At 64.7% G+C, this 49,426-nt stretch carries 62 protein-coding genes and 1 riboswitch; of the genes, 39 read left to right on the top strand and 23 right to left on the bottom strand.

Annotated features, from left to right (window positions below; genetic code table 11):
• The first annotated feature begins 305 nt into the window (after positions 1–305).
• The 4 genes from RIT73_RS15535 (at position 306) to RIT73_RS15520 (ending at position 2,664) form a co-directional block, all read left to right on the top strand.
• Positions 306–1,070, top strand: a complete 765-nt coding sequence (locus RIT73_RS15535; RefSeq protein WP_309133004.1) for a DUF5343 domain-containing protein — start codon at positions 306–308, stop codon at positions 1,068–1,070.
• A 112-nt stretch (positions 1,071–1,182) separates the two neighbouring features.
• Positions 1,183–1,947 (top strand): hypothetical protein, encoded by a 765-nt coding sequence (locus RIT73_RS15530; RefSeq protein WP_309133003.1) that lies wholly within the window; start codon positions 1,183–1,185, stop codon positions 1,945–1,947.
• A 140-nt stretch (positions 1,948–2,087) separates the two neighbouring features.
• A complete protein-coding gene (locus tag RIT73_RS15525; RefSeq protein ID WP_309133002.1) occupies positions 2,088–2,369 on the top strand; it encodes a type II toxin-antitoxin system RelE/ParE family toxin in 282 nt (93 codons plus the stop codon).
• Positions 2,344–2,664: a HigA family addiction module antitoxin gene (locus RIT73_RS15520; RefSeq protein WP_309133001.1), complete on the top strand. Its 321-nt coding sequence runs from the start codon at positions 2,344–2,346 to the stop codon at positions 2,662–2,664. Before RIT73_RS15525 ends, RIT73_RS15520 begins: the two co-directional genes overlap by 26 nt.
• A gap of 165 nt (positions 2,665–2,829) precedes the next feature.
• Here the strand turns inward: RIT73_RS15520 and RIT73_RS15515 are convergent, their stop codons facing one another.
• A complete protein-coding gene (locus tag RIT73_RS15515; protein WP_309133000.1) occupies positions 2,830–3,273 on the bottom strand; it encodes a hypothetical protein in 444 nt (147 codons plus the stop codon).
• 151 nt (positions 3,274–3,424) lie between these two features.
• On the opposite strand from RIT73_RS15515, the gene RIT73_RS15510 reads away from it, so the two are divergent.
• Together RIT73_RS15510 and RIT73_RS17260 are read left to right on the top strand one after the other, a co-directional pair.
• Entirely contained in the window at positions 3,425–4,612 is a 1,188-nt protein-coding gene (locus RIT73_RS15510; protein WP_309132999.1) for a protein kinase, read from the top strand.
• Positions 4,613–4,893: 281 nt separating this feature from the next.
• The gene (locus RIT73_RS17260; RefSeq protein ID WP_375295020.1) at positions 4,894–5,160 is read left to right on the top strand and encodes a DUF6602 domain-containing protein; all 267 of its coding nucleotides are present in this window, start codon (positions 4,894–4,896) and stop codon (positions 5,158–5,160) included.
• A gap of 887 nt (positions 5,161–6,047) precedes the next feature.
• Here RIT73_RS17260 and RIT73_RS15505 read toward each other — a convergent pair.
• The 5 genes from RIT73_RS15505 to RIT73_RS15485 form a co-directional block, all read right to left on the bottom strand.
• Entirely contained in the window at positions 6,048–6,236 is a 189-nt protein-coding gene (locus RIT73_RS15505; protein WP_309132998.1) for a DUF4411 family protein, read from the bottom strand.
• Complete coding sequence (locus tag RIT73_RS15500) at positions 6,223–6,495, bottom strand: hypothetical protein (RefSeq protein WP_309132997.1); 273 nt, start codon at positions 6,493–6,495, stop codon at positions 6,223–6,225. Before RIT73_RS15500 ends, RIT73_RS15505 begins: the two co-directional genes overlap by 14 nt.
• Positions 6,492–7,460 carry an ImmA/IrrE family metallo-endopeptidase gene (locus tag RIT73_RS15495; protein WP_309132996.1) on the bottom strand — a complete coding sequence of 323 codons (969 nt, stop codon included), beginning with the start codon at positions 7,458–7,460 and terminating at the stop codon, positions 6,492–6,494. The genes RIT73_RS15500 and RIT73_RS15495 overlap by 4 nt, the downstream gene beginning before the upstream one ends.
• 9 nt (positions 7,461–7,469) lie before the next feature.
• Positions 7,470–7,619, bottom strand: coding sequence for a hypothetical protein (locus RIT73_RS15490; RefSeq protein ID WP_309132995.1), 150 nt, complete (start codon positions 7,617–7,619; stop codon positions 7,470–7,472).
• 108 nt (positions 7,620–7,727) lie between these two features.
• Complete coding sequence (locus tag RIT73_RS15485; RefSeq protein ID WP_309133005.1) at positions 7,728–8,489, bottom strand: AbiV family abortive infection protein; 762 nt, start codon at positions 8,487–8,489, stop codon at positions 7,728–7,730.
• A gap of 1,206 nt (positions 8,490–9,695) precedes the next feature.
• Between RIT73_RS15485 and RIT73_RS15480 the strand changes: the two genes are divergently transcribed.
• The 5 genes from RIT73_RS15480 (at position 9,696) to RIT73_RS15460 (ending at position 12,822) form a co-directional block, all read left to right on the top strand.
• Positions 9,696–10,250 (top strand): GNAT family N-acetyltransferase, encoded by a 555-nt coding sequence (locus tag RIT73_RS15480; protein ID WP_309132994.1) that lies wholly within the window; start codon positions 9,696–9,698, stop codon positions 10,248–10,250.
• 379 nt (positions 10,251–10,629) lie between these two features.
• A complete protein-coding gene (locus tag RIT73_RS15475) occupies positions 10,630–11,304 on the top strand; it encodes an alpha/beta hydrolase (protein ID WP_309132993.1) in 675 nt (224 codons plus the stop codon).
• Between the two features lie 132 nt (positions 11,305–11,436).
• Entirely contained in the window at positions 11,437–12,135 is a 699-nt protein-coding gene (locus tag RIT73_RS15470; protein WP_309132992.1) for a hypothetical protein, read from the top strand.
• 116 nt (positions 12,136–12,251) lie between these two features.
• A complete protein-coding gene (locus RIT73_RS15465; RefSeq protein WP_309132991.1) occupies positions 12,252–12,533 on the top strand; it encodes a type II toxin-antitoxin system RelE/ParE family toxin in 282 nt (93 codons plus the stop codon).
• Positions 12,508–12,822: a HigA family addiction module antitoxin gene (locus RIT73_RS15460; RefSeq protein ID WP_309132990.1), complete on the top strand. Its 315-nt coding sequence runs from the start codon at positions 12,508–12,510 to the stop codon at positions 12,820–12,822. Before RIT73_RS15465 ends, RIT73_RS15460 begins: the two co-directional genes overlap by 26 nt.
• A gap of 179 nt (positions 12,823–13,001) precedes the next feature.
• On the opposite strand, the gene RIT73_RS15455 is transcribed toward RIT73_RS15460, so the two are convergent.
• Positions 13,002–15,536 (bottom strand): hypothetical protein, encoded by a 2,535-nt coding sequence (locus RIT73_RS15455; protein WP_309132989.1) that lies wholly within the window; start codon positions 15,534–15,536, stop codon positions 13,002–13,004.
• A gap of 197 nt (positions 15,537–15,733) precedes the next feature.
• Between RIT73_RS15455 and RIT73_RS15450 the strand changes: the two genes are divergently transcribed.
• From RIT73_RS15450 to RIT73_RS15430, 5 genes are all read left to right on the top strand, one after another.
• Positions 15,734–16,468: a LuxR C-terminal-related transcriptional regulator gene (locus tag RIT73_RS15450; RefSeq protein ID WP_309132988.1), complete on the top strand. Its 735-nt coding sequence runs from the start codon at positions 15,734–15,736 to the stop codon at positions 16,466–16,468.
• A gap of 438 nt (positions 16,469–16,906) precedes the next feature.
• Complete coding sequence (locus RIT73_RS15445; RefSeq protein WP_309132987.1) at positions 16,907–17,170, top strand: hypothetical protein; 264 nt, start codon at positions 16,907–16,909, stop codon at positions 17,168–17,170.
• A 117-nt stretch (positions 17,171–17,287) separates the two neighbouring features.
• On the top strand, positions 17,288–17,866 hold the full coding sequence (locus RIT73_RS15440; RefSeq protein WP_309132986.1) for a hypothetical protein: 579 nt from the start codon (positions 17,288–17,290) through the stop codon (positions 17,864–17,866).
• Between the two features lie 88 nt (positions 17,867–17,954).
• On the top strand, positions 17,955–18,392 hold the full coding sequence (locus RIT73_RS15435; RefSeq protein WP_309132985.1) for a DUF6357 family protein: 438 nt from the start codon (positions 17,955–17,957) through the stop codon (positions 18,390–18,392).
• A 152-nt stretch (positions 18,393–18,544) separates the two neighbouring features.
• A complete protein-coding gene (locus tag RIT73_RS15430; protein WP_309132984.1) occupies positions 18,545–19,009 on the top strand; it encodes a GNAT family N-acetyltransferase in 465 nt (154 codons plus the stop codon).
• On the opposite strand, the gene RIT73_RS15425 is transcribed toward RIT73_RS15430, so the two are convergent.
• Entirely contained in the window at positions 18,992–19,627 is a 636-nt protein-coding gene (locus RIT73_RS15425; protein ID WP_309132983.1) for a TetR/AcrR family transcriptional regulator, read from the bottom strand. The genes RIT73_RS15430 and RIT73_RS15425 overlap by 18 nt on opposite strands.
• Before the next feature lie 103 nt (positions 19,628–19,730).
• Here RIT73_RS15425 and RIT73_RS15420 point away from each other — a divergent pair, with 103 nt between their 5' ends.
• The 7 genes from RIT73_RS15420 (at position 19,731) to RIT73_RS15390 (ending at position 25,164) form a co-directional block, all read left to right on the top strand.
• On the top strand, positions 19,731–20,285 hold the full coding sequence (locus tag RIT73_RS15420) for a dihydrofolate reductase family protein (protein ID WP_309132982.1): 555 nt from the start codon (positions 19,731–19,733) through the stop codon (positions 20,283–20,285).
• Positions 20,286–20,343: 58 nt separating this feature from the next.
• Positions 20,344–20,628: a hypothetical protein gene (locus RIT73_RS15415; protein ID WP_309132981.1), complete on the top strand. Its 285-nt coding sequence runs from the start codon at positions 20,344–20,346 to the stop codon at positions 20,626–20,628.
• A gap of 57 nt (positions 20,629–20,685) precedes the next feature.
• Positions 20,686–21,429, top strand: a complete 744-nt coding sequence (locus tag RIT73_RS15410) for a hypothetical protein (protein WP_309132980.1) — start codon at positions 20,686–20,688, stop codon at positions 21,427–21,429.
• 92 nt (positions 21,430–21,521) lie between these two features.
• The gene (locus RIT73_RS15405) at positions 21,522–21,710 is read left to right on the top strand and encodes a hypothetical protein (RefSeq protein ID WP_309132979.1); all 189 of its coding nucleotides are present in this window, start codon (positions 21,522–21,524) and stop codon (positions 21,708–21,710) included.
• A 14-nt stretch (positions 21,711–21,724) separates the two neighbouring features.
• Positions 21,725–21,847, top strand: a complete 123-nt coding sequence (locus RIT73_RS15400; RefSeq protein WP_309132978.1) for a hypothetical protein — start codon at positions 21,725–21,727, stop codon at positions 21,845–21,847.
• A 425-nt stretch (positions 21,848–22,272) separates the two neighbouring features.
• Positions 22,273–24,444, top strand: coding sequence for a DUF262 domain-containing protein (locus tag RIT73_RS15395; protein ID WP_309132977.1), 2,172 nt, complete (start codon positions 22,273–22,275; stop codon positions 24,442–24,444).
• 156 nt (positions 24,445–24,600) lie between these two features.
• Positions 24,601–25,164 carry a dihydrofolate reductase family protein gene (locus tag RIT73_RS15390; RefSeq protein WP_309132976.1) on the top strand — a complete coding sequence of 188 codons (564 nt, stop codon included), beginning with the start codon at positions 24,601–24,603 and terminating at the stop codon, positions 25,162–25,164.
• Positions 25,165–25,235: 71 nt separating this feature from the next.
• On the opposite strand, the gene arfB is transcribed toward RIT73_RS15390, so the two are convergent.
• On the bottom strand, positions 25,236–25,676 hold the full coding sequence (gene arfB, locus RIT73_RS15385; RefSeq protein ID WP_309132975.1) for an alternative ribosome rescue aminoacyl-tRNA hydrolase ArfB: 441 nt from the start codon (positions 25,674–25,676) through the stop codon (positions 25,236–25,238).
• Positions 25,677–25,768: 92 nt separating this feature from the next.
• Here arfB and RIT73_RS15380 point away from each other — a divergent pair, with 92 nt between their 5' ends.
• Both RIT73_RS15380 and RIT73_RS15375 read left to right on the top strand, forming a co-directional pair.
• Positions 25,769–26,908, top strand: a complete 1,140-nt coding sequence (locus tag RIT73_RS15380) for a nucleoside hydrolase (protein WP_309132974.1) — start codon at positions 25,769–25,771, stop codon at positions 26,906–26,908.
• A gap of 165 nt (positions 26,909–27,073) precedes the next feature.
• The gene (locus RIT73_RS15375; protein WP_309132973.1) at positions 27,074–27,613 is read left to right on the top strand and encodes a hypothetical protein; all 540 of its coding nucleotides are present in this window, start codon (positions 27,074–27,076) and stop codon (positions 27,611–27,613) included.
• Between the two features lie 6 nt (positions 27,614–27,619).
• On the opposite strand, the gene RIT73_RS15370 is transcribed toward RIT73_RS15375, so the two are convergent.
• Both RIT73_RS15370 and RIT73_RS15365 read right to left on the bottom strand, forming a co-directional pair.
• Positions 27,620–27,784, bottom strand: coding sequence for a hypothetical protein (locus RIT73_RS15370; RefSeq protein WP_309132972.1), 165 nt, complete (start codon positions 27,782–27,784; stop codon positions 27,620–27,622).
• On the bottom strand, positions 27,784–28,194 hold the full coding sequence (locus RIT73_RS15365) for a flavin reductase (RefSeq protein WP_309132971.1): 411 nt from the start codon (positions 28,192–28,194) through the stop codon (positions 27,784–27,786). Before RIT73_RS15365 ends, RIT73_RS15370 begins: the two co-directional genes overlap by 1 nt.
• Before the next feature lie 94 nt (positions 28,195–28,288).
• Here RIT73_RS15365 and RIT73_RS15360 point away from each other — a divergent pair, with 94 nt between their 5' ends.
• Positions 28,289–29,032 (top strand): helix-turn-helix domain-containing protein, encoded by a 744-nt coding sequence (locus RIT73_RS15360; protein WP_309132970.1) that lies wholly within the window; start codon positions 28,289–28,291, stop codon positions 29,030–29,032.
• Positions 29,029–29,607 (top strand): GNAT family N-acetyltransferase, encoded by a 579-nt coding sequence (locus tag RIT73_RS15355; protein ID WP_309132969.1) that lies wholly within the window; start codon positions 29,029–29,031, stop codon positions 29,605–29,607. Before RIT73_RS15360 ends, RIT73_RS15355 begins: the two co-directional genes overlap by 4 nt.
• A 27-nt stretch (positions 29,608–29,634) precedes the next feature.
• Here the strand turns inward: RIT73_RS15355 and RIT73_RS15350 are convergent, their stop codons facing one another.
• Both RIT73_RS15350 and RIT73_RS15345 read right to left on the bottom strand, forming a co-directional pair.
• Positions 29,635–30,495: a chromosome condensation regulator gene (locus RIT73_RS15350; protein WP_309132968.1), complete on the bottom strand. Its 861-nt coding sequence runs from the start codon at positions 30,493–30,495 to the stop codon at positions 29,635–29,637.
• A 9-nt stretch (positions 30,496–30,504) separates the two neighbouring features.
• The gene (locus RIT73_RS15345; RefSeq protein ID WP_309132967.1) at positions 30,505–31,377 is read right to left on the bottom strand and encodes a sigma-70 family RNA polymerase sigma factor; all 873 of its coding nucleotides are present in this window, start codon (positions 31,375–31,377) and stop codon (positions 30,505–30,507) included.
• Positions 31,378–31,459: 82 nt separating this feature from the next.
• On the opposite strand from RIT73_RS15345, the gene RIT73_RS15340 reads away from it, so the two are divergent.
• Positions 31,460–31,846, top strand: a complete 387-nt coding sequence (locus RIT73_RS15340) for a DoxX family protein (RefSeq protein WP_309132966.1) — start codon at positions 31,460–31,462, stop codon at positions 31,844–31,846.
• 11 nt (positions 31,847–31,857) lie between these two features.
• Here the strand turns inward: RIT73_RS15340 and RIT73_RS15335 are convergent, their stop codons facing one another.
• The 3 genes from RIT73_RS15335 to RIT73_RS15325 all read right to left on the bottom strand — a co-directional run bounded on the left by RIT73_RS15335 (position 31,858) and on the right by RIT73_RS15325 (position 33,676).
• On the bottom strand, positions 31,858–32,145 hold the full coding sequence (locus RIT73_RS15335) for a helix-turn-helix transcriptional regulator (protein WP_309132965.1): 288 nt from the start codon (positions 32,143–32,145) through the stop codon (positions 31,858–31,860).
• Positions 32,146–32,322: 177 nt separating this feature from the next.
• Positions 32,323–32,832: a flavin reductase gene (locus RIT73_RS15330; RefSeq protein ID WP_309132964.1), complete on the bottom strand. Its 510-nt coding sequence runs from the start codon at positions 32,830–32,832 to the stop codon at positions 32,323–32,325.
• The gene (locus tag RIT73_RS15325) at positions 32,825–33,676 is read right to left on the bottom strand and encodes a dihydrofolate reductase family protein (RefSeq protein WP_309132963.1); all 852 of its coding nucleotides are present in this window, start codon (positions 33,674–33,676) and stop codon (positions 32,825–32,827) included. The genes RIT73_RS15330 and RIT73_RS15325 overlap by 8 nt, the downstream gene beginning before the upstream one ends.
• Positions 33,677–33,720: 44 nt before the next feature.
• Between RIT73_RS15325 and RIT73_RS15320 the strand changes: the two genes are divergently transcribed.
• The 3 genes from RIT73_RS15320 to RIT73_RS15310 all read left to right on the top strand — a co-directional run bounded on the left by RIT73_RS15320 (position 33,721) and on the right by RIT73_RS15310 (position 35,479).
• Positions 33,721–34,131 (top strand): DUF2695 domain-containing protein, encoded by a 411-nt coding sequence (locus RIT73_RS15320; RefSeq protein WP_309132962.1) that lies wholly within the window; start codon positions 33,721–33,723, stop codon positions 34,129–34,131.
• A gap of 177 nt (positions 34,132–34,308) precedes the next feature.
• Positions 34,309–34,770: a VOC family protein gene (locus RIT73_RS15315; protein ID WP_309132961.1), complete on the top strand. Its 462-nt coding sequence runs from the start codon at positions 34,309–34,311 to the stop codon at positions 34,768–34,770.
• 67 nt (positions 34,771–34,837) lie between these two features.
• A complete protein-coding gene (locus RIT73_RS15310; RefSeq protein WP_309132960.1) occupies positions 34,838–35,479 on the top strand; it encodes a PepSY domain-containing protein in 642 nt (213 codons plus the stop codon).
• A gap of 102 nt (positions 35,480–35,581) precedes the next feature.
• Here RIT73_RS15310 and RIT73_RS15305 read toward each other — a convergent pair whose 3' ends face one another.
• Complete coding sequence (locus RIT73_RS15305; protein WP_309132959.1) at positions 35,582–36,493, bottom strand: alpha-L-glutamate ligase; 912 nt, start codon at positions 36,491–36,493, stop codon at positions 35,582–35,584.
• Between the two features lie 24 nt (positions 36,494–36,517).
• Here RIT73_RS15305 and RIT73_RS15300 point away from each other — a divergent pair, with 24 nt between their 5' ends.
• A complete protein-coding gene (locus RIT73_RS15300) occupies positions 36,518–37,132 on the top strand; it encodes a thymidine kinase (protein WP_309132958.1) in 615 nt (204 codons plus the stop codon).
• Positions 37,133–37,209: 77 nt separating this feature from the next.
• Here RIT73_RS15300 and RIT73_RS15295 read toward each other — a convergent pair whose 3' ends face one another.
• The gene (locus tag RIT73_RS15295; RefSeq protein ID WP_309132957.1) at positions 37,210–37,869 is read right to left on the bottom strand and encodes a mismatch-specific DNA-glycosylase; all 660 of its coding nucleotides are present in this window, start codon (positions 37,867–37,869) and stop codon (positions 37,210–37,212) included.
• 106 nt (positions 37,870–37,975) lie between these two features.
• On the opposite strand from RIT73_RS15295, the gene RIT73_RS15290 reads away from it, so the two are divergent.
• Positions 37,976–38,452, top strand: coding sequence for an SRPBCC family protein (locus RIT73_RS15290; RefSeq protein WP_309132956.1), 477 nt, complete (start codon positions 37,976–37,978; stop codon positions 38,450–38,452).
• Here the strand turns inward: RIT73_RS15290 and moeB are convergent.
• From moeB to thiO, 4 genes are all read right to left on the bottom strand, one after another.
• Positions 38,437–39,690: a molybdopterin-synthase adenylyltransferase MoeB gene (gene moeB, locus RIT73_RS15285; protein ID WP_309132955.1), complete on the bottom strand. Its 1,254-nt coding sequence runs from the start codon at positions 39,688–39,690 to the stop codon at positions 38,437–38,439. The two genes, RIT73_RS15290 and moeB, sit on opposite strands and share 16 nt — an antisense overlap.
• The gene (locus RIT73_RS15280) at positions 39,687–40,541 is read right to left on the bottom strand and encodes a thiazole synthase (protein WP_309132954.1); all 855 of its coding nucleotides are present in this window, start codon (positions 40,539–40,541) and stop codon (positions 39,687–39,689) included. Before RIT73_RS15280 ends, moeB begins: the two co-directional genes overlap by 4 nt.
• Position 40,542: 1 nt before the next feature.
• Positions 40,543–40,791: a sulfur carrier protein ThiS gene (gene thiS / locus RIT73_RS15275; RefSeq protein ID WP_309132953.1), complete on the bottom strand. Its 249-nt coding sequence runs from the start codon at positions 40,789–40,791 to the stop codon at positions 40,543–40,545.
• Entirely contained in the window at positions 40,788–41,942 is a 1,155-nt protein-coding gene (thiO, locus tag RIT73_RS15270; RefSeq protein ID WP_309132952.1) for a glycine oxidase ThiO, read from the bottom strand. The genes thiS and thiO overlap by 4 nt, the downstream gene beginning before the upstream one ends.
• A riboswitch (TPP riboswitch) is annotated at positions 41,932–42,037 on the bottom strand. Its footprint overlaps the gene before it by 11 nt.
• An 11-nt stretch (positions 42,038–42,048) precedes the next feature.
• Here thiO and thiE point away from each other — a divergent pair.
• From thiE to RIT73_RS15245, 5 genes are all read left to right on the top strand, one after another.
• On the top strand, positions 42,049–42,816 hold the full coding sequence (gene thiE, locus RIT73_RS15265; RefSeq protein ID WP_309132951.1) for a thiamine phosphate synthase: 768 nt from the start codon (positions 42,049–42,051) through the stop codon (positions 42,814–42,816).
• The gene (locus tag RIT73_RS15260; RefSeq protein WP_309132950.1) at positions 42,813–43,736 is read left to right on the top strand and encodes a 2-dehydropantoate 2-reductase; all 924 of its coding nucleotides are present in this window, start codon (positions 42,813–42,815) and stop codon (positions 43,734–43,736) included. Before thiE ends, RIT73_RS15260 begins: the two co-directional genes overlap by 4 nt.
• A 31-nt stretch (positions 43,737–43,767) precedes the next feature.
• Entirely contained in the window at positions 43,768–44,616 is an 849-nt protein-coding gene (locus RIT73_RS15255) for a DNA-formamidopyrimidine glycosylase family protein (protein ID WP_309132949.1), read from the top strand.
• A 61-nt stretch (positions 44,617–44,677) separates the two neighbouring features.
• The gene (locus RIT73_RS15250) at positions 44,678–45,958 is read left to right on the top strand and encodes an alpha-hydroxy acid oxidase (protein WP_309132948.1); all 1,281 of its coding nucleotides are present in this window, start codon (positions 44,678–44,680) and stop codon (positions 45,956–45,958) included.
• A 120-nt stretch (positions 45,959–46,078) separates the two neighbouring features.
• The gene (locus tag RIT73_RS15245) at positions 46,079–47,560 is read left to right on the top strand and encodes an amino acid permease (protein ID WP_309132947.1); all 1,482 of its coding nucleotides are present in this window, start codon (positions 46,079–46,081) and stop codon (positions 47,558–47,560) included.
• A gap of 6 nt (positions 47,561–47,566) precedes the next feature.
• On the opposite strand, the gene RIT73_RS15240 is transcribed toward RIT73_RS15245, so the two are convergent.
• A complete protein-coding gene (locus RIT73_RS15240) occupies positions 47,567–48,034 on the bottom strand; it encodes an NUDIX domain-containing protein (protein ID WP_309132946.1) in 468 nt (155 codons plus the stop codon).
• A 180-nt stretch (positions 48,035–48,214) separates the two neighbouring features.
• On the opposite strand from RIT73_RS15240, the gene RIT73_RS15235 reads away from it, so the two are divergent.
• Complete coding sequence (locus RIT73_RS15235) at positions 48,215–49,276, top strand: 2,3-butanediol dehydrogenase (protein WP_309132945.1); 1,062 nt, start codon at positions 48,215–48,217, stop codon at positions 49,274–49,276.
• Positions 49,277–49,426 lie beyond the last annotated feature (150 nt).

Genomic DNA, 49,426 nt, shown 5'->3' with positions numbered 1-49,426 from the left:
CCAAGGACAGCCGTACGGCGACCTCGAGGCCATCGGCGGCGGCGTCGCGCCCGAGCGCGTGACCAGCACATCCAGGTGACAGGCTTCAGACCTTCGCTAACCGCGGCGACGTGGTGGAGTTCCGGTTTAACGTATAGTCGAGTTCAGGTCTAACTTCTGGCCTCACCCTTGCTGTGGGTTCTTCTCATGGGGACGAAAGCTCGTCTGTCCGACATTCAAAGGTTTGAGCGAGGCGGAAAGCCGAGAGGCGCAGAAACATGCCTGCATTCAAAACTCGTTCTGCCAGACAGTGGAGGAGCAATAGTATGGCCGATCAGCGCGAGACTAAGGTCGCTTATCCGTATATGTCAGCGGGCCAGTGGTACGGCGTCCGAGCGAAGTTGCGTCAGTCGCTGCCGTCCGTCGTTGACGTTGACTGGGTTATGGCCGCGCTGGGCACATCCGAAAAGGGCGCTCGGAACATCCTTCCTCAGCTCAAAGCGGTGGGTGTGCTGCTCTCGGACGGGAAGCCGAACACCGAGATTGTTCATGACCTGCGGGATGATGACGAGTACGCCGCCGCTTGTGCGCGGGTGCTGGAGCAGGTCTACCCGGAAGCACTCAGATCCGCCTGGAACGACCCGAACGAAGACTCAGCAAAGGTCGCCAATTGGTTCATGCGCAACGCGGGCACCGGGCAGACCACCGCGATGAACCAGGCCAAGCTGTACCTCACTTTGTTAAAAGCAAAGTTGCCTTCGCCCGAGGAAGCGGCCAAGAAGACCACGGCTGCACCCGCGAAGAAGACCACGGCTGCACCCGCGAAGAAGACCACGGCTGCACCCGCGAAGAAGACCACGGCTGTGCCCGCGAAGAAGTCCGCCCCGAAGGGCGACACAGTCGGGGAAGAGCGGCCCGTCGGCACCGGTCGTCACGAGCAGCCGCCGCCGCTCACGCCGCCTTCCCCCGCCAACACGCTGGGGCCGAACCTGCACATTGACGTTCAGATTCATATCTCGGCGGACGCCTCGGATAGCCAAATCGACACGATCTTCAAGAGCATGGCCAAGCATCTGTATGGCCGTGGATGATGGGCTGCGGCTTGGCCTCCGGGTAGTCCGAGAGGTACAGATGGCTGCTGGTTCAATTGGCGATGGGACGACAGGTCGGGTCCCGCAGCCTGAATCGGCCTCAACTGGAGCTGTGGCCCTGCCCGTCGAGCAGTTGGAATCAGCCCCGGTGACGGTGGGCGAGCCGGTCGAACCGCCCACTGCCTTTGTGTCGTGGGCGCACTCGCATTCGACCTGGACGCGGGAGCAGGCTAGTGACTGGGAGTCCCAGGTCGCGGCGTTCGTGGCACTGCTGCGGCTCCTCGGGATACGCGGTGAGGTCGACTTGTTCCACCTCGATGAACCTGTCGACTGGACCCGCTACGGTCCCCACCAAGTCGAGAGCGCCAAGTACACGCTGATCGTCATGTCCAGGGCTTGGGCCGAGCGCTGGAGTGGCACGAACCCACCTCGTGAGGGTGCCGGTGCCGCAGCGGAAGCCGACGCGTTGAAGGGGCTGTTCACCCGAGACCAAGAGGCGTGGCAGCGCCGAGCCGTAGTTGTCATGTTCCCGGACGTCGAATCATCGGTTGTCCCACCCGACTTGCAACGGGTCTCTCGCGTGTCGGTAGACCCCTCCGACCCTGACTCGTTTGAGCCGCTTATCCGGATGCTCACCGAGCAGCCGCGATATCCGAAGCCGCCGGTCGGAGAGGTTCCTGTGTTTGACGTGGCGGCAGGCTACGAAGCGACCACTACTCTTGTGACGCTGCGAAGTCGGCTCGATGAGATCGCGAAACGAAAGAAGCAACTCGAAAGGCAGACCAGCCGATCGGCAAACGATGAGCGCGAAAAACTGGAAATGTCGGAGGCAGTCACTCGCGGATTTATTGACGCCGAGCTGACGATCGAGGACTAGTCGTATGAGGTCATGACGTTGTCGACGAGCTGGGACGGCGTCATCGCCCTCCAACGGCAGATGGTTATCGGCTACGGATCGTGGTGGAGTTCCGGTTTAACGTCTAGCGTTATTGACGGTTCCCGTTATACACTTGCCGCGTGATCAGATCGTTCGGCAGCAAGGACACCGAGCGTATCTGGCATGAGCAGTACGTCAAGCGCGTTGACCGGACGGTGCAGCGGGCGGCGTTGCGGAAGCTCGAGCTGATCCATGCGGCGAAGGATGTCGAAGACCTCCGGGTCCCGCCGGGGAACCGGCTGGAGGGTCTAGTCGGCGATCGCCGCGGGCAGCACAGCATCCGTGTGAACGCGCAATGGCGTCTCTGCTTCGTTTGGAGGGATGGAGGTGCGGAAGATGTCGAACTCGTCGACTACCACTGAGGGTGACCTGATCGAGCCGATTCACCCGGGAGAGATCCTGCTGGAGGATTTCATCGAGGGCTTCGGGATCACGCAGAACAAGCTTGCCGTGTCCATCGGTGTGCCGCCGCGCCGGATCAACGAGATCGTGCACGGCAAGCGGGGGATCACCGCTGATACGGCGATCCGTCTGGCGCGATACTTCGGGACGTCCGAGGAGTTCTGGATGAACCTGCAGTCGAACTATGAGCTGCGGCGCGAGCGTCGCGCTCTGCGCGAGAAGGTCGCCGCGATCACGCCCCTGAAGGTCGCGTGACGGTCGGATCCCGAGTGGTGCTGCGCCGTCCCGGGGTATCCGATGCAGTCGAAATCCATGAGGCGTTCACCTCTGCACCCGATATGCCCCGTCAGGGAGATGTGACTGGCCTGGCGGACGCCGAACGCCGAACGCTCTCTCGCACACCTCCTCGCTCTCGTACTCTCAGTCCTGTCGCTGATTGTCGCCGTCGTTGGGACCGTCCTCGCCAACAAGCGCTCCCATGAAGCCCTGAATGCGTCCCAGAAGGTAGCGACCGATGCTCGCTGGTTCGCTCTTCTTTTTGCTGAACCCATCAAGGACCGGCTGGCCAACCTGAGGATCGCTTCGATCGCACTGGTCGACCAGCTTGGAACCTGGGAGTGTCTCGACGCCTGGCTGGAGGCAGAGCACGTCCTCAGTGCCACGATCGGCCGTCAGGTCATGGACGCCGCGAAGCCCGGTGACGGTGTCGAGGAGCGAGTGAACAACCTCGTGCCTCTCATGGATTGGGCACACGCACTCAGCAGCAGCCTCCGTCAATTCAGGTCCGTCGGTCACGATGCCAAGGCGCTGACCAAGCTTCAGGACAACGCCGAGGCCCTGGTCGTGGACATCCACGAACGCCAAGGTTGGGAGTTGCCGCCCCGAAAGACCTCGCGCGTCCAACCGCTCGGCTGACCCGCCAGGAGAGTGTCGACGCCAGGTTAGCTCTGTATCTATCCAATGGTCATTCACTCGATGGCGTCCTTCTGTCCTAGGTCGCCGATAGCCTAGAGCTATGAAGACCATGGAGCAGGAGCGGGTGGAGCGCTTCGAACGCACGTTCTATGAGAAGGACATCGACTCCACCTACCTCGAGTTGTACCGCCGGGAGCCGGTCCTGCCCCGCGCCTTCGCCTACATTCATGCTGGCCTCGACGTCGAGTTCAAGCACATGAACTACAAGGCCCGAGGCGGTAGCAGCGGACATTTCAACGCCGACAACTCGAGGAACTTGCTAGATCTCATCGACCTCCTGGCCGAAGCCCGCACGATACTGAACAAGGCCGGTCACTCGCTTACCATGGCTCCCGAGTACCAGCGGGTCATCGAGAACGCACCGGCATGGCTCGTTGAGAGTGGAGGGAGCCCCATCCCTGAAGGCTTCACTCCCGTCGAGGTCGAGAGCTACGCGCCAGTCTTCAGCCTTGGTGACCAAGCCGTGACGGTGTCCGACTCCCGCACGGTAAAGCTGACGCCCATCGGCGAGGGTGCCTTCGCCTTAGTTCATCGGTTCACTGACCCGAACTACGGCATGACCCTGGCGAGGAAGAAGCTCAAACCCGGTGCTGATGACCGGGAGAAGGAGCGCTTCCGACGGGAGTTCGAGCTGATGAAGGAGCTTCAGTTCCCGTACGTCCTCGAGGTCTACAACCTCAAGGAGTCGGACTGGTCGTACACGATGGAGCACTGCGACACCTCGCTGGAGGACTACGTCGCCAAGCGCAACAACCAGCCAGGCTTCGGCCCGACGACCCGCAAGCGGATCGCGCTGCAGTTCCTCTACGGCCTCAACTTCATCCACTCCAAGGGGCACTTCCACCGGGATCTGAGCACCAGAAATGTCCTGCTCCGCACCTTCGGCGGTTCAGCTGTGCTGGTCAAGCTCTCCGACTTCGGCCTGGCCAAGCTCAAGGGGTCCGAGTTCACGATGACGGAGACCGAACTCAAGGGCACGAAGATCGACCCGGCTCTCGGCTCGTTCAAGGACTTCGGTGCTGTCCATGACATCTTCGCTGCAGGCTTCGTGTTGCTCTACATCTTCACTGGGCGGAAGAACTTGGGGCGGAGCAATGCAACTCCGATCGAGCAGATCATCCACAAGTGCATCGACTCTCAGCCTGACCGGCGCTATCAGTCGGTGATGGAGCTGATCGCTGATGTCGAAGCTCTGGACACGACCGTGACTAGAGAAGCTCCGGCGTAGGCTGACCTGCTGTACCTGCCGACGCCGGCATTGGTTGCTAACCGTGGTGACGTGGTTGAATTTAGATTCAATGTGTAGTTGGGATCCAGCTTAACCTTCGGCTACGGCAATGAAATGGGAGGAGGGCTCGTGAGTGGAACCACTGCCTACGAGGACGCTGAGGAATATGGGTTCGGCAATCTCGGTGGACACCCCCAACCACTATCGGGCGAGCACTTGCGGTGGCTAAATTCGACTTCCTCGCAAATGGCGGAGGAGTATGAAGAAGTATTCGCGCGCCTATGCGCCTATCGGCGACGACTGGACGAGTTCAGGAGTCCGGCATGCAGGTCGCAGCGGCGTGGGCCACCTTCCTCGAGAGTTGGCTGCCGCCGCAGTACGAGGTAGTCAAGAACAAGCACATCGTTGGCGAGATTGACAATGGTGAGCCACCCGAAGAGACCGATATCGTTGTCCTCCGACCCAGTTACCCGAGGTTACTGCGATCTAAATCGCACATTCTGGTGGGGGGGTGTCGCCGCGGCGTTCTCAGTGAAATCAACGCTTAAGAGTTCGTCGATTCAACAAGTTGCGCAATCTTGTGCCCGCCTGCAGCACACGATGGCTACAAGGGAAGGCCCCCGAGGAACGAACTGACGCGATCGGTCGTTTTCGGGCTGCTCGCGAGCTCGCATGAATGGAAGCAACCTTCTTCCCGCCCCCCATTACAATGTGTCCAAGCAGCTTTTTGAGGCGGATCATAGTTTTGCCGCGCGCCCGATCGCATCGCTAGATCTAGTTTGCGTCCCGGATCTGGGTACCTGGAATCACATTACGAGTGTTCGACCGCCCGTGCCTTCGCACCCGCAAATGTTCGAGGGCATACCGGGGGAAGAGCGCCAAGCGGCTATCGGCATGTTTAGTGCCATGGATGTTAGATCCGCGTTCGTGCTTAATCCCGCGCGCCGTGAAGGTGATGTCCTGGCATCGTTTCTTACCTCACTTTATTCGGGGCTCGCGCTTCAGGACCATGAACTCAAGACGCTTGCCGACTCCTTCTCGCTCATGGGCGCTGACTCTGGCGGGCGCGACAAAGCTCGAATCTGGGACGCGAGCGAGGTGCTTTCGGCAGGAGTGAGAGAAACCCCATGGAACCACTGGGATAACTTCACATTTGGGGCCGAGTACGCAACGACCTATGGATGGCACGTTCCTTGGTGAGCGGGTCGTTTGTCAATGTATGTGACTGACTGCCTGTCTTCGGAGATTAGGTAGCTTCCAGAGTGGTCTCGGCCATCGGGGATCAACAGCGAGGACGGCGTTGTACAGGGGTGACTCCGGGGGATACGTGATCGAAGGTGACTGACGGTCGACTGCCGGTCGACACTCCCAGGAGACGTTGGTCTGTGCCGGAAAGTGGTTGAGTTCCGGTTTAACGTGTAGAGCCAGGCATGTCCTAGAAGGACCATCCTTCCGTGCGGACGTAGTCGAAGAACTTCAGCACTCGCACCTGGTGCTCGTCGGCGACGTTGGGGATCTTCAAGTTCTTGTCGATGACGCCGGGGCCTTTGCGGTTCTCTTCGCTCACGACGTCCGAGCCCTCGAACTTCGCGTGGGCGATCACGAACGGGTCAGCCTCGTTCAACTGGCCCTGGACCCATCCGGGATGCGCCTGCCCGATCGCACTCACGGTCGCAAGTTCTTCGCCGCTCGTCGAGCAGATGCACCGCTTCGCAGATGCACCGCTTCGCAGATGCACCGCTTCGCAGATGCACCGCTTCGCAGATGCAGCTTTCGCCGCGGGCGACGGACTCCTCGATGCTGTCCCAGATGCCCGGGAAGATGTCGCGCGGATAGCGCTGCACGAGCCCGATGAGGATGTTGCTGTCCAGGGTGTAGGTCAATCGGCACCGCCGGTCCGGTAGTACTCGCTGAGCAGCTGCTCGACCATGGGGATCCGCGCGTTCAGCAGGTAGGTGGCGTCCATCATGTCGACGCGCTGGTCCTCGAGAGCATGCGCGACCACCCCGATGTAAGTGCTGCCGAGATCGCGGTACCGCAGTCGCCACGGGGGCACGAAGCCGTCGCTGTTCTTCCTCTTGTCCCGAACCTTCTTCCACGCCTCGTCGCTGGTCGCGCGCACCTCCGCGAGGTCCTCGTCGTCGATGACGTCGAGCGTCTTGAGACGGACGGCTGCTGCCAGAGGGCTCACCTTGAAGACGGACGCGAGACTGACTGCGAGCTCGTAAGGGTCTTCGTCCGCCGCCACGTGACGGCGGACGCTCGCTTCGGGCATGAGGAAGTTCGCAGCGAAGCCGTTTGCGAGGGCCTCCTCGTTGACGTTCTCGCGTAGCATGCACAGCCCACTGGTGCGGTTGGCGAGGTGGGCGATCTCGTGGAATAGGGTGAAGACCCGGCCGGCGGCGCTGTCGCCGCCGTTCACGAGCACTATCGGCAACCGATCGTGGTGGATGGAAAGGCCGCGGAACGTCTCCAGAGGGATCTTCGTCGTCTGGAAGACCAGGATGCCGCGCGCCTCGATGAGGCCCCGCCAGAAGTTGAACACCTGCCCGTTCTGGGATTCGGTCGGGACAAAGGAGTCCAGGAGGCCGAACTGGCGACGCAGGTCCGTGGCTCTCTGGGCGAGGGTCTGCCAAGTGAGCGGCACGAGTTCCAGGCGCTCTCGCGGCTGGTCGTCGAGGTCCAGCATCGCGTCGCGGTGCTGCTCGGCGCGCCGCATATCGCGCGCGAGGCCGGGCGGGAGCTCGTCGTGGACCCGCCCGCGGAAATCCGCAGTCTCCGGCACGTCCGGCTCAGCCGGCGCGAGGGCAAAGAAGAACCCCAAGGGTCTGTCGAGCTTGGTAGCCATGAGCGTCAGCTAACGGAATGTCGGCTGGCCCTCCTCGGACTCGAACGCGTCGATGCGCTCGGGCTCGACGCCGAGGGCCTTGGCGAGCTCTTCGCGGGGTACCCTGCCGAGCTCGCGGGCCCATCTGAGGGTGCTGCCGTCGATTGGTGCGCGTGCCACTCGACCCCTCCTGCTCGGTGTTCGGCCTGCTCTGACCGGTGCTTCTCTCCCCAGTCTACCGATGAGCGCGCGCGTCCAAGGCGTAGGATCGCCGTATGGCCTCGCTGTTCATTCGACCTGCTCGGCATCTTTCTCGTCGTCGCCGTGCAGTCTCTGCCACAGCGCGTGCAGCTCGCGGTCCTGGGCCTCGTAGCCGGGCCGGCTCACGTTCTCGAGCGGCTTGTCCGACAGTATGAATCCGTAGGCGGCGTTGCTGATCTCCTCGCCTTCGGTGCCCTCGCGCATCGACTCGAGCACCTGCTCGACCAGCACAGGATCCATGTGGCAGGTGAGGCTCCTCATGCGCTCGATCATCTCTTCTGTTGCCGGCGGCACAGCGCGCTCCCTGTCCTCCTGGCGTCTGCCCTCGATGTGCTCGCCGAGCCGCAGCTGCCACCCGATCTGGTGTACGTGCTCGAGCACCGCTCGCACGGCGTACGGGTCGGCGACGCCCTGCGGAGTCAGTAGCTCTCCCTCCGCCGTCACGTCGACGTAAAAGCCGCGTTGTTTGAAGGAGTTGTGCATGTGCTTCCACTCCTGGATCCTCCCGAGCACCTCGGCGTTCTCCTCCAAGTTCGAGGGCTCGACGCCGAACCAGTACTGCTCCAGCATCAGGAACCGGTGCACGATGTCGAGCTTGAGGTGGTGCTCCCGCCATAGCTTCCTGAGCCCGTCGTCGACGAACTCCTCGCCCTCCGGGCTGTGGGTTAAGTACACTCTGCGCTCGTGCAGCGCGATCGCCTTGCCGGACTCCTCCATGCCGAGGATTCCCAGCGACCTCGCCAGCGCGGCGTCGTCCTCGTCGAGAGCCTTCAGCGCCGCCCGGAGCAGCCCTTCGCCCAGCTGGTCCAGTAGCAGGCCCGGCAGACTGGTTCCGAGTGCTTGCGGCGGTCGATAACGTACTCGAACCGGTAATGGCCCTCGAAGCCGCAGCGTATGCAGCGAGTTAAGAGGTAGTCGGACGGCTTGGTGAAGCTGTCGAGAAGGATGAGTCCGCCTTCCTCGTACAGGACCTGCAGGTGCTTAAGGCACCAGGTCGGGCGAGTTCGCGTCCTGAATGCTCCAACGTTTTCACAGCCTTCAGCCGCGCAGCTCGTCATCGCTGTTCTCCGCTCGTAATTCGTGTTTCTTTACTTCCCTTCAACCTTATTCGGCTGATGCTGTTGCCGGAACGAGAGATCGCGGCCTCTTGTCGTCGGTTCTGGTCAGGGCTCGCGTCCTCGGTCCGGCAGAGCTTCGGAGGCGGCCCAGCCTGTTGCGTAACGAGTGGCACGGGGGACGTGGCCGACCATCGAGATGATTAGCCGCGCTCGGGCCCAGTCAGCAGAGTCTGGCCGAGGCTCGATGACGAGGAGCGGTGACGGCGACGTCGTTCCGTCGGGCGCAAGTGTCTCGTGACCCAGATGGCCCTACGTGCCTGAACTCGGTGGAATTTCGGTTTAACGTGTAGCGTCTCCTTTTCGCCTTTCTGCATTGATTGACGCAGGCCAGTTCGATTGATCAACGGCATCGACTGGCCGATAAACCCGCTCAGGTCGGATCCGGAGAGCCCATAGGAAGTCGTACCCGGGAGCAGATGCAATCTCGTCCGTAGAATCGGCGTCTGTCTCGAGTCCTGGTCACTGAATGTCGGGCGCCGGGATCTCGAACCGCTGCTCGGGAGGGCGCAATAGTCGAGCTGCATGGTCGACGACCGGTGGCGGAGTTCGCCGATGCTGTTGAAGAGTTCGCTTCGTGACCCGACTGCCGCTGCGCGGGACGCGGGACCGTACATTTCCTTGAGCGACACCGGGTGGGCAGCCTCCTTGACGCCGGCGACGCCGTTTGTGGGTCGAATGGACGGCAGTTGCGGTTTTCGTAGCAGATGGTCAATCTGCGGCTCCTGCCCGCCGACGTTTGAGCGATATCATGATGTCAGCGATTTGTGGAGGTGATTGCCGCGATCTGCCTGGTGCACGGGGCGATCTGCACGACGCGCAAGGCCAAAGATTTCGCGCACATCGGAATCGAGCTGGTTGATCCGAGGAAGGTTGACGCATGAAGCCTCATTCGATCGAGGTCCTCGCCCACGAGGATCTCGCCGAGGCCGATCTGGGTGAGCTTCGGCGGCTCTTCGACACCGAGTATCTCGATGATTTAGGGGAGTGGAACCCGGAGCAGCCCTACGGCTACGCAGCGCATGACGTTCACGTCATCGCACGGATCAGTAACCGCGTCGTAGGCCACGTGGGATGGGCACGCCGCGAGATCGCCGTCGGCAAAGAACCCGTGGCAATCGCGGGAGTCGGTGGTGTCCTGATCTCCGAAGAGGTACGAGGGCAACGTCGCGGAGTCGATCTCATGGGGCAGATAGCGCAGTCGATGCGCGATCACGGCGGCATCGCATTCGGCTACCTGGGCTGTCGAGAGCAAGTCGTCCCGTTCTACGCGTCCTGTGAGTGGACGCGAATCGTTGCGCGCGAGAGGTCGATCGGATGCGATGGCGAACCTACCGTCGACGAACCGGGTCAGCCCCTGCTCATCCTGCCGATCTCCGTGCCCCTCGAGCTGTGGCCGGAAGGTGACATCGACCTGCGCGGACGTCCGTGGTAGGGGCTACGGCAGATCGCTTTCCGTGCAGGGCCTCGATGGAGTTGAAGTTGAGTATGCGGCGTCGACAACTTCGGTTATAGTCAAGGTTGATGATCGGAGCGTTTGACGACAAGAACGCCGTGCGGCTGTGGAGTCCCGCCCGGTGACCGTCTCGAAGCGCTCAAGGGCGATTGGGCCGGTCAGCACAACATTAGAGGTGCGAGGGATCGCCGGCTGGCGTCTGTGCGGGGTGGCCCCGGTGTCGTGGAGTTGATTGGGTAGGTCGGTGGAGAGTCGAACTCGCGAGAATGACCTTGGCATTGTCCATACCTGGGGCGACGGGCCCGAAGTGGTCTTTCTGAGTAATCCGCTCGCGGATCCCGTAGCCTGGACGGCCCAGGTGAGAGATGAGTTGGTGTCATCGGGGTACAGGGTGACGACGTTCGAGCATCGTCCAAGCGAGTTTGACTGGCAAAGCGTGGTTGCTTGTGTGACGAAGTTTGTGAAACTCCGAGCAGAGCCGGTGTCGCTGGTTGGATGGTCGCAGGGTGCGGTGATCGGCCAGGAGGTCACGCTCGCGGCCGGCGAGCAGGTGTGTTCGGCTGTTCTGCTGGCTCCCTACGGTCGCCAGAACGAGATCGACAAGATGCTCCAGCAGGCATGGGATTCTCTGGCTGAGCAAGGGGCTGACAGCGTCCGCGCTGTCCTCGGCCTGCTGACAGCATTCCCTGCCGGGATGCTTTCCGAGGACGCCTTCGTTCGGAGTTTCATGAAGTCACAACCTGGATGGGGTAATCGGCCAGACGCCGACCTCCGCCGGCGTTCGTCGGAGTTCATCGCCTCATATCAGAACAGGCTGGAGGCGCTGAGGGGCGTGAAGAGGCCGTGCCTCGTGATGGGGTTCGAGCTCGACAGCGATACATTCGCCTTACGTGCGCGTGAAGTGGCGAATGCGATTCCTCGGGCTGAGTATCTGGAGCTTGCGGGACTCAGCCACGCCGCACCTTTCACCGACCCCGGCTCAGTGTGGCCACCCGTCGTCAGCTTTCTACGCGAGCACCACCTCGTGGTATGAACTGTTCGCGAGGTACGCTGACGTTCGATGCAGATGGCCGTACGTACCGGAAAGTGGTGGAGTTCCGGTTCAACGTGTGAGGCCGCCAGGAGGGGGCTTACCACGGCGCCGCTCGGTTGGGATAATGGCTGCATGTTCGCTCGACCTGTAGAGGTGGCCGGAACCGCGCTGGGCGGCTTCTTCTCTCTGCTCCGGCGCATCCGTTATCCGCGCCCCATCCATTCGCGCGGGCTGGTGCTGACGGGGCACGCCACCTGGATTCGTGATTCGGCGCCGTCGGGCATCGGCTGGATCGATGACATCCGGGGAAAGCCGCTCGAGGTGACCGCGCGGCTGTCCCGAGGAGTCGGGCTGCCCGACAAACTGCCGGACGTGCTCGGTCTCGCCTTGCGATTCCACGTCGACGACGGTCGGCGCGCGGATGTGCTGCTCGCGTCGACCGGCATCGGTTTCCCCTTTCGGTTCGTACTCGTGCCCCGGCGCTCGGCGACGGGCGCGACGTTCGGGAGTCTCCTGCCGTACCGCTCGCCGCGCGGACCTGCGCTGATCTGCGCCCGGAGCGTCCCCTCTCGAGTGCTCCCGGCTGACCTGGGGGGCCTGCGGCGGGCGCTCGAAGAGCAGCCGTGGCGGGTCCGGCTCTATCACGCGGCGCCGACCGACAAGTGGCACCCATTCGCAGACGTCGTGCTCAAGCCCGCCGCCGAGGCGGACTCGGCCGAGCTTCGGTTCGATCCGGTAGGGCATCCTCTCTCCGGGTCCACCACCTACCCCTGGGTGCGAAGGCTGCGCGAGCCGAGCTACCGCGTCGCGCACCGCGGGACCTCCGGATAGGCCAGGGGGCCGTGCCCCTTATATCGCAGACTGCGTGACGCTATTCGGCTGCGGAACTCGGGGAGTTCCGGTTTAACGTCTAGCGTTATTGACGGCCTGCGTCATATGCTGGGCCGGTGATCAGATCGTTCGGCAACAAGGACACCGAGAGCATCTGGCAGGAGCAGTACATCAAGCGATTCGATCGGACGGTGCAGCGGGCGACCCTGCGCAATCTCGAGCTGATCCATGCGGCCAAGGATGTCGAGGATCTTCGGGTCCCGCCGGGCCACCGGCTGGAGTGCCTGGTCGGCGATCGGCGCGGGCAGCCCAGCATCCGCGTGAACGCGCAATGGCGGATCTGTTTCACTTGGACAGAAGGAGGTACTGACGATGTCGAACTCGTCGGCTACCACTGAGAAGTGGGCTCCCATTCACCCGGGTGAGGTCCTGATGGAGGACTTCATCAAGGGCTTCGGGATCACTCAGAACAAGCTCGCCGCATCGATCGGCGTGCCGCCGCGACGCATCAATGAGATCGTGCACGGCAAGCGTTCGATCACTGCAGACACCGCGCTGCGCCTCCGGCGTTACTTCGGAATCGATCCTCAATTCTGGTTGAACCTGCAGAGCCATTACGAACTGGAGCTTGCTGAGGATCGAGTTGCTGAACAGCTCGCCGAGATCACTCCGCTGAAGATCGCTTGAGCGCGGCTGCGCCGTCCCAGATGTCGATGCAGCCGCAGTCCATGAGGCGTTCACCTCCGCACCCGATATGTCCCGTCAAGGAGATGTGACGAGCCTGCCGGACGCCAAACGCTGCCTCGTGCATCTTCTTGCTGCGGACCCGTCGCACGAGGCTCGGCGCTCATCTCAGAACCGAGGGATCAGTGCAGGCAGAGGGCCACCTTTCCGGAAGCGGCGGCACGGAACGACAGATGGAATCGTGAGGGATCGCCATTGCCGAGGGGTAGGACGATCTCGCCGTCGGTGAAGGCCGCTGCCGGGTCGTTGCGCTTGGTTACTGACGCGTGGTCGAAGACGACTGGACGGGCGAGCATGTTGGGTGGCACCGAGCGTGCGGCACCCGAGATGACTGCAGGCGAAAGTCGCTCGCCCAAGTTGGGGTGTTCGGGGTCGTTCGAACGGTTCAACCACCACTGCCAATAGCCCGGATCGTCTTGCACCCACGAGATCACGAGTCCCGAAGACGGGACCTCATCGAGGTTCTCGCGGAACTGGCGGTTTTCGACGGTGTACCACTCGTGCGGATTCACCGGGTCGAAGAGGACCAGCGCCTCCCGGGAGTCGAGGAATGGACGGATCGTGTAACAGCCTCGGTTGTCGGGTGTCAGGTACCGGGGGCGCACCCAGCCAAGACGGATGCGGTCAAAGACTGACAGCATGACCGTGCTGTAGTTCGCATCAGCATTGTCGAATCTGCCGCCCTGTCCGTTGCCGGTCGAGCCTGCCCAACGGTAGCCCCGCCGGCGGTCCGCAACAGAGATCTCCGCAGTTCGCCCCGCAGTTTCTGCGGACACGAATCGGTCGGCCGCGCTCAGGAAGCAGACGCTGTCACCGGAGACGATTTGCCCGAGGCCTCCGCCGTGCTTCTGCACTTCGAACGTCTCCCAGGGTCCTCGCGCTGCCCGGTTCGCGGTGACGACGCCATCGCTGCCCAACTCGGTGGTCACCCATCGTCTGGCGGCGGTGCGGAGACCGATCGGCGATCCGTGCGCGATGACGCCGCCACTCACGCCCTCGATCGTGAACCTTCTTGGTGGGCCGGTCCGTGACGGTTCGGTGTTGACGAAGTTCGGCGGCGTGCCGTCGACCGACACGTACCGACCGTCGTGAGCCCGGAGCGTCACCTCGTCTCCGGAGGTCACAGTGCCTGCACCGGCCGCTCGTTCGATGACGAAGTGCTCCCAGCCGCCGACGGAAACCCGGTTGGCGATGAGGTCTCCACGGATCGGCACACGAACCCCGTACCGGTCGACGACATCAAGGATCAGATGGGAAGCTTCGTGAGCGAGTACGCCGCGGGAGGCTTCGTTCACATCGACGCTGACACCGACTCCGGCATCCCGTCCGACGAAGCGAAGTCCTGACTCGGTCCGGGCATTGCCCCCATGCACCTGGCCCCCAATGGCCCCGGCCTTGATGTGCACGAGTGCTGTCCGCCGGCCATCGATCACCCCATCCTCTGCAAGCGCTGCCAGTGGCACGCTGCTGGTTTCAGCAGCGCTCAGCAGCAGATCGTGGCCCAGCGCGTGCGCGGCCCCGCGTGGAGTGCCTTCAGGCACAGGAGTGGAGAAGAATGGTCCGTGGACGCCGACGTCGCGGATGTGGAACGCGCCGCCGGACATCGACGCCAACCATGTGGAGAGGCTCGGCGCGGGTCCGGTGAGGGCGCGGCGGATCAAGGCGCTGGTGGTGACCGGTTCGCCGGCCCGCTCGAAGAAGTGCAGCGTGAGGACATCTCGCGGTGAAGGGGCCGGAGCAGGGGGAGTGGCGAACGGCCTGCCCGCGACAGTTGAACCGTCCGGAATCCAACCGAAGTCGATCCCGTTCAGCTCAGCGAGCTCGACAGTGAAGAGCGCAGATCCCGTTCCGGTTCGGCTGCGCGCGTCGATCGCACCCGCTCGATCGGTCAGGAACCTGCCGGTGCGCAGAGACTGGAACGCGACGCGCTGCCGGTGACCAACGACTCGGCCGCTCGCCGCGATCGCCCGGAAACGCGCATCGGCGCGGGCCTGGTTGGCCCCCGCATCGACCTCGCCGAGGCTGGTGACACGCACGTACTCGCCGCTCAGTGTTCGCAGTGCGACTGTGTCACCCCCGGAGAACCGGCTCGAGGCCCGCGAGAAGTTGACGAGAGCGAAAGTCTCCCACAGGCCGACTGCATCGCGATTGGCTGTGACTTGCCGACCACCACCGCCTTCGGCAGTGACGTACTTTCCGGTCCATGCGCGAAGGCGGACTAGCTGGTGCCCCATCGTCGTGATTCTCAACGTCTCCCAGGGGCCTCGGCGAGTCCGGTTCGCGTTCACCGCACCGCCGCCATTGTTCTCGGCTACGACGAACCTCCCATCGTGAGAGCGGAGAGCGACCGCATCGCCGGAGACGACGAAACCGGCTCCGGCGACACGCTCCAAGGTGAACACGGCTGCCGTATCGATCCAGGCCTGCGCGGCCTGCACGGAACCGTCATCATTCGCGGCGATGAATCGTCCATCGCTCACCTGCAGCACAATTGAATTGCCATGACGCAGCTGCGCGCCCGGGCTGGTCCGATTGAACACGCGAAAGGTCTCCCACGGTCCGATCCCGCCACGGTTGGCGAGCACCTCTTCGCCTCCGCCGCCTTCAGCAGTCAGCTGACTGCCATCGCCGGCCGCGAATGCCACAAGTGTGTACATCTCCAACTCCTTCGTGGAACTCCCGAGCCCTCAGCGTCGAGATAGGTCAAGTATTCTCTCGGCACCGCCCAGGGAGTAGTGTCGGATACGCCACTTGACATCTGCCGTTCGTGGCCGTTCGGCTCGGACGGATGAGGCGATCTCACACGTCGACACTGGCAGCACACTCCTGGAACAGCGAAGCAGGGAGGAACGCGATGCCCATTCGGCCGCGGGACGCCGCAGTCATCGATCTTGCCCATGAGCTCATGGAACTGTCAGGTACCACGGAGTACGACGCCAAGGCATCCGGCCTGCTGGCGGGAATGCTGCCCGCGGACGAGGTCATCTGGGCCGGTGTAGATTTCGCTGCGGGCCGGGCGATCGTCTGCGGCGCATCTTCGGACATCAATGACGTGCGTGCTGCCGGCCTTGCGCGGTACGGCCGAACACACCAAGGTGTGCGCAACTACGAGGAGTTCCCCCACGACCGCTCGCCTCGTCGGATGTCGGATGTGGCGTCGCAGACGCAATGGCACCAGACCCCGCTCTACCAAGAGGTCTATCGCGATTTCGGTCCGGCACATCAACTCGGGCTCATGACGCGCATGGTTGCGCCCGGCATCGGGACAGGGTGGACCTTCACACGCACCGGGTCCGACTTCACCGATCGAGACGTCGCCCTTGCCAACAGGGTCCTGCCCGTTCTCATCGCACTTGAGACAACGCGCACTGGACTGCAGCGGCTCTCCGATGTGCGTGTGAAGCCCCGAGAGCTTGTGCTCCTGAAGCATCTGGCGGCCGGCCACACAGCGCGGGCGATCGGGCACCGCATGGGCGTCACCGAACGAACTGTGCGCAAACATCTCGGCGAGTTGTATGTCGTGCTGCAATGCAATGATCGCCTGGTGGCCGTGCAGCGCGCAAAAGACCTCGGCCTGCTGTCCGGCTAGTGCTGGCAGTCGTGGGAACCCTGCCGGACTGTGCGATCGCAGCGCGATGATTTCAAGTGGTCGCGCCTGGGGGACAAGCACGATCTGGGCCAGCTGGCCCTATCCGTCGGAGCGACGCGCTTGTCGGTCTCGTATGTCACTGTCGATGAGGACAGCCGCCAACGGCGGAGTCCGGCGTGGGCGAGGTAGCGACTCAACATCCTGGGGCGATCTCGTACCAGCGTCTACTCGATGCGTTGGAACCTTGTCCCGAAGATCCAACCTGCAAGCGTGCTCTGTTACGATTTCGACCAGAGCCAGTAGGAATGGCAGGGCCGCGGATCCGAACGAGAAGTCCCCGGAACGCGTCGAGTCAGGAGTAGATGGAGTATGCCAGCAGCTCTCCTCAATGTCGGCGCTAGAAAACCTCCTCGCAGTGCCCGGAGTCGCATAGGATGGATGATCGTCACCCTCGTGCCGTTCGGTGCTATCACTGGCCTGCTCTGTTTCGGCGCCGTCAGCGACTGGATCGCCAGGGCTCAGGGCGCGGTTCCAGCTCCTGACTTCGGAGACACCGTTTGGCTTACGGTCATTGCGGTGATGATGCTGGCCATGTTCGTGTCTTGGTTGGTTGCCGGCACAATCTTGGTCCGCGAGCAGCGGGCAGCGGAAGTCCGCCGAGCTTCGCTGAGCGAAAGAACCAGCGCTGCAGAACGGCGCTAGGTGTTCCCCTGACAGGATCGCCCCGACCACCCGGGAGGGGTCCGCACGGTCCGCCAAGCACCCTCTCAAGGGCAAACGGACGAATTCCATCTACGACTGGCATTATAGAATTCGAGCGTGTCGATCATTGCCGGGCGGGTGTTCATGCTTCTATCCGCCATCGTGGCCGTGGTCTGTGCGACCGTGGCGGTGTTCGCGATCCGGGCTGACTGGGTGAGCGGACTCGTCGGCCCCGCAGTCGCGTTCGCGGCGGTCGGAGTAGTCGCCCTCCTAGCGGGGCTCATCGTCTTTCCGCTCTATGTCGAAACTCATATCGACCGTCATCGGATCGAGCTGAGGTATGTGTTACAGCCACGCCGGGTCGTCCCCGCAGAGGAAGTCGACGAGATCATCGTGCTCCAGCGTCTCCAGATCTCTGGCCTGTTCGCCTCTGCCAACACTCCTCGTGTCCTGCTCCGTGGCGAAGGTCGGGTGGTGGCGGCATATACGCCGCGTTGCCGAGGTGCCGCACTGCAGGAACTCGCGCCGCTCGCGACAGAACCGCAGATCGTTCCCGAGTGCCTCACGCCGGAAAGCGCTCACCGGCGTTATCCAGGGTCTGTGACGTCCTTCGAACGAGCGATGCGCCCGGCCTCCCTCCTGGCGGTCCTCGTCGGTCTCGGTGTACTCGTCTGGGCTCTCGCCAAGATCCTCTGACCGTCGGCTGTCTGGTGGGCGAGAACCCGTCCACCGTGCGGCCCGCGGCGTGACATGGCGGAACCCGACGACGAGGGAGAATTGGCCCATGCGTGAGTTTGTCTTCACCCGTTCGAACTGGATGCCATCCGTGATGATGCTCGATGGCGTCCTTCGGCTTCTGGTGATCGGCGGGGCCGATGCCCTCCACGATCCCAGGGAGTTCACCGTACCCATCAGCGAGGAGCACGGACGAGTCTTGCGGGACAGCTTACCTCGGCACCTGCAGCTCCACTGCGCGCTGCTCCCTCTCTGCTATGACGCTGGCACACGCAGACCGTGGGATGAGGGTGCGGCCGCCGCGCTTCTGGACCCAGTACGGCTGGGGACGCCCGACGAGGTCGACGCACTCTTCGTCCGGATCCGCTGGGACCGTCGACTCATCCTCGCCCACGGCGCGAGTCGCTCGCTGCTCGGCCGGGGCAGGGTCGCCGAGGCGATGCAGTCGGCCACGGAAAGTGCTGACTGGTCACGAGTCCCGCGGTAGTCGCTGGCGTGCCGCCTGAATCACTTCCATACAGTGCCGCAGGGGGTGCGGGGTACGACCTGTTCAGCCTACCGCCTGTCCTGCGCGAGCGTCCGGGCGCTCGTAGGGTGCGCTGTTGCCCAGATCATGACGGGTGACTAAGGTCCATTCACATGGCTGAGGAACTTGTGATCCGACCGGTGAAAGATGCGGGGGAATATCCCCGGTTGGTGACTGTGTGGCGCACGGCCGTGGAGGCGACGCACGGTTTCCTTGCACTGGAGCATAGAGAAGCTATCGCGGCGCGACTCGAAGCCGAATTCCTGCCGAGCGTCACGCTCATTGTCGCGGAACATGATAGGAGGTCCGTCGGATTTGCAGGCACGGCCGACGGCAAGCTGGAAATGCTGTTCGTCGATGCTGGTCACCGTGGCGGCGGCATCGGCTCAAAGCTGTTGCAGCAGGCGATCGTCACCGACGATGTGACCACAGTTGATGTCAATGAGCAGAATGAGCTGACACTGGGCTTTTACGAACGTGCAGGCTTTGCCGTAAGCGGTCGAAGCCCAGTGGACGGCGACGGGCTTCCGTATCCGATCCTGCACATGGAGTTGAAGCAGTCAGGAACGGGTTGCTGATGCCCCGTAGCGGGAGGTCATCGTCCGAGATGCTTCGTCAATGACCTTGCGGACATCGTCGTCGCTGAGCGACCAGTTGCCATGGACGAGGCGCGGCCAGAAGGCAACGGTGGCGATCATACCGAGGAACTGCGGCGCCGCCACGTCCGGATCGTCGACGGCGGCGTTTCCGGCGGCGGTCTCGGATTGAAAGTAGCGCGTCAGAGCTGTGAGGACGGGAAGTGTGCCGAAGTCGAATGTGCGCTCGCGCAACTCAGGGAAGCGTGGCGACTCGGCGATCACGAGTCGCATCAGGTCCACCATCCGGGGGCGGGCCAGCAACTCCGCGTACGCGGTGCCGAGGGCAACCAGACCTGCGTGGAAGTCTCCGGGTGGAGGATCGACGAGTTCCTCCTCGGGCGAGTCACCCGCGGCGAGAACTGTGGCCTCGAAGAGCACCGCCTTCGTCGGGAACTGCTTGAACAGAGTCGCCTTCGAGACCTCGGCACGTGCTGCGACGCGCGCCAGTGAGGTCCGATCGTAGCCCGACTCGAGAAACAGGGCCGCGGCGGCATCGAGGATGGCCGCGCGGTTGGCCGCGGCGACCTGGCGGTGGTACGCCGAGATCTCTCTTGACATGTCACCAGTATGCCACTGAGGTGAGTGGGTTGACTCACGACATAGCGAGGGCTAGTCTCAGAAAGGTGAGTCAACGGACTCACCTTTCTGAGAGGTTCGGACAATGGCACAGGTGATCATTCACGCGACGGTGTCGCTCGACGGATTCATGGCGGACAAGGACGGCGGGTCCGACTGGATGTTCGGCTTCCCCGTCGCTCCCGAGGACGAGAGCCTCGTCCGGAAGGTCGTGGTAGAGATCGGTGCGGTCGTCGGGGGAGCGAACAAGGCGCAGACGATTGAGGACGGTGAGGCTCCGTATGGTGGCGGACTGCAGGTGCCGGTCTACCTCATGACTCACTGCGCTCACGAACCGGTCCAGAAGGATGGCACCACGTACACCTTCGTCGTCGATGACCTCGAGCGAGCTGTGGAGCTCGCCAAGCAGGACGCCGGAGACAGGTCAGTGAGTCTCTTGGGAGGCAGCATCGCGAGGCAATGCCTCGAGATGGGGTTGGTCGACGAGATTCAGTTGCATGTGGTGCCGATTCTGCTCGGTCACGGGATCTCACTGTTCGCGGGCCTAGACAGGCGTATCGACCTCGAACGCGTCGAGACCGCAGCCTATGCCGGCGAGGCACATTTGCGCTATCGCGTCGGACCCTCAGCGGTTGCCTGACAACCCGGCCGTGATCGAGGCGTTCCCTCGGCAACGCAGGCTTGCCAGCCGAAGAGGGGTGAAGACCCGCTATATGATGTCGAACATGGCCCACGATGACGAGTTCGTTCTCGACTTCTCTCCGCCGCTCGTTGCGGTGCTGCTGGCCGCTGAGCGTTCGAAAGGGAGCCCCCTCACCGAGGCGGAGGTGCTCGACCTGCGTGACGGTTCCGTCTGCATCCGAGTCAGGAGATCTGTGGCCGACGCGATCACGGAGCAGCGCGGTTATGCTGACATCGACCCCGAGCGGTGCTGGGATCAGTGGCAAGTCGTCCGCACACAACTCGACGGTGGCTCGAGATGAACTCTTGTCGTCTCATTGGGGCTCGGTTGACGCCTCGCGGTGTTCTAGGATCTGTACATGGTTGGAACCGGCCATCGAATCAACGGGCGTGATGTGAGCGAACGGAAGCTGGCAATTCGAGACGAGCAGGGGCACAAGCGCTCATTCACAATGGGCGACAGCGACCACCTCAAATTCTCGACGGCCTTCAACAACTTCGTCAGGAAGCATGTCAGCGAAGAGAACTCGACCTTTCGCCTCGAACATGTGCTCACCGACGAGGTGCTCATCATTGAAACAGAATTCGGCATCCTTGGACGCGTGCGGCAAAGTGAGAATCCTGAGACGAGTTACCGCCGCTACGAACGCCGCACAGACGCAGCGACGATCATAGTCTCATTTGCCTCGAGCGGTTATGACGCGATTGACAAGTACGGGCCATGGACGCCGGATCGCGACACTCTTCTGCCCGACGCGTCATTCGAGAACCTTGAGCTCGCATGGGCTCGAGAGCTGGACAGAGAAGAGCAGCGGCGCCGAGAAATCACAAAGCTGCCCAAACTTGACCGGCAACTGCTGACGCGGTTCTGCAAGGTTTGGGCGGACAATGGATACAACGAATATGTCAGTGATTCCGAGGTGTACCACGTACTCTTCGACAGCCGGGACATCGACGAGGTGGGCCCGGCTCGAGATGAGCTGCTGACAACGGTCGAGGCCATGGGACTTGAAGTTGTTGACACTCCAGCTGGAGCTGCCACCGGTGAGGTGTGGGTTCGCGCGGACCCACGAGTGGACCGTGAGCTCGAGAAATGGGCATGAGCCCACGGTCCGAATGCGGCGCATCGGGATGACTGCCCGTTCGATACTGATCGCCGGGTGTACCCTGATGTCACCGCGAGGGAGGAACCGACATGTCTGACCCGAAGCAACACCCTTCTCACGAGCACGAGCACGAGCACGAGCACGAATACGTCCCGGGGGACTTCACGAGCCCCGAACTCGAAGACGACGAGTCGATCGCGCCGCGCCCCGAGGAAGAGGTCGCCGACGCGCTTCGGACTGAATCTGATGTAGACGAGAGTCGCGAGGCTGGCGACTAGTCGTCCGGTGTCTCATGTCAGTGGAAGTCACAGTCGACACCGTGATCAACCGCCCGGCGAGGGTGGTGGCGGCATATGCTGCCGATCTCAACAGCGCACCCGAGTGGTACGCCAATGTCCGCGCCGTGCGGTGGTGAACGGAACCTTCCGCCGAGGTGGGGTCACAGATCGATTTCGAAGCTCGGTTTCTGGGCAGATCGCTCGCGTACACCTACGAAATCACCGAGTATGAACCGCGTAGACGCATGACGATGCGGACCTCCAACGGCCCGTTCCCCATGTGCACCACCAATACATGGGAGTCGGATGGAACGGACGCAGCCCTGATGACATTGCACAACAGTGGGACACCGTCGGGCTTTGCCAAACTGCCCGTACCGCTCATCGAGAATGCCATGCGTCGAGCAACGGCCAAGGACTTAGTTCGGATCAAAGCGATCCTCGAAGCAGTTCCCGGCGCTACTGTACGCTGAGGATCCCAAGGACGACATCGTGACCTAAGCTGAGCGCGATGCCGGCGGCCAGCCGTGCACGATTAGAAGACATCGCGAGTCTTTTGGACATGAAGCAGAGCTATGTCACAAAGATACTCGGGTACGACTGTTGCGGTATCTTTGAGCGCGTGGAGACCTTCAAGCGAACACCGATGCAGTTGTTCAACCTACCGCAGCATTTCGTCATCCCGCTGTTTCAGCGCCCTTATGTATGGAAAGAGGACGAACAGTGGGAGCCATTGTGGAACGATGTGCGTCGAGTTGCAGAACTTCGGATCGCCGAACCGCACCGCAGCCCCATACACTTTCTCGGAGCCGTCGTGATTCAGGCGCAGGAGGCACAAAGTCGGCGCCTCACGGCTTGGAACGTGATCGACGGCCAGCAACGTCTGACTACATTGCAGATTCTTGCTGATGCAGCCTGCGCACTGTTCGCGCAGACTGACCACTCGAAGCTTGCCGGTCAGCTTGAAGACCTTACGCACAACTCCGACAAGTATGTCGAAGATGGGGAGAGCCGACTCAAGCTCCACCATCTGAATAAGGACAGGGAAGCTTTCGACGAGGTGATGGCCGCAGACCCTCCTATTGATTACGAGGAACTTTCACACACTGATTCTCAGATCGTTGCCGCGCACCGCTATTTCTCGGGTGTCGTGGCGCAGTGGCTCGGTTTGGCCGGCACGGATGACTACTCGGCCAGGGCTAAGGAGCTGACGAATGTTCTTCTGGATGGATTGCAACTCGTTTCGATTGAGCTGGACGCAGCAGAGAACTCACAGGAGATCTTTGAGACCCTCAACGCACGCGGGACTCCTCTCACAGCCGCAGACCTGGTGCGCAACTTCGTGTTTCAACGCCTCGAGGCCGAGGGCGGGGACACCGGGAAGGCCTATCGCGAAGATTGGCCCTTCGAGACGAAGTTCTGGATGCAGGAAGTGAGTGTCGGGCGCAACCTGGTCAGTCGCAGTTCCCTCTTCCTCAACCAGTGGCTTGTCTCGAGAACCGGGGAAGACGTCAGTCCGCAGGCCACCTTCACCAGGTTCAAGTCGTGGGTGGAACACGAGTCGGGGCAGAAGATGGCTGAACTCTTACCGCTGATCAAGCACCAGGCCCAGCAGTACCAGGGATGGACTGATGCGGCAGCTCAACGCGGCGGAACCCTGGATTCTGCGGCCATGTCCTTCTATCGGATGCGAGTCAGCGGCGTCGAGGTGCTGAAGCCCTTGCTGATCTGGTTGCATGAACCGGGGCGCAAGCTCTTGCAGGACGCAATTGATCGGGTCATTCAAGCCGGCGAAAGTTGGGTCTATCGTCGACAGATTCTTCGGCTGCCGGGGAGCGACTTGGGGCGCATCGTAGCTGACGTGATCGGCGCCAACGTCGACGCACTCGCTGACGAGCTGGCTGATCGTGTCATCGGTCGTCTCGCTCGTCTCAACGTCACCAGCAACTATTGGCCCGGTGACGAGGAGGTCCGGCGGACGCTCAGCACGGAAGCGGCATATTCCCGCTATCCCCGAGGTCGCCTGCGCATGTTCCTCGAAGCTGTTGAGGACTATTACCGCGCAGAGACTGGCCAACCGCAGGTCGAGCGGAAGGACTATCCAATCGAGCACCTGCTGCCACGCACTTGGAAAGACACTTGGCCGGTAGAAACCGAAGAAGCTGCCGCGGAGCGTGAAGCAAGGGTGCACAGACTGGGCAATCTCACCCTCCTCACAAAGTCACTGAATTCCAAAGTATCCAACGGGGCCTGGCCCACCAAGCGGGCTGCCCTATTGCAGCACAACACAATCACGCTTACCGGTCGAGTCGTAAGCAGGACCGAACACCTCGCCTGGGATGAGAAACACATAGACATTCGCACTTCAGAGCTGATCGATGCCATTCTGAAAGTCTGGCCTGTGCCCGAGGGGCACCACGGAAAGGTCGTTGATCCCCAAGCCAAGGCAGGTGACTGGGTCGAGCTGAAGCACTTGATTGAAGTGGGGCTGCTTGCCGGAGGAGACAAGCTGTTTGCGACGCACCGAGATTTCCAAGGGAAGACAGCGCTGCTGACAGCTGAGGGCGACATTGAGTTGAATGGCAAACGGTATACGACGCCGTCAGCCGCCGGCCATGCATTGAGGAAGAAGGCGACGAACGGATGGTATTTCTGGGCAGTCAGCGATGGTCGCCGCCTCCGTGACGTCCGTGCAGAGTTCCAGAACGCTGCTCCCGCAGGCTCTGAGTCATAGTCACGCCTTTGAGCTGTGTCGCATGCACGCGGAATCCAGTGACAGTTCCTCAATGCATGCCCGCGCCTTCCGGTACCCCCGTTGTCGCGGGTGATCATCAGGCATAGGCTCAGGTGGAGCACTGACGATGGCGCTCGCCGGGAAAGGGGCGGACACGTGGGAACCCTCAGCTATACCGCCAGCATCTCGCTCGACGGGTATGTGGCCGATGCGACGGGCGACTTCCAATGGTCGGCACCAAGCGAGGACGTCTTCCGATTCCACGTCGATCGGATGACAGGGGTCTCGACGGAAGTCCTCGGCCGGAACACATATCTTCTGATGAAGTACTGGGAGACGGACCCTGACGACGGTTCCTGGGGAGCCGCCGAACATGAATTCGCCCGGCGCTGGCGGCAACTGGACAAGGTTGTCGCCTCCACTACGCTGAGCCACGATGATCTCGCCACGGACCGTGCCCGACTGGTGAATGACCTCGGCCTCACCGAGCTCGAACAGATCGCGAGCGATGCCACCGGCGAGGTTGAGATATTCGGACCGGCGACGGCGAGCGCAGCGATCCGCGCGGGCCTGGTGATTGATTTCCGGTTCTTCGTCGTTCCGACGATGGTGGGCGGGGGATTGAGTGCGATTCCCGCTGACGTCCACCTCGATCTGAAGCTCGTCGAGCACTGCGTCTTCGACAGCGGCACCGCATTTCTCCACTACCAACTTCGTTGATGTACTCCCAGCGCTGAGACAGTCCCAGGACTGAGACGACCAGAACGCTGAGACATCCAGCGTTGAGACATTCACTCTGAGTGAGGCCGCCTGCGGTGGCGTTTGATCTCGGACCGGCGCTGTTCTGCCCGGACCCGCCTGCGCCTGGAGTTCCGGGAGGGGCGGGTCGGTCGACGGTCGACAGCGGGAGCCAATGCGCCCCGCAGCAGATCGGCCAAACGCGCCCGAGCGGCGGTGCGGTTCTTCAGCTGCGAACGATGCTCCTCCGCGCTGATGGTGAGGACGGTTCCGGACAGCGTGGACGCCAGCCGGGCCAGGACGAGCTCACACTGAGTCTCGCTCAGAGCGCTCGTGGACCCCAGATCAAGGCTCAGCTGCACCCGGGAATCGGCTGTGTTGACGCTCTGCCCGCCCGGACCTGACGATCGCGAGAAGCGCTCGACCAGCTCAGCCGCCGGAATCCTCAGCCCGCCCGGAATTCCGGGCCCCGCAGGCACATGCAGATCATTCACACGACCAGTCTGCCGCAGCGAGGCGAAGTCCGTCGGCACGATGTGGCCGCAGGCCCGGAAATTCCATCGTGAGTTCGGGCAGAATTGACGCCATGTCCTCAGACGATCGGTCCATCCCGCTGTTCCTCGACTGCGACCCGGGAATCGACGATGCCGTCGCACTCGCCTACCTGTTCTGTCAGCCCGACGTCGACATCGTCGGCATCGTCGCCTCCGGGGGAAACGTTCCCACCGCACAGGTCGTGCGGAACACGCACGGGTGGATCGAGTTGGCCGGACGCACCGCTATTCCCGTGCACCCAGGCCGCGACCTGCCGTTGGCCTGTGACGACGGAACCGATTCCCAGCCGGAGTATGCCGAGGCCACCCACGGTGAGTCGGGCGCCGGGTATGCCCGTCTCCCTCATCTTCACAGCCCCGTCAGTGAGGTCAGCGCCGCCGAGGCGTGGGTTGAGGCCGCCCGATCCCACGCCGGTGAGCTCATCGGGGTGGTGATCGGACCGACCACGAATCTCGCCCACGCCCTCACCATCGAACCCGAACTGCCGCGGCTGGTCCGACGGCTCTTCATCATGGGCGGAGCGTTCAACTACCGGGGCAACACTCGTCCGACCACCGAATGGAACGTGAGCTTCGACCCGGAAGCCACCTCCCGAGTCCTGTCGTCGTTCGGCACGGCATTCACCGAGGGGACTGCCGGGCACCTTCCCGTCATCGCGCCCATCGAAGCCACCGAGGCGATCGAGATGACGCCCGAGCGACTGGCCGAGATCCTCGCCGCCGGCAATGAGACGGACTCGTCCTGGGGAGAACTCCTGTCGCAGCTGGGCGAGGCCCTGCGCTTCTACTTCGAATTCCACGAATCCGACGGACTGAGCTTCATCGCCCATCTCCACGACCCCTTCGCGCTGGCCTGCGCGATCTCATGGGCGCGGGATCACCTCGGCGGTTCCCGGTCCGAAACGGCACTCGGATCCGCAGATCCCGGTGGGGAGATAACGAAGAGGGGAGCGGCGATACCGATCGGGACGCCGGGGGCGCTGCCATGGTCGCGGACCATGTTTGCTCCGGTCGACGTCGAGCTCACCGGCACTCTCACCCGGGGTGAGACCGTCGCCGATTGGCTGGGACGATGGGGGCGTGAGGCCAATGCGGAGATCATCCGGGCGATCGATGCACGGGAATTCCTCGACCACCTCGGCGACACTCTGAAGAAGGGCCCGCCGCGGTGAGGAGGTCCGGGGCTCTCACAGCATCGTCAACCGATCCGGCACGGTCTGCGTCCGGGGCATGATCGGACCGGCGTCACAGTGACATGACAACGAGTATTACCGCGCAGTCGGATAGACTTGGAGGAGCGGATGTCGCACGGACGGATGCTTCGGAGAGGGGCATGTATGCCACACGACAACGAGGACGAGTTCGTTCCTCAGGCAACAGCCAACGAGATCTGGGCGGGCGCAGCGTACGACACGCTCCGCGAGACAGCGAAGAGCTACAACAGACTGATCACCTATAAGGAGATCGCCCAGACGGTGCAGTCGACATCGGGAATCACCACCAAGCAACGGCTGCACTATTGGATCGGCCCTGTGCTCGAGACCGTGGCTGCCGAAGCCAGTTCTCGTGGGGAACCGCCGCTGACTGCGCTGTGCGTGCACGAGAACGGGACCATGGGAGACAGTTATCTGCGGGCGCCGAAGAGCGTGCCGCATGAGGACGACGTCGACGTCGAGAGGCTCGCTGCCGAGCACCGGCTCCTGTGCTACCGCGAGTATGCCACCGATCTGCCTGACCATCGCGGATTTGCCACTCTGACCCCTCAGGTCGCTCAGAAGCGGGCGCGGCTGCGCAAGTCGGATCCGCCGAATCGGCCGATGTGCCCGATCCACCATTGCGAGATTTCGGCAACCGGGCTCTGCGGTTCCTGCGACTGAGACTGGTCACTGCTCCGCGCGGAAATTGATCCCGACGGCCTCGCCCTGCGCGAAGTAGTGCCGGAACGTGGAGAAGACGGGTCGCCAGCGCTCGAGATCGATGTGGGAGGTTCCGGGGACGACGAGGGAACTGTGGACGTGAGTGCGCACCACCTCGGAGTGCACGATCATCACGGCATCGTCACTGTCCAGGGGCGTGAACTGGGTGACTCGGCCTCGATCTGCACCGGGCACTCGGCGATCCGAGCCGGCTGCACCCGTTCGCTGCCCAGAGGAGAGAACCCGCCGAGACTCCACTTGTCCGGCTCATGACGGTACAGCCCCCGCTTATGCGCGGGGATGTCCTTCGCCCCGGTCGTCGGGGCGATCCGTTCGATCGCCGCGACCAGGGCGGCATCGGGCAGGTTGATCACCAGTTCGCCGCACCGCTCGAGGTTACGGCCGGCCTGGCTGTCGCGACCGACCCCGAGCGCATAGGTGCGGTCCAGGGCCCACGCCGATGAGATCGGCGTGATGTTGGTCGACCCGTCTGCCGAGGTCAGGGTGGTGATGAGTGCAACCGGGGTGCCGAAGTAGAACACGGAGGGGGGAGATCGTCGTCGTTTCCATGCGGTCCAGTCTGGCCGGGGGACACTTCGGTCGCCGCCGAACTGTGCCTCTCGTAGAATTCGAACCATGGATGGAGCAAGCAGCCCTGATCTCGCGGCAGCAGCAGCGCTGCTGGCGAGCGAGGCTCGTGCAGCGATGATGCTGGCAGCGCTCGACGGGCTGGCCTGGACGGCGACAGAGCTCGCCGAGGTGGCCGGGGTGTCGCGTCCGTCCGCGAGCGAACATCTGCACCAGCTGGTTGACGCCGGCTTCCTCGCCGAGGTGCGCCAGGGTCGTCACCGGTACGTGCGGATCGAGGACCCCGCCGTGGCGGAGACCGTCGAAGCCCTCGCTGCGCTCTCGGGCGACCTTCGGCCGGCAGGTGCGTCGCTGCGGGCCCAGCGTGCCGATCGGGAGCTGCGGGAAGCGCGGACGTGCTACCGGCACCTCGCCGGTCGCCTCGGAGTGGCCCTCTGCGTCGGGTTGCGCGAGCACGGCTATGTCGACGGCGGCTGGGGACTGACCGAACCCGGGCGCGACTGGTTCCACTCGCTGGGCATCACATTGCCGGACGCGGGCCGGCGACCGCTGCTGCGCCCCTGCCTGGATTGGACCGAGAGACGCGAGCACCTGGCCGGAGTCGCAGCCGATGCCCTGCTCGAAACGATGCGAGCCAAACACCGGATCGAACCGGGAGCGTCTCGACGAGCAGTCCGGCTCACAGAGACGGGGCGGACGGAACTGGCTCACCTCATCTTCTCCTCCGCTCGACCGGACAGTCCCGCCGAACAGAGCACCTCGGCACCTCAAGCACAGAAAGCAGTCGTATGACCGAAACCATCCGCGCAGCCACCACTGCGGATCTCGCCCCTGTGGCCGGTGTCCTCGCTCGCGCTTTCGCCGAGTACCCGTGGACCCGCTGGGCGCTGCCCGAGGACGACTATGCCCGCCGCCTGGTCGGCGTTCAGCGCCTCTACCTCGGCCATGCTCTGAAGCACGGGATCGTGCTCGTCGACGATCAGATCCATGCCGTCGCCGCCTTTCTGCCGCCGGGATGCCCTCCTCCCGAGGAAGCGACCCAACGGCAGGTTGCTGAGCTGCACGGATCACGGATGGCGGCACTGGCACAGGCACAGACTCCCGCTGCTCCGGCGGGAGCCTGGACTTTGGAGACCCTGGGCGTTGACCCGGACTGCCAGGGTCAGGGCCTCGGGTCGGCCGTCGTCGCCGCTGGGCTGGCACTGATCGATGGGAGGGGAGAGCCTGTCGCACTCGAAACCTCGGATGAACGGAACGTGCGCCTCTACCAGCGCTTGGGATTCGACACTCATGCGACGACGGAGATCCAGTCCGGGCTCGTGGTCTGGTCGATGAGCCGCAGCCCGGGGTCTGTCACTGTCGGCTGAATCGGCCACTGTCGGCTGAATCTGCCACTATGTGCTGAATCCTCGGCCGTCACCTCGGCGAAGGTCGATCCAGCCTGCCACCTCACACTGTCCGGCGGCATTGTTGCCTGCCGCCAGGACGGTGCCGTCGGCGCGGAGTCCGAGGGTATGGGTGGAACCTGCGGCGATGGCGACGATGTCAGTCCATTCGGCAACATCGCACTGGCCGAACGAGTTGTCGCCGACTGCGAGAACCCTGCCCTTCGCTGTCGCGGCGACAGAATGAAAGCTCCCCGCCGACACCGCGACGAGGTCGTGCCAGCGGCCGACCTCGCAGGCTCCCGACGGTCGGCGCCCGACGGCGACGGCCGATCCATCGGCTCTGAGGCCGACAGTGTGCAGGCTGCCGGCGGAGACCGCGGTGACGTCCTGCCAGCCGGCGACGTCGCACTGCCCGAATCGGCTGCTGCCGGTGGCGAGAACCGAGCCATCTGAGCGGAGCGCCACGGAATGCCAGTCACCGACGGCGACGGCGACGACATCTCGCCAGGTGTCCACTTCGCACTGCCCCTCGGCGTTGCGGCCGGTGGCGAGGACTCTTCCGTCCGCGCCCACTCCGAGGCTCGCGCGCCAGCCCGCGGCGACAGCGACGATGTCTCGCCACGAGGCGACGTCGCATTGACGGTCACCGTTCCACCCCGTTGCCGTGACGGTTCCATCGGAATGCAGGCCCAAGGAGTGCGAGCGCCCCGTGTTGCGGGCCGTATGCACATTTCCGGCTGCCACGGCGATCACGTCCCTCCATCCGCTGACGTCGCATTCGCCGGCGGCTCCGTTGCCGGTCGCGACGACGGTGCCGTCCGCGCGCACACCGAGGGAGTGCCGCCGCCCTGCCGCGAGAGCGCTCATCGACAACCGTCACCTCTCCGCATCGCGGGCGGGCAGTGGCATGTGGGCGAGCCGCGCCGGATCGAGGATGGAGACGATCTGCGCCATCCGGCCGTCGACGACGGTGCAGGACATGACTGCGACCGGTCGTCCGCTCGGGACCCAGACCAGGATGCCGGGCTCGCCGTTGACGTTGACCCGCCGGGCCTCGATCCGAGCCGTGCTCTTGCTGCGCAGCGCCGAGAGCACCTCGTTGGCTCCGATCGTCACCGTGTGTCCGTGCGGAGTGAAGCGATGCCAGCGCAGGTCGGGATCGAGCAGGGAGAGCAGGCGGTCGAAATCGCCATCCCTGGCCGCGTGCAGGAACGCATCGACGACTTCACGCCGCTGCTTCCGTTCTCCCTTGGGCAGGGGGCTCTGCTGAACTTTCCGACGGGCTCGGCTGGCGAGCATCTTCGCCGCATCCGTCGAGCAGCCGACGATCGATCCGATCTCTGCGAAGGGCACCGCGAACATGTCGTGGAGCACGAAGGCAAGACGTTCCTCTGGGCGCAGAGTCTCCAGCACGATGATCAGCGCCAGCCCTAGAGAGTCCGCGGCGACTGCAGCATCCTCCGGGACTTCGGCGTCCTCGGTCACGATGAGTCCGTCCGCCCAGTCGTCGAGCGTGGACTCGGGGCGCGTTGCCCGGCTTCTCAGCACATCGATGCAGATCCTCCCGACGACGCGGGTCAGCCACCCGCCGAGGTTGTCGATTGGATCGTCGGCATGTCTCCGCAGTCGGAACCACGCCTCCTGCACGGCGTCCTCGGCATCGGCCATCGACCCGAGTGTCCGCGCAGCCATGGTCAGCAGGTGCGGGCGCTGCCTTTCGAAGGCGGTCGCCAGTTCTTCTTCGTCCATGTCGGTTACCTTTCCGCTCGGCGGTGCGTCATAGGTGTGACGAGCCCGAAGGGGCAGACGTAACCAAGAGAGGAGTTCAGTCATGAACATCGTACTGTGGGTCGTCGCCGGCGCGCTGGCTGCGGCATTCTTCGCAGGAGGACTCGCACAGCTGCTGATGAGCAAGGAGAGGTACCGGGCTATCGGGGCCACCCAGCACTGGGTCGACGATTTCGGCCGTGGCCACATCAAAGCCATCGGCACCATCAAGGTCATCGGGGCCATCGGTCTCATCGTGCCGCCGCTGATCGGGACCCTGCCGGTGCTGTCACCGATCGCAGCGTGTGGACTCATGCTGTTCATGGCCGGTGCTGCCACTACGAGGTTCCGTCGCAACGAATGGGGAATGATGGCAGGCGACATCGCCTATCTCCTGGCCTTCGCATTCCTCGCGTGGGGACGGTTCTCCCTCGCGCCGTTCGCCGGGTGACGACGGCTCTGTCAGTCGAGCCGCCCGGTCAGTCGCTGAGCCCGGGCGGCGGGTGACTCAGGTTCGACTCCGTCGACGTGGTGATCGGCAAAGAGGTCGACGATCTCGCAGTCCAGAGCGATCGCCAGCTCGGGCAGACGTTTGATGTTGATTCCCATTCGTCCCCGCTCGAGCTGCGAGTAGGTGCTCACGGAGAGGCCGGACCGGAATGCCACCTGCTCCTGCGGGAGGCCGGTCCGGTGGCGCAGCCTCTGCAGCCGCTGAGCAAAGGTTCGGAGGAATTCGTCATTGCCGGTCACCCCTCCAATCTGCTGACTGCTGAGCGGATTCACCAGAGCGAGAGCAACTGGGAAAATACTCACTGCTGCGCGAGCGCAACGGGAATCGCGGGTCGCGTCCGTCCTCTTCGGGCCGACGACGGTGACCGAAAATTCTCCTATGGCCGGATCTCCTATGGGGAGTGACCGACCATTCTCCTATGGGCGGATCGCGCGCTCTTCGCTGGAATGACCGGGGTCGAGGTGCGCGAGGTCGACTGCCCGCAGGGGCACGAACTCGCCCTCACCCTCGGCGGAGACGGCGCGAGTGGTGACGCAGACGTGATCGCCGCCGTCGTCGAGCACTGCGAGCCGCTCGAGCACCATTCGGTTCGGGCACTGTCTGAGCAGCGGCAGACCGGTGTCGTCGATGTCGAGGTCGAGACCCGCGAATTTGTCCGTGTCCTTGCCGGAGCGACCGCCGAACAGTTCGGCGATCTCCATGTCCTCTGAAGTGAGGAAGTGCACGGCGAAGTGGCGTGCGCGAAGCCCGAGGACATACGTGTGGTTGGCCTTCGACAGCCAGAGGCTGTAGTGCTGCGGTCCGATGCTCGACTGGGAGTGGAAGCCGACCACACAGCCTCCTCGTTCGTCGTCGACCGCGGTCGTGACCACGATGAGCGGCGAGTTCACCGCCGCCATCAGAGTGTTGAAAGCGCTTTCAGTCACCACGCTCACCTGCCTTCTTCTCGTAGCGGAGGAAAAGTGTGCTGTCCTCGACCCCGGTCCCCAGCAGCTCGAAGTCGGCGATGCCGGCGCCTGCAGGATTGACGCACACCGGGAGTGGATCGCCTCCGATCACGGGGGAGATGGACAGGCACAGTTCGTCGAGACGGTCGGCCGCGACGATCTCACCCAGCCAGGTGGGACCGCCCTCGCACAGCACGACGCCGTGCCCGCGCGCGGCCAACGCCGCGAACGCCTCGGCGGGGTCCACTTGATCGTCGCCGGCGATGATGACGTCGGCCACCTCGGCGGCTTGGGCGCGACGATCCGGATCGGATGCCGCGCACGTGATCAGTTGGGTGCGGGCGTGGGTCGGGGCGTCTGTGAAGACGCGAGCCGTCCAGTCGAGGTCGAGGGACCGGCTGACGATCGCGACAGGAGGCGTCTGCGGCCGACCGCAGGCGGTTCTCGCCGCGCGGGCCTCCTCATCAAGCCTGATCACACCGTATCCCTCGCGGCGCACGGTCTCGGCTCCCACCATGACGATGTCAGCGATCCGGCGCATCCTGCGGAACAGTGACTGATCGGGGCCGGTCGACAGGGGTCCGACCTTGCCGTGGACCGCCGCGGTGCCGTCGATTCCGGCCACCATGTGTCCGACCACCCAGCACTCGTGCTCGATCCGCGTTCGGTCAACTCTCAGATAGGGCTCGAGGGGATCGGGAAGTTCACTTGTCTTCGACAGGATGTGCATGTGCCACCTCACCTCGGTCGGCGCCTGCGGGTACCAGTTCATCGTAATCCACTGCTGCGGAGTGAGGGCGACGACTCGGTGCCTCGCTGTCACCACCTGCTCAAAGCTATGTCCGTGGCGTCTGGAACAGTGTCTGCATGGACAAGAAGCTCATCGAATCTGAAGCCATGGCGATCATGGATGAGGCCGCAGCCAGGATCATGGCTCCCTATGAGGGAGAGTGCCTGCTGTGCTACGTCTACCGGCAGCTGACCGAGTTCGGATGTGATGGCGGACATCGGTTCGCCCGGAGTTTTCGGGACAGCACGGCTCCTCGGGCGACGGCACTGCTGAGGAATCTGGCGAGAGCCGGGGCCTGCTGCTGCGACTGCGAGATCTTCCTCAACGCCTACCGCCTGGGTCCGCGCCCGCTCGTTCTCCATTTCAAACGGTCGTCCGCACCAGCGGAGGCCGACGACGAGGAGGACGGTGAGCCGTTCCTCTGGTGCCAGGGAGTGCGTCGCGGTTCGACCCAGGGATGTGGGAACTGGGTGAGAATGTGGAGATGATCGTCTGAGGAGAGGACGAGGAGAATGGTCAGCAGGAAGGACGACCTGCGGTATGGCGCGCCGGCGTTCGCCTGTCAGGCGGCTGTGAGGGTGCTGCCGCTGATGCATCGAGGCAGTTGACCATGGCGGAAACCAATCCATTATTCTCAGAACCACCATCTCAATGAGGAGACGTTCATGACCCGTGCTGTGCAGATCACCTTCGACTGCCATGACCCCATTCGATTGGCTCGCTTCTGGGCCGAAGTGCTCGACTACATCATTCCCGGGCCACCCGGGGTGACGCTGGAAGCGGGGGTCGATCCCTTTGAGGCCTGGTCCGAGTTCCTCTCCGGCCTGGGCATCGACCTCGACCCCGCTGACGTGCGCGCGGCGATCGAGGACCCCAAGGGGCGGGGGCCTCGCGTGTTCTTCCAGATCGTGCCGGAGGACAAGACGGTGAAGAACCGGGTCCATCTCGATGTGCGTGCCGCTCCCGGGCTGGAAGGTGACGAGCGGATGGATGCGCTCGAATCCGAATGCGCCCGGCTGCTCGAGATCGGCGCGCAACGGCTACAGCGCGTCGAGCCGTCCCCTCCTCTGGAGACGGGCTTCATCGTCATGTGTGATCCGGAAGGCAACGAATTCTGCCTGGACTGAATCCGCACCCGATGAGAATCCTCTTAGACGCCTGTTGTGATCAGACAGGTGTCGTTACCGTGGAGGCATGAGAATGAACAGAGTGGCAGCAACGACAGCAACCGGTGCAATGGTTCTCGCCGCGACTCTCGCGGGATGCGGCGACTCCGGATCGCAGGAGGCCGAAGCCCCTGCGTCGACCAGCGGCGCGACTCCTGCGGAGACCGGCGCGGAGACTAGCCCGGAGTCGACGGCAGCATCCTCCGCGGCGGCGGGTGCGGGTCTCGGCCCGGATGCGGACCTGAGCAAGCAGTCCCCGTCGGTGGCTCCGAAGGATGCGATCTCCACCGCTCAGGACGAGGTGGGGAAGGGAACTGTGACCTCGATCGAGCTCGATTTCAACGAGCGCGCCAAGGTCTGGCAGTACGAGATCAAGATCCAGGACGGTAAGACGGAGAACGACGTCGAGATCGATGCCGAGTCCGGCGAAGTCATGAACACCGAGAAGGACGACACCGACGACAAGGCGGTGGCCGTCAGCCTCGACAAGCCGATGACCTACGACGAAGCTCTCAAACTCGCCCAGGAGAAGGGTTCTGGCCGACTCGAAGGCTGGAAGCTCGAAAACGATGACAAGCGCACGGAGTACCAATTCGACTTCGACGATCAGGGACGGGAGATCGAGGTCGCCGTCGACGTCGAATCGAAGAAGGCCACCGTCGACGACTGACGAACAGCACCCGACGATGCAGCACCCGGCGAGGCAGGACCCGAATGACGATCATGATCGGTCGGTCTGCTGTTCAGGCAGGTTCGCTCGTCGGTCTGCTGCTCAGGCGGATGCGCTCGCCAGATCGCCCAGGTACCGCGCGATCTCGCGCGGACCGGATCGGGGAGCGACCGCCTCGACGTCGGGGCTGTAGTTCGTGTTCGTGTTGACGTCGTAGGTGAAGACCGAGCCGTCCGCGGTTTCGATGAACTCGACGCCGGCGATTCCGATCCCGTGAGCCGTGAGGAACCGGGAGAGCTGGGGGATGATCGGCAGGCTCTTCGCATCGTCGCGCAGGCTGAAAAGCGGTGTCGATCCGGGCACCGCACAGGCATCGGCCGGGCAGAGTTCGAAATTGCCCGCCGAGGTGTCGACGCGAACGGCGTAGACGAACTCGCCGTCGACGAACTCGGCGCGGGTGATGAAGCCGCCTGCCGACTCCACGAATTCCTGCAGCAGAGTGATCCCGTCGACCGGAAGTTCGGATTCGGGCGACCCGACGAACTCCGCGAACGAGGCGTGATCGTCGAATCGACGCACTCCCAGTCCCTTTCCTCCCTGATTGTGCTTGCAGACGAAGGGGGCAGAGAACTCCTCGGACCGGCGGATGAGATCGGCGGTGCCGAACACGGCCACCGTCCGGGGGACCGCGATTCCGCACCGGCGCAGAGCGGAGTACTGCGCGACCTTCGACATCTCGAGCTCGATGACCGACCGACCGTTGACCACCGTTCGTCCGTGGGACTCCAACCAGGCGAGGACAGCGCGACCGTAGTCCTTGACGTGGTCGGGTCCTCGCGTATGGGCAGAGGCCGAGAGTCGGGACCAGAAGACGCCATCCGGCGGCAGCTCTGCCAGGTCGAAGGACCCGCTGGTGAGCAGCCATTCCCGCAGCGGGACCCCCTCGGTCTCGAAGGCCGCCCGGAACGGCGGGAGCCAGTCGGGATTGTCGTGGATGACATGTACTGTGCTCATGGTCCCAGCGTACGCTTGAGCACCATGACCACTCATCAGACGAACGCCGCCTGGGGTCGGCTCGAAGTCATCGCCGGCCCGATGTTCTCCGGGAAGTCGGAGGAACTGATGCGCCGGGTCCGCCGGGCCACGATCGCCGGCGTCGAGGTGGCAGTGATCAGTCATGCGCTCGACACCCGCGCCGACCTCTCCACGGTCACCTCGCACATCGGTGTGAACATCCCGGCGATCGCCGTCTCCGATGTTGCAGCCCTCGCCGAGGTGGTGGAGGCCGGCGACTACGATCTCGTCGCGATCGACGAAGCGCAGTTCTTCGGCCCGGAGCTGGTCCCCTTGGTGACCGGCCTGGTCGCCACCGGCGTCACCGTCATCGTCGAAGGACTGTGCGTGACCTTCGACGGCGATCCGTTCGAACCGATGCCCACGTTCATGGCGCTGGCCGAAGACGTCCTCAAACTCACCGCCGTGTGCACGATCTGCGGTCGCGACGCGGTCTTCCACCAACGGATCGTGGCCGGCGCTGAGACTGGACGGGACGGGGATGGGCCGGTGGGCGCGACCGAGATCGACCCCAGCCACGTCGGGGGACTCGAATCCTACGTCGCCCGCTGCAGGGAGCACTTCGCGCCGATCTCATGAGTGATCCCTCCGCGTCGAAGTGCTGACAGGCAGCGGAACGGGCACGCCTCAAGGTGTCGAGACCGAAGGCGATCGCCTCAGCCGGATTCGCCGATGCTCTTCCACAGGTCGGCCCAGATTGCGGCGAGGGAGTCGACGGTGAAGTGGGCATTGAGACCGCTGGGCTGCGGGACCACGTGCAGAGCCACATCGTCGGGCCAGCCGGGAATCGTGGTCGTGTCCTGCTGTCCGATCTGGGCCTTGGGCTGGGAGAAGCCGATCCTGAATGCCGTGATCCCGGCGATGGCCACGCACTTCGGCCGCAGCGCCTGCGCTCGCCGGACCAACCGGGCGGCGCCGTCGCGCAGCTCCTGCTTGCTCAGCTCATCGGCCCGTGCCGTGGCGCGGCCCACGATGTTGGTGATTCCGATCCCGCGCGCCAGCAGCTCCGCCTCGTCGCGCGGATCCAGCCCGCGAGAGGCATCGACCTCGTGATCGGTCAGCCCCGCTCGGTGCAGCGAGGGCCAGAAGCGGTTGCCCGGCCGGGCGAAGGGCGCATTGACCGCCGCGGTCCACAGACCGGGATTGATCCCGACGATGAGGAGTCTGAGCCGGACCGACGGATCCGACTCGTGGGGGAGCACGTCATCGATCGACTCCGGATCGGCGTTGGCGAACTGCGCCAGGTCCGCCTTCGTCGGCTTCCGCCCACCGAGGGGAGACGGCCTGCGACTGCTTCTGAAATCATCAACACTCACCCCATCACACTACCGCCGAGGCGGACGGCGACGACACCGTGTTGACCATGCCGGGCACGACCGAGAGACTGAACTGATCGACGCCGAGACAGTGGAAGGACGATGAATGCGCGAGTCCGCTCCCTTCCATTTCACCACCACATGGCGATCCGACGCCGATGCCGCCACTGTCTGGGCGACCCTCATCGATGTCGACAGATGGCCGCAGTGGTGGCCGGAAATCAGCTCGGCACAGCTGCTCGACGCACGCACCTCCTCGGCTCCCGCAGTGGTCGGGCCCGGCAGTCGGGCCCGACTCGAGATCAGAAGTGCCCTCGGGTTCACCCTGCGCTTCGGCATCGAAGTGCAGGTGGAGGACCCTCCCCACGCGATGATGTTCACGGCTTCCGGTGACCTCAACGGGGTCGGGCACTGGAGCCTCGTCGAGGACGGGCCGGTGACGACGGTCTCCATCCTGTGGTGTGTGACGACGACCCGGTCACTGATCAGACTGCTGCGACCTCTGGCTCCGAGCACTCACGCCCTGGCGATGAGGTCGGGGAATTCCGGTCTCAACAAGTGGCTGAGTCAGCGCGCGTGGTGACCGGCTGCCGCCCATGCATCGATTCCACCGGCCAGCGATCGCAGTGAGGTGCCTGCCGGCGCACTCCCCGACAGCACATCGAGCGCCCGTGCGGACCGGACACCTGACTTGCAGTGGACGACGACCTGCACCGTCCTCTCTTCGTCAGCGGCCGCCTCGGCGGCTTCGGTTCCGACTGTCTCGGTTCCGACGGCCACGGCGACGGCGGACCACCCGTGGGCGAGCACCGCGTCAAGGGGGACGTGCACCGAGCCGGGGATCGAGGAGAGCTGCCTCTCCCAGTCCGCGCGGACATCGACGAGGACCGGCCGCGGGTTCGCGGCGAGGAACTCCTCGACGCTGATCTCGGTAGTCCCTGCGGTCCCGGCTCCTGCAGTCTCAGCCCCACCGGTCCCAGCCGAACCGCCGCTCGCGCTCCTCGCGGCGCAGGCAAGAGTCACCTCGGCGAGGTCCGTGACCGGGGCGCGGTCGGGGTCGGGGGAGAACCGCAGCGTGGAGTAGTCGGCCTCGAGAGCGTCATAGCGCAGCAGTCGGCCGATGAGCGGTGTTCCGATCCCGCAGATGAGCTTGATCGCCTCGGTCGCCATGGCCGAACCGACGGTGCCGCAGAGGACTCCGAGGACACCGCCCTCGGCGCAGTTGGGCACGGAATCCGCGTCGGGGATGTCGGGGAACAGATCGCGCAGCATCGGCCCGTGACCGGGGAAGAAGGTGCTCACCTGCCCGGAGAACCGGAAGATCGTGCCCCAGACGAGGGGTGTGCCGGTCAGTTCCGCGGCGTCGTTGGACAGGTACCGCGTCGCGAAGTTGTCGGCCCCGTCGAGGACGACGTCATGGTTGGCGAAGAGGTCGAGGGCGTTCTCCGGACTCAGCCGGTCCCTGATCGTCCGCACGCGCAGATGAGGGTCGAGTCGCAGGAGCGCGTCGCGGGCCGAGTCGACCTTGGGCCTGCCTGTGTCGGCGTCGCGGTGGATGACCTGGCGCTGGAGGTTCGAGGCTTCGACCGTGTCGTCGTCGATGATCGTGATCGACCCCAGTCCTGCCGCCGCCAGGTACTGGAGCACCGGTGCGCCGAGGCCACCGGCACCGATGACCAGCGCCGAGGCGGCCCGCAGTCTCCGCTGCCCGTCGGGGCCGACGTCCGGCAGGCTCAGGTGCCGGGACCAGCGCTCGATCTCACGGCGGCTGAGCTTCTCGACAGGGTCGACGAGGGGGCCGGGATTGACGCCGCCGCTCATTGGCCGACCTCGTGAGCACGCGGGACTTCGCGGGCGCGCGCGACATCAGGGGCGGGGTCGGACTCGCGGGCGTAGTCGCCGGCGGGGACCGGTTCGAGCATCCCGTCGAAGGTCGAGGAGGCGAGCGCGAGGGGCCGTTTCGGAATCCTTCCGGCGTGCCGGGCCAGGTGTCCGGCCTCGACGGCCAGGGCCATTGAGCGGGCCATCGCCTCGGCGTCGTGGGCACGGGTGACGGCGCTGGCCAGGAGTACAGCGGTGCAGCCGAGCTCCATCGCCAGAGCTGCGTCGGAAGCGGTGCCGACTCCGGCGTCGAGGATGATGGGGACCTGCGCGCGGGAGACGATGGTTGCGATGTTGTGGGGATTGAGGATGCCCAGGCCGCTGCCGATGGGGGCGCCGGCCGGCATGACCGCGGCGACCCCGGCGTCCTCGAGGCGTTTGGCCAGCGCCGGGTCGTCGTTCGTGTAGGCGAAGACGGTGAACCCGTCGAGGACGAGCTCCTCGGCGGCACGGAAGAGCTCGATCGGATCGGGCAGCAGGGTGTCCTCATCGGCGATGACCTCGAGCTTGACCCAGTTCGTGTCGAGGGCCTCCCGGGCGAGGTGGGCGGTGAGGATCGCATCGCGGGCGGTGTAGCAGCCGGCGGTGTTCGGCAATATCCGGATGCCCAACCGGTCGAGGAGAGCGAAGACGGAGTCCCGGGCCTCGGCGTCGTAGCGGCGGATCGCGACCGTTGTCAGCTCCGTCGCCGAGGCGCGCAGGGAGTCCTCGAGGATGCTCAGTGAGCTCGCGCCCCCGGTGCCCATGATCAGTCGCGAGTCGAGGGTCGCCTCGTCGATGGTCCAGCTCATCTCAGCCTCCCTGCACTGCGGTGACGACGTCGACGGTGTGCCCGTCGGCGAAGACGGATTCGGACCATTGCCCACGGCGGACGACGGTGCCGTCGATCGCCACCGCAAGACCGAGGCGGGAGCCGTCCGTGGGGCTGCCGTCGGGACCGAGCTCCTTGCCCGTGAGATCGGCCACGAGGTCGAGGGCGGTGGTGGCGGGCGCGAGTTCGCGGCGCTCGCCGTTGAGGGTGATGGTGATCGGTGCGGTCACAGTTGACTCCCTGTCAGGTCGGGTTGCGGGGTGGAGGAGGATGAAGCGAAGCGATGCGGGGAGACGGCGTCGTGAGCTCCTGCGGGCGCCCAGGAGGAGGACCGGTCGAACACGAGGTCGGCGGTCAGCCGGGCGCCGAGGGGCGCGAGCAGGATGCCGTGGCGGAAGTAGCCGGTGGAGACGACGCAGCCGTCGTCGATGCGGCCGATGAGGGGCAGGTCGTCGGGGGAGCCGGGACGGGCCCGGGTGGTGATGTCGGTGATCTCGCACTCGAGGATGCCCGGGAGCAGTCGTTCGGCGTCGCGCAGCAGCTGGTGGACGCCTCCGGCGAGGGTGCCTGATCGTCCGTCCTCCCGTGACGTGGCGCCGAGGACCAGCTCGCCGTCGGGACGCGGCACCACGTAGACGGGTCGGCCCATGACGAGTCCGCGGACGGTGCGGGTGAGCAGCGGTGTCAGCGACGCGGGTGCGCGCAGTCGGATCACGTCACCCCAGACCTCTCGCAGCGGCAGATCGGGGACGCCGCTGATCCCGGTGCAGTCTGCGCCGGCAGCAATGACGACCTGATCGGCGGCCACGGCGCTTCCGTCGTCGAGTTCGACTCCGACGGTGGCGCCGCCGGTACGCCGCAGGGCTCGGACCGAGGCAGTGACCAGATGAGGCGCGAGCACGGTCGTCAACGCCCGGACGATCCGCCGCGGATCAATGGCGTGGTCGCCGGGGAGGCGCACGGCCCCGCAGATGCCGGGAGCCAAAGCGGGCTCGAGGTCCCTGGCCGTCGATCCGGTCAGCAGAGTGACGTCGAAGCCGGCCGAGGCCTGGACCGAGACGAGTTCGCGCAGGGAGGCGAGATCCGCCCGATCACCGGCGCAGACGAGGGTTTCGGCTCTCGAATGACCGAGGTCGGCACCCGAGGCGGCGGTGAGTTCGGCCGCGAACCCGGCATAGAGCTCGGCCGAAGCGCGCATCAGCGGGTACAGGGGAATCTGCCCCCACACCACCTCGGCGGCGGGGGCGAGCATCCCGGCGGCGGCATGAGTCGCGCCGAGGCCCGGAGCGGGATCGATGACCGTCACCGCAGCACCGTGGGTGCGCAGGGTCCAGGCGGTGCTCAGGCCGATGATCCCGGCTCCGACGACAACGACGTGCATACGATCTCCCTCCGGCGGCATGATCCGCATCAGGTCTGACGGTCGGCTCCTACGCCCTCTCAGCCCTGTTCTCCAAGGCTCCCGCGAACTCCTCTACTCTAGGAGCATGGTCACCGATTTGGAAACACACACCGCAGTGCGAGATGCCTCCGGAGCAGGGGGCGGCGGCACCGGGCCCGCCGGAAGCGGCCGCAGAGCCGCACGCCTGGCGAAGCTCGAGGCAGCGCGGCTCTACGTCTGCACCGACGCCAGGCGCAGGCAGGGGGACTTGGCTGAATTCGTCGACGCCGCCTATGCCGGCGGGGTCGACGTCATCCAGCTGCGTGACAAGGGACTCGAAGCGCGCGCGGAGATCGCGGCCCTCGAAGTCGTCCGCGACGCCGCCCGTCGACACGGGAAGCTGTTCTCGGTCAACGACCGCGCTGATGTTGCGCTCCTCCTCGGCGCCGATGTCTTCCACGTCGGGCAGGGTGACCTGACGAGCGCGCAGGCCAGGGCCGTGCTCGGGTCCGATGTCATCCTCGGACGCTCGACCCACTCGGTCGAGCAGGCGAGGGACGCCGAGGCGGATCCCGAGATCGACTACTGGTGCCTGGGTCCCGTGTGGGAGACGCCGACGAAGCCCGGCCGCGCGGCGATCGGCCTCGACCCTCTGCGGGAGATGTCGGGTGCGGCGCTCAAACCATGGTTCGCGATCGGTGGAATCGGTGCCGGCCCCCGCCTCGCCGAGGTAGTCGCCGCGGGAGCCAGTCGCGCAGTCGTGGTGCGCGCGGTGACCGAGGCCGAGGACCCGGCCGCTGCCGCCGCCCGGTTCAGGTCCGAGCTGGAGACCGGGGCCCGCGCACTGGAGACCGGGGGAGAGGAGTCGCGATGAGAATCCTCATCGCCGGAGCCGGCGCCACGGGCGGTGCCTTCGGGACCAGGCTGTGCGAAGCCGACCGGGACGTGACCTTCCTCGTCCGGGAGGCGAGGGCAGAGCGGATCCGGGCCGCTGGTCTCCGGTTCGTCGCCCCCGGGGAGGACCGGACGAACCAGGTTCCGGTGCTCACCGCCGCCGAGCTCGCAGGCCTCAAGGACGACGACCGCGTCTTCGACCTCATCATCGTCGCGGTCAAGGCCCCCGCTCTCGAGTCGGTCATCGACGACGTCCGACCCGCGATCGGGCCCTCGACGCTGATCCTGCCGTTCCTCAACGGCATGGCCCACATCGACCGGCTCGAGTCCGAGTTCCCCGGACAGGTGCTCGGCGGTCTGGTCAAGATCGTCGGGACGATCCGCGATGGCGCCGTTGTGCAGATGACGGACCTGGCGGTGATGACGGTCGGTGACCTCGGCGGGGGAGAGCTTCCCGCGGACGTGGCCACGACGCTCGAGGTGCCCGGCTTCCGGCTGCAGGTCATCGACTCGGTCCGCGACGCCCTGTGGGCGAAGTGGGTCTTCATCGCCGCCGCCGGAGTGGTCAACTGTCTGTTCCGGGCACCGGTCGGCGCGATCATGGCCGCAGGGGGAGAATCCCAGGTCCTCGCCATCGTCGACGAGCTCGAATCCGTCGCCGCTGCCGCCGGGCACCCTGTCGATGGCAGGGGACATGCGACGACAGTGTCGATGCTCACCGAGGAGGGATCGTCCTTCACCTCCTCGCTCTACCGCGACGTCACGGCCGGCGCGCCGAGCGAGGTCGAACATATCCTCGGTCACCTGGCGACGACGGCCGCCGGACTCGGCGTCGCCACCCCGCTGCTCGACCTGACCCTCGTCCAGCTGCGGGCGGGTGAGATCGAACGCAGCTCCTGACCGCTCGATGCTTGAGGATTGGAGTGAGATCGTGCCCGAACAGCCCGAGCTCGACGCCCTGGTGGACTTTCTGCGAGGCGCCCTTGTCGGTGAGACGATCGCCGAGGTCCACCTCGGCGAGATCAGCGCGCTGAAGTCGGCGCAGCTTCCCCTCGACTCCCTGCTCGGAGCACGGGTGGGATCGGTGACGAGGATCGGCAAGTTCCTCGACCTCGAGATCGGCGATGCGCATCTCATCGTCCATTTCGCGCTCATGGGGTGGCTGCGGTGGTACGCCGAGGTCACACGCGGCCCCGTGCGCATGGGCAAGGGTCCGCTCGCGCTGCGGGTCGCCCTGAAGTCCGGGGCGGGCTTCGACCTCACGGAGCAGGGGACGAAGAAGAGCCTGGCCATCCATCTCGTCCCCTCCCGCGACCAGGTGCCGCGGATCGCTGAGCTGGGCACTGATGTGACCGAACTGAGCGAGGCGGAGTTCACGACGATCCTGGCCGGCACCTCCGCCAGGATCAAGACCGTGCTGCGCGACCAGTCGCTCATCACCGGGATCGGCAACCGCTGGTCGGATGAGATCCTCCACGCCGCGAAGCTCTCCCCGTTCGCGACAGCGTCGACGATCGCCGATCCGCACGCCCTGTTCGAGGCGCTGCGGATGGTGCTCGACCGGGCAAGGACAGGGTTGAGCGGCCTGCCGCCGGGGCGGATCAAAGCTGCGGAGAAGAAGCTGTCCACCGTCCACGGGAACGCGGGCGCCTCCTGTCCCGTGTGCGGAGCGACCATCGCCGAGGTGGTGTTCGCCGACCGCTCGTTCCAGTACTGCCCTGGGTGCCAGACCGGCGGGAAGCGATTGAGTGACCGGCGGATGGACCGCCTCCTCAAGTAGGGGCGCCGCCGTCGCTAGACTTGCCGCAGGGAACCGCGCCGACGCGAAGGAGAGCGAATCGATGAAGAGACGACTGCCCGACTGGTCGGAACTGGCCCCATTGATGAAGTTCGGTCCTCCTCGCCTCGATCGGGTCGCGGCCCGTCTCGAATCCGCGGCCGACGTCTGGGACTTGCGGCGGATCGCCAAACGAGTCACCCCGGCGGCCCCCTTCGACTACGTCGACGGGGGAGCGCTCGCCGAACACACCCTGCGCAACAACAGGGAGGCGTTCGCCGATGTCGAACTCCTGCCGCGCATCCTGCACGGCGTCGACTCCGTCGACACCTCCACCGACATCGCCGGCGGGCGGGCCCTCCTGCCCTTCGGCATCGCTCCGACCGGATACACGCGGCTCATGCACGCCGAAGGGGAGATCGGAGGTGTGGGCGCAGCGACCCAGGCAGGAATCCCCTTCACCCTGTCGACGATGGGCACCCGCTCGCTGGAAGAGGTCGCGCAGGCCTCACCGAACTCGAACCGCTGGTTCCAGCTCTACCTGTGGAAGAACCGCGACCGCAGCCTCGACCTCCTCCGCCGCGCCGAGGCCAGCGGATACGAGACTCTGCTCGTCACCGTCGACACTCCGATCACCGGTCTGCGCCTGCGCGATGCCCGCAACGGTTTGGCCATTCCTCCCAAGCTGACTCTGGGCACCATCCTCGACGCCTCCTACCGGCCCGGCTGGTGGTTCAACTTCCTCACCACCGACCCGCCGAAGTACGCGAGCCTGTCGAACACCTCGACGACCTTGGCGGAGCTGACGCAGTCGATGTTCGACCCGACCCTCGACTTCGACGACCTCAGGTGGATCCGCGAGCAGTGGTCGGGGAAGCTGTTCGTCAAAGGCGTCCTCACCGCCGAAGATGCCAGGCATTCGGTCTCGGTCGGTGCCGACGGACTCGTCGTGTCCAATCACGGCGGACGACAGCTCGACCGGGCACCCACCTCGTTGGCGGCTCTGTCCGAAGTGCGGGCGGCGGTCGGGCAGGACATGGAGATCATCCTCGACTCGGGGATCATGTCCGGCTCCGACGTCGTCACCGCGCTGTGTGCGGGCGCTGACTTCGTCCTCGTCGGCCGCGCCTATCTCTACGGCCTCATGGCCGGAGGGCAGCGCGGAGTCGAGCGCGTCATCGAACTCCTGTCGGCGGAGATCCGCACCGCCATGGGGCTGATGGGCGCGGCGACGATCGCCGACCTCGGGCCCCATCTCGTGCGCGGGCTCCCGGTCCCGCCTCCATCCGGGATTCCGTCCGCACCTCACCCGGCTGTGCGGCCGGTGAACGGGCCCCGCCCGTGACACTCCTCACTGCCTGATTCCCGGCCGGGGCCTCGGTCGTCGGCGTGTGGTAGGAATATCCAGGATATTCACACGCCACACGGGCGCACGCCGCCGGAACCGAGACTCAGAGGATCGACAATGAACGACACAGCCACCTCGGTGACGGGCGAGCGCGAACTCAGACGGGGACTGCGGGCGCGCCACCTCCAGATGATCGCGATCGGTGGGGCGATCGGCACCGGGCTGTTCCTCGGTTCCGGCGGCACGATCTCTCAGGCCGGGCCGGGCGGGGCCCTGCTCGCCTATGCCGCCATCGGGATCATGGTCCTCTTCGTCATGCAGTCGCTCGGCGAGCTGTCCACCCATCTGCCGGTCGCCGGCTCATTCCACACCTACGGTTCGAAGTACGTCAGCCCGTCCTTCGGATTCGCGATGGGCTGGAACTACTGGTTCAACTGGGCGATCACCCTCGCCGCGGAACTCGTCGCCGCCGGGGTCATCATGTCCTTCTGGCTGCCCGACGTCCCGTCGTGGGTGTGGGCTGCGCTCTTCCTCGCCCTGCTCACCGGGCTCAACTTCCTCTCCGCGCGGGCCTTCGGCGAAGGTGAGTTCTGGTTCGCGCTCATCAAGGTCCTCGCCGTGCTCGCGTTCCTCGTCCTCGGCGTCCTCATGATCTCCGGGATCATCGGCGGCAGCTCACCGGGGCTGAGCAACTGGACGAACGGCGAGGCTCCCTTCGTCGGCGGGTGGACCTCGATCATCAGCGTGTTCATGATCGCCGGCTTCTCCTTTCAGGGCACCGAACTCGTCGGGGTCACCGCAGGGGAGTCGAACCACCCGCGCCGGGATATGCCCAAGGCCATCCGCACCGTGTTCTGGCGCATCATGCTCTTCTACATCGGCGCCATCGCCGTCGTCGGCTTCCTCCTGCCCTACACGGACCCGTCGCTGCTCACCTCCGCCGACAACGGCGACATCACCGCCTCCCCATTCACCCTCGTGTTCGAGCGCGCGGGGATCGCGGTGGCGGCGAGCGTGATGAACGCCGTCATCCTCACCGCGATCCTCTCCGCCGGGAACTCGGGCCTCTACGCGTCGACGCGCATGCTCTACGCGATGGCCAAGGAGGGCACGGCGCCGAGGCTGTTCGGCCGTCTCAACGAACGCGGAGTTCCGGTCATGGCGCTGCTGGCCACGGCCGTCATCGGCCTCTTCGGCTTCCTCTCCGAGGTGATGGGCGACGGTGGCGCCTACACCTGGCTGATCAACGTCTCAGGTCTGTCCGGCTTCATCGTCTGGGTGGGCATCGCGCTGTGCCACTTCCGCTTCCGGCGCGCCTACCTCGCTCAAGGCGGGAACGTGGCGGACCTGCCCTATCGGGCGCCCCTGTTCCCCATCGGGCCGATCATCGCCCTGGTCATGCTCGTCATCGTCATCGTCGGCCAGAACCTCCAGGCCATCGCGGGCGGTCAGGTCCTCGAAGTGGCCTCGGCATACATCGGCCTGCCCGCGTTCCTGCTGCTGTGGCTGATCCACCGGCTCGTCACCGGTCGACGCTCGGCCGTGGTCGGGCTCGAGGAGATGGACGTCGCCGGCCTCGACGTGCGGCCGCGCGACTGAGGGCGCTCACGCCTCGGCGTGGACCCGGCGCCAGGCCTCGAGGCCGATGTCGATGATCCTGGCATGGCGCACCTGAGCCAATGCGGAGAGCGGGAGCCATTCGGCGCGGTCCGTGGTGCCGTCGATCTCGAGGGTGCCGAGCTCGCCGCCGACGATCCTCGCCTCGTACACGACCCGAACCCCTTTGAAGGGCCGCGCCGTCACCTCTCCGTAGGCGGCATGACGGCGGGTCTCGGTGAAGGTGTGGGTCGTCAGTGGGCGAATGAGCTCGGCGTCGAACCCCGTCTCCTCCCTGACCTCGCGCACGGTGGCCTCTTCGATGCCCTCGTTGAACTCCACGCCTCCGCCGGGCAGGGTCCAGACCGCATGTGAGGCATCGTGGCCCCCGTTGAACCAGCTGAGCAGGATTTCCTGGGCCTCATTGACGATCACCGCATAACCGGCGAGCCGCGTGTCGTATTCGGAGAAGTGCATGACTTCACCCTACCCGCGAGTACTGCCGCGGACCCGAGGCCGCCGCGCCCGCGAGTACTGCCGCGGACCCGACGCACACGCGTGCGTGAGCGCCGGCACGCACCCCTGTTCGCCTCGGCGTGAGAGCGGTACTGTGGAAGTGGTCCGACGGCGATCACAATCTGTGTCAAGGAGGATGGAATGCGAGCAGCGCGCTACTACGATCGAGGCGACATTCGGATCGAGGAGATCGACGCACCAGAGGTGAGACCGGGAACCGTGGCCATCGACGTGGCCTGGTGCGGAATCTGCGGAACCGACCTCCACGAGTACCTCGAGGGACCGATATTCATCCCGCCCGCAGGTCACCCGCATCCCATCTCCGGAGAATCGGCACCTGTGACGCTCGGCCACGAGTTCTCCGGAACAGTCGCCGCCCTCGGCGAGGGCGTGGACGACCTGAACGTCGGAGAGAGCGTCGTCGTCGAACCCTACATCATCGCCGAGGGCGTCGACACCAGCAACGACCAGTCCTACCAGCTCTCGGAGAACATGAACTTCATCGGCCTCGGCGGCGGCGGAGGCGGACTGTCGGAGAGGATCGTCGTCCCCCGCCGCTGGGTGCACCCGGTCGGTGACATCCCTCTCGACCAGGCGGCACTGATCGAACCTCTGTCCGTGGGCCACCACGCCTTCGTCCGGTCGGGTGCCGGCAAGGGGGACGTGGCGATCGTCGGCGGCGCCGGCCCGATCGGTCTGCTCACCTCGGCGGTGCTCAAGGCCGAAGGCCTCACCGTTTACATCTCCGAGCTCTCCGAGGCGCGCAAGGAGATGGCGCGGAGCACTGGGGTCGCCGACGAGGTGCTCGACCCGCGTGAGGGTGACGTCGCCGATCGCGTTCGGGAGCTCACCGGGGGCAGAGGCGCCGATGTCGGCTTCGAGTGCTCATCGGTGCCGGTCGTCCTCGACATGCTCTTCGACGCTGTTCGCCCCGGGGCGACGATCGTCAATGTCTCCATCTGGGGGCACAAGCCGGAGGTGGACATGCCCAAACTCGTCCTCAAGGAGATCGATCTGCGCGGCACCATCGGCTACGCGGGCGACCATCCGGCGACGATCAAGCTGGTGCAGAGCGGCAAGCTCGACCTGGCGCCCTTCATCACCGGTCGCATCTCGCTCGACGGCCTGGTTTCCGAGGGCTTCGATCAACTCATCAACAACAACGAACACCACGTGAAGATCATCGTCGACCCCCACGCGTGAGCGCGGAAGCACGCCGGATCCCCCCCGTTACATTCATTGTCAAGCAGCAGCCGGGGTCTTCGCCTCGTAGAAGACCCCGTGCTTGACCATCGCGAACATGACATTGAGCCGACGCCTGGCCAGACACATCACAGCAGCATTATGACGCTT

Source organism: Brevibacterium sp., from assembly GCF_031179145.1.
Taxonomy (GTDB): Bacteria; Actinomycetota; Actinomycetes; order Actinomycetales; family Brevibacteriaceae; genus Brevibacterium.
Note: the sequence above shows the minus strand (reverse complement) of the source record. Positions and strands in the feature narration are given on the sequence as shown.

Bases quoted from the DNA above. Each gene is read 5' to 3' on its own strand.
- RIT73_RS15235 (WP_309132945.1), top strand. From the start codon at position 48,215: ATGCGAGCAGCGCGCTACTACGATCGAGGCGACATTCGGATCGAGGAG.
- thiO (WP_309132952.1), bottom strand. From the start codon at position 41,942: ATGCACGTCGTTGTCGTCGGAGCCGGGATCATCGGCCTGAGCACCGCC.
- RIT73_RS15345 (WP_309132967.1), bottom strand. From the start codon at position 31,377: ATGGACGAAGAAGAACTGGCGACCGCCTTCGAAAGGCAGCGCCCGCAC.
- moeB (WP_309132955.1), bottom strand. From the start codon at position 39,690: ATGAGCGGCGGCGTCAATCCCGGCCCCCTCGTCGACCCTGTCGAGAAG.
- RIT73_RS15460 (WP_309132990.1), top strand. From the start codon at position 12,508: ATGTCGAACTCGTCGGCTACCACTGAGAAGTGGGCTCCCATTCACCCG.
- RIT73_RS15260 (WP_309132950.1), top strand. From the start codon at position 42,813: ATGAGAATCCTCATCGCCGGAGCCGGCGCCACGGGCGGTGCCTTCGGG.
- RIT73_RS15240 (WP_309132946.1), bottom strand. From the start codon at position 48,034: ATGCACTTCTCCGAATACGACACGCGGCTCGCCGGTTATGCGGTGATC.
- RIT73_RS15380 (WP_309132974.1), top strand. From the start codon at position 25,769: ATGTCCTCAGACGATCGGTCCATCCCGCTGTTCCTCGACTGCGACCCG.
- RIT73_RS15355 (WP_309132969.1), top strand. From the start codon at position 29,029: ATGACCGAAACCATCCGCGCAGCCACCACTGCGGATCTCGCCCCTGTG.
- RIT73_RS15340 (WP_309132966.1), top strand. From the start codon at position 31,460: ATGAACATCGTACTGTGGGTCGTCGCCGGCGCGCTGGCTGCGGCATTC.
- RIT73_RS15480 (WP_309132994.1), top strand. From the start codon at position 9,696: ATGAAGCCTCATTCGATCGAGGTCCTCGCCCACGAGGATCTCGCCGAG.
- RIT73_RS15470 (WP_309132992.1), top strand. From the start codon at position 11,437: ATGTTCGCTCGACCTGTAGAGGTGGCCGGAACCGCGCTGGGCGGCTTC.
- RIT73_RS15290 (WP_309132956.1), top strand. From the start codon at position 37,976: ATGCGCGAGTCCGCTCCCTTCCATTTCACCACCACATGGCGATCCGAC.
- RIT73_RS15360 (WP_309132970.1), top strand. From the start codon at position 28,289: ATGGATGGAGCAAGCAGCCCTGATCTCGCGGCAGCAGCAGCGCTGCTG.
- RIT73_RS15245 (WP_309132947.1), top strand. From the start codon at position 46,079: ATGAACGACACAGCCACCTCGGTGACGGGCGAGCGCGAACTCAGACGG.
- RIT73_RS15445 (WP_309132987.1), top strand. From the start codon at position 16,907: ATGATCGTCACCCTCGTGCCGTTCGGTGCTATCACTGGCCTGCTCTGT.
- RIT73_RS15405 (WP_309132979.1), top strand. From the start codon at position 21,522: ATGTCTGACCCGAAGCAACACCCTTCTCACGAGCACGAGCACGAGCAC.
- RIT73_RS15395 (WP_309132977.1), top strand. From the start codon at position 22,273: ATGAAGCAGAGCTATGTCACAAAGATACTCGGGTACGACTGTTGCGGT.
- RIT73_RS15315 (WP_309132961.1), top strand. From the start codon at position 34,309: ATGACCCGTGCTGTGCAGATCACCTTCGACTGCCATGACCCCATTCGA.
- RIT73_RS15320 (WP_309132962.1), top strand. From the start codon at position 33,721: ATGGACAAGAAGCTCATCGAATCTGAAGCCATGGCGATCATGGATGAG.
- RIT73_RS15250 (WP_309132948.1), top strand. From the start codon at position 44,678: ATGAAGAGACGACTGCCCGACTGGTCGGAACTGGCCCCATTGATGAAG.
- RIT73_RS15420 (WP_309132982.1), top strand. From the start codon at position 19,731: ATGGCACAGGTGATCATTCACGCGACGGTGTCGCTCGACGGATTCATG.
- RIT73_RS15510 (WP_309132999.1), top strand. From the start codon at position 3,425: ATGAAGACCATGGAGCAGGAGCGGGTGGAGCGCTTCGAACGCACGTTC.
- RIT73_RS15430 (WP_309132984.1), top strand. From the start codon at position 18,545: ATGGCTGAGGAACTTGTGATCCGACCGGTGAAAGATGCGGGGGAATAT.
- RIT73_RS15410 (WP_309132980.1), top strand. From the start codon at position 20,686: ATGGTTGGAACCGGCCATCGAATCAACGGGCGTGATGTGAGCGAACGG.
- RIT73_RS15450 (WP_309132988.1), top strand. From the start codon at position 15,734: ATGCCCATTCGGCCGCGGGACGCCGCAGTCATCGATCTTGCCCATGAG.
- RIT73_RS15535 (WP_309133004.1), top strand. From the start codon at position 306: ATGGCCGATCAGCGCGAGACTAAGGTCGCTTATCCGTATATGTCAGCG.
- RIT73_RS15520 (WP_309133001.1), top strand. From the start codon at position 2,344: ATGTCGAACTCGTCGACTACCACTGAGGGTGACCTGATCGAGCCGATT.
- RIT73_RS15370 (WP_309132972.1), bottom strand. From the start codon at position 27,784: ATGATCGTGCACTCCGAGGTGGTGCGCACTCACGTCCACAGTTCCCTC.
- RIT73_RS15400 (WP_309132978.1), top strand. From the start codon at position 21,725: ATGTCAGTGGAAGTCACAGTCGACACCGTGATCAACCGCCCGGCGAGG.
- RIT73_RS15495 (WP_309132996.1), bottom strand. From the start codon at position 7,460: ATGGCTACCAAGCTCGACAGACCCTTGGGGTTCTTCTTTGCCCTCGCG.
- RIT73_RS15455 (WP_309132989.1), bottom strand. From the start codon at position 15,536: ATGTACACACTTGTGGCATTCGCGGCCGGCGATGGCAGTCAGCTGACT.
- RIT73_RS15375 (WP_309132973.1), top strand. From the start codon at position 27,074: ATGCCACACGACAACGAGGACGAGTTCGTTCCTCAGGCAACAGCCAAC.
- RIT73_RS15305 (WP_309132959.1), bottom strand. From the start codon at position 36,493: ATGAGCACAGTACATGTCATCCACGACAATCCCGACTGGCTCCCGCCG.
- RIT73_RS15350 (WP_309132968.1), bottom strand. From the start codon at position 30,495: ATGAGCGCTCTCGCGGCAGGGCGGCGGCACTCCCTCGGTGTGCGCGCG.
- RIT73_RS15300 (WP_309132958.1), top strand. From the start codon at position 36,518: ATGACCACTCATCAGACGAACGCCGCCTGGGGTCGGCTCGAAGTCATC.
- thiE (WP_309132951.1), top strand. From the start codon at position 42,049: ATGGTCACCGATTTGGAAACACACACCGCAGTGCGAGATGCCTCCGGA.
- RIT73_RS15310 (WP_309132960.1), top strand. From the start codon at position 34,838: ATGAGAATGAACAGAGTGGCAGCAACGACAGCAACCGGTGCAATGGTT.
- RIT73_RS15435 (WP_309132985.1), top strand. From the start codon at position 17,955: ATGCGTGAGTTTGTCTTCACCCGTTCGAACTGGATGCCATCCGTGATG.
- RIT73_RS15280 (WP_309132954.1), bottom strand. From the start codon at position 40,541: ATGAGCTGGACCATCGACGAGGCGACCCTCGACTCGCGACTGATCATG.
- RIT73_RS17260 (WP_375295020.1), top strand. From the start codon at position 4,894: ATGCGCCTATCGGCGACGACTGGACGAGTTCAGGAGTCCGGCATGCAG.
- RIT73_RS15425 (WP_309132983.1), bottom strand. From the start codon at position 19,627: ATGTCAAGAGAGATCTCGGCGTACCACCGCCAGGTCGCCGCGGCCAAC.